We start from the raw sequence: 57,671 nt of genomic DNA on the forward strand, positions 1-57,671 counted from the left end.
AGAATAAGTTGTGATTATATTTTTCATAGCAAGAAAATTTTATCACAAAAAGAGGACTTTTGCTCATTTATATGAGTAAAAATCCTCTTTTTTTATTTAGGGGTTATTTCACAGCCCCTTTTTTTGCTATTTTGGAAATTATATAGAATTTTAAATACTTATGGTCTTTTTTGTGAAAATGTTGATGTATAGTTATGGATTTTTTTAGTATTATTATGTAGGTATGTTAATTGTTTTGAACTTTATTATAAATATATGCACATATATTTTATAGGTGCATAATAATATAGAGAGTGTACATATATAAAATGTCTATAGTAATTTTATTTAGACTTATGAATATATATATACTAAAAAAATAATATAGGAGGTTGCAAATTGGACAGCTTCAATATATACAAAGACATATCAGAGAGGACTCAAGGAGATATATACTTAGGTGTAGTAGGGCCTGTTAGAACAGGAAAATCAACATTTATTAAAAAATTTATGGACATAATGGTTATTCCTAAAATTGATAATGATTATAAAAAAGAAAGGGCTAAAGATGAATTGCCACAAAGTGGTTCTGGGAAAACTATTCATACAACAGAACCTAAATTTGTTCCAAATGAAGCAATTGAAATAAGTCTAGAAGATGAAGTGAACTTTAAAGTTAGGTTAGTAGATTGTGTGGGATATATTGTAAAAGGGGCGTTGGGATATCTTGAAGATGAAGAATCTAAGATGGTTCATACTCCATGGTTTGATTATGAGATCCCTTTTGAAGATGCAGCAGAGATAGGCACAACTAAAGTTATAAAAGATCATTCTACTATAGGATTAGTTGTTACTACAGATGGTAGCATTACAGGAATAAATAGAGAAGATTATGTTGAAGCAGAAGAAAGAGTAATAAATGAATTAAAAGAAATAAACAAACCATTTATAGTTATACTTAATACTAATAAACCTAATTCAGCAGAAACAAAGAAACTAAAAAAAGATATGGAAGAAAAGTATAATGTATATGTTCATATAATGGATGTATATAATATGAATGAGGAAGACATAGAAGAAGTTTTTAAACATGTACTTAAAGAATTTCCAGTTAAGGAGATAAATATAAATATGCCTGAATGGGTAGAAAAATTAGAACCTAGTCATTGGCTTAAAAAAGACTTTTTTAACATAATTAAAGAGATGAGTGACAACATATTCAAGATTAGGGATATAAAGAATGCAGTGGATATAGTATCACAAGATGAATATGTTGGGGAATGCTCTATATCACAAATGCATCTTGGCAGTGGAATAGGTAATTTAATGTTAAAACCTAAGGATGGGGTTTTTTATAATATACTAAGTGAAATATGTGATTTAGATGTGGAATCTGAAAATGACCTTTTACTTTTAATAAAGGATTTAAGTTATGCTAAAAAAGAATATGATAAAGTTAAAGATGCATTAGATGAGGTTATGGAAACTGGGTATGGATTAGTGGCACCTCAATTATCAGAAATGAAGTTTGAAGAACCTGAAATAGTTAAACAAGGAAATAAGTTTGGTGTTAAGTTAAAAGCTAGTGCACCTTCATTACATTTAATAAAGGCAGATGTAAAAACTGAAATAAGTCCAATTATGGGATCAGAAAAAGAATCTGAAGAGCTTGTTAAATCTATATTAGAACAATTTGATACTGATCCTGCTAGTTTGTGGCAGAGTAATATGTTTGGTAAATCTTTAGAAGTGTTGGTCAAAGAAGGATTACAAAATAAATTATATAAAATGCCTGAAGATGTTCAGATAAAGATACAAAAAACTCTTCAAAAGATAATAAATGAAGGTACTGGGGGACTAATTTGTATAATATTATAAGCTTCACAAATAGCGCAATTAAGATTTCATAACAAAAAAATTAAAGATGCCTAAATGCTATAAACTTACTAAAACTCAGATAATATAGCATTTTAAGAGGCGTCTTTATTTTGTATTCTTTAGAAAGTTGTATTTTAAATTTGTTTTTTTATTTTAATTATAAATTAGTGAAAAAAATTGTGTTATAAGTTATAATTGTTTTGCAAAAAATATATATATCATAAACAAAGGATAAGGTAGATAAAATGAAAAAAGTAGCAATAATATTTAATGGCGGAACGATATCTATGAAAATAGATAAAAAATTAAATGCAGCAATTCCTTCATTAACCAATGAAGAAATAATGAGTATGGTAACAGGAATTGAAGAATATGGGATAATAGAAAATTATAATTTTTCAAAATTACCATCACCACATATGACTATAGAGATGATGCTAGAATTGTCTAAGTTTACACAGAGCATTGTAGATAGAAGAGACATAGATGCTGTAGTTATTACACATGGAACAGACACTTTAGAAGAAACAGCTTATTTTTTAGATTTAACTATTTCTACAAAGAAACCTATAATAGTTACAGGAGCTATGAAAAGTAGTTCGGAACTTGGGTATGATGGACCTTTTAATTTAGCTAATTCAATATGTACAGCTATATCTGATGAGGCTGTTGATAGAGGTGTTTTAGTTTGTTTTAATGGAACTCTTCATAGCGCAAGAGAAGTTACAAAAGTTAATTCTATGGCTTTAGATGCTTTTCACACACCTAGTTTTGGGCCTATAGGGATAGTTGATAATAATAAAGTATTGTTTTATAGAGAAAGCCAAAAGTCTCATGTGTTATCAATAGATAATGTAGATGCTATAGTACCTCTTATTAAATGTACTGCTGGTATGGAGTCTTCTTATATAGAATATCTTCTTAAAGAAAATAATATAGATGGTATTATTATAGAAGGATTAGGAAGAGGTAATGTTCCACCTAATATGCTTGATTCTATAAGTAGTTGTTTGAAAAATAACATCCCTGTGGTTCTAGTTTCAAGGTGTTATGAAGGAAGGGTACATGAGAGTTATGGTTATGAAGGTGGAGGAAAACAACTTCGAGAAATGGGAGTGATATTTGGTGATAATATGCAAGGTCAGAAAGCAAGAATAAAATTATTAGTTGCACTTAGCTATAATAAAGATACAAAATTCATAAAAGAGTATATGGAGGAAAAGTTTTACTGATTAAACTTGGTTGACAAAATATGAAGGTAAAAATATAATTATAAAGTAATTAGATTATAAAAGTATAATTTAATTATAATTATTATAATAAAACTCTGAAAAGGGGGAGCAAAATGTCAAAAGAAAATACAAAAAGTAATCATTTTTTTGAAATATTTTCGAACAAAGAAGTAGATTACAAAAAAGAAGTTATGGCTGGAATTACAACATTTTTGACTATGGCATACATAATAGCTATTAATCCTAGTATTTTAAGTGCAACAGGGATGCCATCAGGAGCACTAGTAACAGCAACATGTTTAGCAGCAGCTTTTGCCACAATACTTATGGGTGTATTTGCAAACTTACCTTTTGCATTGGCATCAGGTATGGGACTTAATGCATATTTTGCATACACAGTTGTTATACAGAAAGAAATATCATGGAAGGTAGCTTTAGCAGCTGTCTTTGTGGAAGGTATTATATTTATACTTTTATCTTTATTCAAGGTTAGAGAAGCAGTAGTTAATTCTATTCCTATGAATATGAAATATGCAGTAACAGCAGGTATTGGTTTATTTATTGCTTTTATAGGATTACAAGGTGCTAAGATCGTAGTTAAAGAAGATAGTACATTAGTTACTCTAGGTAGCTTTACTTCAGCAACATTTATAATTGCGCTAATAGGTATAATTATTATTGCTGTATTAGATAAGAAAAATGTAAAGGGAGCAATATTAATAGGAATATTAGTATCAACAATAATTGCATGGGGATTTGCTTTAGTTGATAAGGAAGCTGCAACAGCAGCAGGAATATCACTTCCAAAAGGAATATTTAAATTTGAAAGTATTGCACCAATAGCAGGAGAGTTAGATTTTGGATATGTAAAAAATAACATAGGTGAATTTATTGTTATTGTATTTACATTTTTATTTGTTGATTTCTTTGATACAGTAGGAACTTTAGTAGGAGTTTGTTCAAAAGCAAATATGTTAGATGAAGAAGGAAAGGTTCCGAATGCAGGAAAAGCACTATTAGTAGATGCTGTAGGAACTACAGTAGGTGCATGTTTAGGAGTATCAACAACTACTACATATGTTGAGAGCTCTACAGGAGTAATAGCTGGAGGAAGAACTGGATGGACAGCAATTACTTGCGGTGTTTTATTCTTACTTGCAATGTTCTTCTCGCCAATATTTGTAGCTATTCCATCATGTGCTACAGCACCAGCTTTAATTTATGTTGGTTACCTTATGTTAAGTGCAGCAAAAAATATAGATTTTTCAGATATATCAGAGGGACTTCCTGCATTTATTACAATAGCTATGATGCCACTTGCATACAGTATAGGTGATGGATTAACTTTTGGAATAATATCGTACGTTGTAATTAACTTATTAGTTAATTTATTTAGTAAAAAAGACGAGAGAAAGAAGATATCACCAGTTATGATAATATTAGCTGTAATCTTCTTGATAAAACTTATTTTATTGTAATATAAAATAACATATAAGAATACCAATTGCTAACTTTAAAATAGTAATTGGTATTCTTCTTTTTTATTCTTTAGAAAAGGAGAGTTAAATTATTATTATTAAATGTTAACATTTTGTGAACAAAATATTGACCTGTAAAATTTATTGATATAATATAATTTCTATAAAGAAGAATAACAATATGAAGTGGAAGTGATGTTATTATGGTTAGAAGCATGACTAGCTTCGGTAGATATCAAAGCGAAGAAGGAAATAAGTATTTATTTTCAGTTGAAATGAAGAGTGTTAATAATAGATATTTAGATATTAATATAAGACTTCCAAAGTTTATGATATCATTAGAAGAACCAATTAGAAAGATAGTAAATGAAAAGATAAAAAGAGGCAAGGTAGACATTTTTGTTAATTATAAGACTTATGAAGGATCAAATAGTGTCCCTACATTAGATTTAGAATTAGCTAAGAAGTATTATAAATGCTTTGAACAGTTAAGTGAAGGTCTTGGAATTGAAAATGATATTACGGTTTCTAAAATAGCAAAATATCCAGAAATAATTAATCTTGAGGTTGAAGAGGATAATCTAGATGAGATACTTGATGAAATAAATCCTTTGATTAATAAGTCATTAGATATGATGCTAGAAATGCGAGAAAGAGAAGGAGAAAAACTAAAAGAAGACATATTGCTAAAACTATATGTTATAGAAAAAGCAGTTAAGGAAATAGAGGTTTTAGCTGAAGATGTTCCTAAGAGATATAGAGATAAACTTTTAGATAGAATAAAAGAACTTACAACAGGAATAACTGTAGATGAAGAAAGGGTAGCTACAGAAGTTGCAATTATAGCAGATAAGGTGGCAGTAGATGAGGAGATAACTAGGTTATACAGCCATATTAGCCAAATGAGAAAAACTTTAGATTTAGATGAGCCTATAGGAAGAAAGCTGGATTTTATAATTCAGGAAATGAATAGAGAAACTAATACAATAGGGTCAAAATGCAATGATATAAACATGACAAATACTGTCATTAATATAAAAAATATAATTGAAAAAATAAGAGAACAAGTACAGAACATTGAGTAACCAGGAGGAATTATAATGGGGATAAAGTTAATAAACATTGGCTTTGGAAACATAGTATCAGCAAATAGGTTAGTGGCGATTGTTAGCCCTGAATCTGCACCTATAAAAAGAATAATTCAAGAAGCAAGAGAAAGAGGTATGTTAATAGATGCAACATACGGTAGAAGAACAAGAGCAGTTGTAATAACAGATTCAGATCACATTATTTTATCTGCAGTTCAACCAGAGACAATTGCACATAGATTAGATAATAGAGACTGTGTAGAGGAAGAAGAGGTAGAAGAATAATGAGTAAAAAAGGTATATTAATAGTTATATCAGGTCCTTCTGGAGCAGGAAAAGGAACTATATGTAAAGAACTTTTAGAGAAAAATAATGATTTATATTTATCTGTTTCTGCCACAACAAGAGATCCTAGACAAGGTGAAGTAGAAGGAGTGAACTATTATTTCATGTCTAAGGATGATTTTAAAAGCAAAATAGATGAAGGTGACTTCCTAGAATGGGCAGAGGTGTATGGCAATTATTATGGTACACCTAAATCAAGAGTGACTGAGATGCTAGAGGAAGGAAAAAATGTTATACTAGAGATAGATATACAAGGTGCATTAAAGGTTAAAGAAAATTGTGAAGATGGCGTATTTATATTTATTCTTCCTCCATCTATGGAAGAATTAAAACAAAGAATCATTAAACGTGGTAGTGAGACACCTGAATCATTATTAAAAAGATTTAATTCTGCATATCAAGAAATTAATTACATATCAAAATATAATTATGGTGTAATTAATGATGAAGTTCATAAAGCAGTAAAGAAAATAGAAAATATTTTATCAGCAGAAAAATGCAGGGTAGATAGATTAGATATTAATTTAAAATAATTATTTTTAGGAGGTAACAAATTATGAAAGCAAAAAATACAATGATAAACCCATCAGTAATTGATTTATTAGAAAAGGTAGAAGATAGATATTCTTTAGTTATAATTACTTCAAAGAGAGCTAGAGATATTATTGGAGGCAAAAAAGCATTAGTTGAAGTTGAATCAAATAAACCCCTTACAATTGCAATTAATGAAGTAAATGATGGATTAGTTACATTTAATAGACCAGAAGATGAAGAATAATATGCAAGATAAATGTGTTGTTTTAGGGGTTACAGGAGGAATAGCTGTATATAAAGCATTAGATATAGCTAGTGGACTTAGAAAGAAAAATGTTTCTGTTAATGTGATAATGACTAAATCAGCTACAGAATTTGTATCGCCATTAACATTTCAGTCTATAAGTCAAAATATGGTCACTGTAGATATGTTTGCAGAACCTAAAGCATGGGAGATTCAACATATAAGTTTAGCACAAAAAGCAGATGTTTTTTTGGTGGCTCCAGCAACAGCAAACATAATAGGAAAAGTAGCAAATGGAATTGCAGATGATATGTTAAGTACCACAATTATGGCTACTAAGGCAAAAGTTATTTTTGCACCTGCAATGAACACAAATATGTATGAAAATCCTATAGTTCAAGAGAATATAGAAAAGTTAAAAAGACTAGGCTATAAATTTATAGAACCAGATAGTGGAAGATTGGCTTGTGGAGATGTTGGCAAAGGAAAATTACCAAAACCCGAGATAATAGTTGAAAAAGTTATGACAGAATTATATCCCACTAAAGACCTAGTAGGAAAAAATATTATAGTTACAGCTGGACCAACTAGGGCTAATATTGATCCGGTTAGATTTATAAGCAATAATTCGTCGGGGAAGATGGGATATGAAATAGCTAAAGAAGCTAGAGATAGAGGAGCTAATGTCACATTGATATCAGGGAAAACATCTCTTGATAAACCATATGGAATAGAGGTCGTAGACGTTATAACTAATGAAGATATGTATTTGGCCATAAAAGACAGATATGATGATGCAGATATAGTTATTAAGGCAGCTGCCGTTGCAGATTACAAAGCAAAAGAATATAGTGATCAAAAGATAAAAAAAGGTGATGGAGACTTAGTTATTACAATGGAAAGAGATAGAGATATCTTGAAAACTCTTGGAGATAATAAGAAGTCACAAATTTTAGTGGGTTTTGCAGCAGAAAGTGAAAATGTTCTTGAAAATGCTCAAAAGAAATTACATAAAAAGAATTTAGACTTAATTGTTGCAAATGACATTTCACAAGAAGAGACAGGTTTTCAATCTGATGATAATAAAGTAGTTATCTTACTGAAAAATGGAGATGCTATTCATTTAGATAAGATGTCTAAAAGAGAAGTTGCAAAAAACATTTTTGATTGCATAATGGAAAAGCGCTAGAAGCGCTTTTTCTTTTAACTCTTTAGAAAATTATATTTATATATAGTATTTCAGTAATTTAAGTTTAAATTTATTGTGAGAGAGGTGAGTAGTATAGAATTATTTGCAGAAATTATTGTTAATAGTGAAGCATATGCTATAGATAAACCTTTTACATATAGAGTTAAGGAAGAGTTTAAGGGCAAAATTCAAGTAGGACATAGGGTGTTAATACCTTTTGGAATAGGTAATAAATTTATAGAAGGCTTTGTAATAGGGTTAAAGTGTGAACTAGATGAGGAATTTAAAAGAATTAAGAGTATTAAAAGCATTCTAGATGAAGAACCAATATTGTCTAGAGATGACTTAAAGGTTATAGATTTTTTGAGAGAAAATTATCTATGTAAATATATTGATGCAATAAGAACTATAATACCAGTTGGGCTGCTTGCAGGATTAAAGGATAAAGTAAAAAAAGTTTTATGCTTTAAACGAGAACTAGATGGTAAATTAGCTGAAAAGGAAAATTATATTAATTTAATAAAATTAATAAGAGATTATAATTGTGAATATACAAAATCTGAAGTTATTGCAAAAGGCTATTCCGTATATTCTATAAACAAACTTATATCTGAAGGGTACATAATGGTTAAAGAAAAGGTTGTATATAGATATAATGATAGAAGTTATATAGATGAAAAAAGAAATACACTTAATATAGAACAAAAAAATGCAATTAAAACTATAAAAAATACTGATAAAAGAGGAATTCTGTTAAAAGGAATTACAGGATCAGGAAAAACAGAAGTATATATGAATTTGGTGGAAGATATGATTAAGTCTGGTAAGTCTGCAATTATGCTTGTGCCAGAAATTTCACTTACACCACAGATGATAGAAAGGTTTAAAGGAAGATTTGGAAGGCAAGTATCCTTATATCATAGTAGATTGTCTGCAGGTGAGCGATTTGATGAATGGTATAGAATAAAAAGAGGAGAAGTAAAACTTGTAGTTGGAGCAAGAAGTGCAATATTCTTACCATTTGACAATCTTGGACTTATAATAGTAGATGAAGAACATGAAAATTCTTATAAGTCAGATAACAATCCTAAATATGATACAAGAGAAGTTGCAAAATTTCTTAGTGAAATAAAAAATTGTAAGTATATTTTAGGATCGGCAACGCCTTCAATAGAAACATATTATAGAGCAACAACTAAAAGAGAATTAGAACTAGTTCAAATCAATAATAGAGTGAAAAATAATCCTCTTCCAGAAATGCATATTGTAGATATGAGAAGAGAACTTCAAGATAGAAATATGTCTGTATTAAGTAGAAAGCTTCAAGAAGAAATTAAAAAGGCTTTAGAGAATAAAGAACAAGTCATATTATTTTTAAATAGAAGAGGTTATTCAACATTTGTGTCATGTAGAAGTTGTGGATATGTATTTAAGTGCCCTGAATGCGATATAGCAATGACATATCATAGAAATGGGTATCTAATATGCCATTATTGTGGTAGGGCTATAAAGGAAACTAAAATATGTCCTAAATGTAAAAGTAAATATGTTAAATTCTTTGGAACAGGTACAGAAAAAGTTGAAAACGAAGTGAAAAAAATATTTAAAGATGCAAGAGTAATGAGAATGGATATTGATACAACAAGACAAAAAAATTCTCATGAACAGATATATAATTCTTTCAAAAATGGTGATGCGGATATACTTATAGGAACTCAGATGGTTACAAAAGGATTAGATTTTAAAAATGTAACACTAGTTGGAATATTAGCAGCTGATATATCGCTTAATATACCTGATTATAGAGCAAATGAGAGGACATTTCAGATAGTAACACAAGTGGCAGGAAGAGCAGGTAGAGGTGATAAAAGAGGAAAGGTTATAATACAAAGCTATACACCTGGAAATGCTATTTTAAAATATGCTATGGAAAATAATTATAAAGAATTGTATAATGAAGAAATAAGAATAAGAAAGATAATGAACTATCCACCATTTTGCAATATTATGCTTATAAATATGCAGTCGAAGGATGAAGAAAAACTTAGAAAATTTATAACATATAGTGCAGAAGAAATTAAAAATCTATTAAAGGGATATTCGTTTGAGATTCTTGGACCATCACCGTGTATTATTACAAGGATAAAAGAATATTATAGATGGCAAGTAATAATAAAAGGGGAACTTAATAAAAAAATAAAATTAGATATAAAAGAATTACTTTATGAATTGTATAAGAATGTATATAATGAAATAAGAATAAATATAGACATTAACCCTAATAATATGTCTTAATTTAGGAGGAGATAAAAGATGGCATTAAGAAATATAAGACTAGAAGGAGACGAAGTACTTAGAAAGAAGTGTAAAAAGGTATCTGAAATTGATGAGAGATTAAAAGTATTAATTAAAGATATGCTTGACACTATGTATGATGCAGATGGAGTTGGTCTTGCTGCACCTCAAGTTGGAATATTAAAAAGATTATTTGTAATAGATGTATATGATGGATATGGTCCTAGAGTGTTTATTAATCCAGAAATATTAGAAACAAGTGGATCACAAGTAGGAGAAGAAGGATGTCTTAGCCTTCCAGGTCGTTCAGAAGAAGTAGAAAGACCTAATTATGTAAAAGTAAAGGCAACTAATGAAAAAGGTGAAGAATTTGTTTTAGAAGCAGAAGAATTACTTGCAAGAGCAGTTTGCCATGAAAATGATCATTTAGATGGTAAGTTATATATAGATTATGTAAAATAGGAGGTTCAAAGGATGAATATTGTCTTCATGGGAACACCAGATTTTGCAGTACCTTCCTTAGAAGCGTTAATAAAACATCATAATGTAAAGGCTGTTTTTACACAACCAGATAGACCTAAGGGAAGAGGGAAAAAATTGGCTTTTTCTGATGTTAAAGAGATAGCGGTTAAATATGATATTCCAGTATATCAACCAGAAAAATTAAAAGAAGAACATGAAATGATTGATATGCTAAAAAATATGGATATAGATTTCATTATAGTAGTTGCTTTTGGTCAATTATTAACAAAAGAAGTATTAGATATTCCAAAGTATGGTTGTATAAATCTACATGGATCATTACTTCCTATGTATAGAGGGGCAGCTCCTATACAATGGTCAGTAATAAATGGTGAAAAAGAATCAGGAAATACAACGATGCTTATGAATGAAGGCTTAGATACTGGTGATATGCTTCTTACTCAAAAGGTGAACATCACAGAGGAAATGACTTCAGGAGAGTTGTATGATATTTTAAAGACAGAAGGAAGTAAGCTTTTATTAGAAACAATTGATAAGATGTCTAAAGGAGAAATAACTCCTATTAAACAAGAAGGAGAAACTTGTTATGCTAAGATGCTAGATAAGAAGCTTGCAGTTATAGATTGGAATAATTCAGCAGAGAACATTCACAATCTAATAAGAGGATTAAATCCATGGCCTATAGCATTTACTACATATGAAGGCCAGAAGATGAAAATATTTAAATCAAAAGTTTTAGATGATAAAAAATACAAAGAAGTGGGTAAAATAATAAAAGTATCTAAAGATGGAATTGAAGTATCTACAGGAGAAGGTACATTGCTTGTAGAAAAAATACAATTTCCAAATGGCAAGCCATTAGAAGTGAAACAATATATAAATGGACATTCAATAGAAGAAGGAACAATATTAATATAATCTTTGTGAGGTGATTTATATGCCGTATTATGGATTTTATGATTGGACTATTTTGATTTTATTACCAGCTATGATTTTGAGTTTGATTGCTCAATTATCTGTATCAGGTGCATTTAATAAGTATAGAAAAGTATATAATAGAAATGGATATACAGGAGAACAAGTAGCAAGAATGTTGCTTGATGATGCAGGTTTATATGATATTCCAATAGAAGTTGTTAATAAAAAATTAGGAGATCATTATGATCCCTCTAGAAGAATTCTTAGATTATCTAGAGAAGTTTATTATGAAAAGACAATAGCAGCAGCAGGAGTGGCAGCTCATGAAGTAGGGCATGCAATTCAACATTCTAAGGGATATGTACCACTTACTATACGTAGTGCAATAGTGCCAGCTGTAAATATAAGTAGTAGTTTATCGTGGATAATTTTTGTGGCTGGATTAATTTTATCTATACAACCATTAGTAAATGTAGGTATAATATTATTTGTAGCAGTAGTAATATTTCAAATAGTAACATTACCTGTTGAATTTAATGCTTCAGGAAGAGCATTAAAGATTTTAGGCAATAAAGGTATTTTGTATGATGATGAACTAAAAGGAACTAAAAAAGTATTAGGTGCAGCTGCACTTACTTATGTAGCAGCAGCAATAACATCTATATTACAATTACTTAGATTAATTGCAATAAGTAAAAGAAATGATTAACGAGGTAGTAGTGTATGAATAGTAGAGAAATAGCAATAAGTGTATTAGAAAAAGTATTAGAAAATGGGGCGTATTCAAATATAGCCTTATCAAATGAACTTAATAAGTCAGACTTAGATGACAAAGATAAAGCATTATGTACTGAATTAGTATATGGAACATTAAGAAGATTAAAATCATTAGATATGATTATTTTAAGTTTTGTAAGAGATATAAAACAAATGAATCCTAAGACTCTTAATATATTAAGAGTAGCAATTTATCAGATGCAATATTTAGATAGAGTTCCTAGCTATGCAGCATGCAACGAAGCTGTAGAACTAGCCAAAACAGTAAGTGAAGATGATGCAAAACTAGTTAATGGAATTCTAAGAAATTATTCGCAAAAAGAAGGAAATGTAGAAGTTAATTTTAGAAATAAAATTGATGAAATGGCTTATGAATTTTCTTTTGATACATGGATGATTAGAATGTTTATAAAGCAATATGGAGAACCTGAAACATTAAGAATATTACATGGTCTTAATTCAACTCCAAAAGTAACTGTTAGAGTTAATAATTTAAAGATTGATTATGATGATGCATATAATGAATTAGAAGAATTAGGATACGATATAGAAGAAGGATCTATGTGTCCTGAAGCTATTTGTATTAACAATGGTAAAGCAATAGATAAAAATCCATTATTTACAGAAGGTAAAATAACAGTGCAAGACGAAAGTGCAATGCTTGTTGCACCATTATTAGAAATTGAAGATAGTCTTACTGTTATGGATTTATGTAGTGCTCCTGGTGGAAAAACTACTCATATTTCAGAGCTTTTAGATAATACAGGAGAAGTTTTAGCTTTTGATATACATGAACAAAAACTAAAATTAATAAATGATAACCTTGAAAGACTAGGAATTACTAATGTTAAGTTAAAAGAAATGGATGCAACAAAGCTTAATTCTGATTATATTTCTGTAGCAGATAGAGTTTTAATCGATGTTCCATGTTCAGGAATAGGAATAGTTCGAAAGAAACCAGAGATAAAGTGGACTAAATCAAGAAAAGAACTTAATGAAATAACAGAAGTTCAAAGACAAATAATGGATAATGCTTGGGAATATCTTAAAAAGGGTGGAGTAATGGTATATTCTACATGTACATTAAATAAAGCTGAAAATGAAGAAAACATTAGCTGGTTTGTAAATAAACATAAAGATGCATCTATTGAAAAGGTGTATCTAGGTAAAGGCGATAACCTAAGATATGACAAGTTAGGAACAGTAACTATATTACCAAATGAGTATATGGATGGATTCTTTATAGCTAAAATCAAAAAGAATTAGGAGATATAATGAAGAACATTTTAGATTTTACAATAGATGAATTGACAGCATGGATGGTAGAAAATAAAGAGAGCAAGTTTAGAAGTAAACAAGTGCTCTCTTGGATTTACAAAGAAGTTTGGGATTTTAATAATATGAAAAATATCCCTAAGAATTTACAACAGAAGTTGCAAGAGAATTTCTATATAGGTATACCTGATGTAATAGAGCAATATGTATCAGAAATAGATGGTACGAGAAAATTATTGTTAAAGTTTAATGATAACAATATTATTGAAACAGTTATTATGAAGTATAAGCATGGAAACTCTATATGTGTATCCACACAAGTAGGATGCAGGATGGGATGTAAATTTTGCGCGTCTACAGTAGAAGGCAGAGTGAGAGATTTAACTGCTGGAGAAATATTATCGCAAATTATGGTGGCACAAAAACTTATAGGAGATAGAATTTCTAATATTGTTCTTATGGGAAGTGGAGAACCATTAGATAATTATGATAACGTAATTAAATTTTTAGATCTGGTTAATGCTGATTATGGACTTAATATAGGTCAGAGACATATTACTTTATCTACATGTGGAATTGTTCCAAAGATTTATGATTTAAGTGATAGAGGATATAACATTACCTTAGCAATTTCGTTACATGCTACTTCAGATGAGAAGAGAAAAACTATAATGCCAATTGCAAATAAATATTCTATTTTAGAAATTCTAGGAGCATGTAGATATTACATAGAAAAAACTAAAAGAAGAATAACATTTGAATATTCTCTTGTAAAAGATGTAAATGACGGGGTTGAAGATGCAAAGGCATTAGGCAAACTATTAAAGGGACTTTTATGTCATGTTAACTTGATACCAGTAAATGAAGTGAGAGAGAATTCATTTAAAAGGTCTTCTAATAAGACTATAATGGAATTCGAAAATACACTAAAGAAATTAGGAATTGAAGTTACGGTGAGGAGAGAAATGGGATCTGATATAAATGCAGCTTGTGGTCAGCTTAGAAGAAGTTATATTGGAAACCAAAAAAAAGCTTAAGAACCCATTAAAGTTATGCAAAAAGGGGGTAAGATTATGGTTAGTGTATTAACTGATAAAGGAAATAGAAGAAGTTTAAATGAAGACTATTTTAGTTATATAGAAGAAGAAGATTACAGTATATATGTAGTAGCTGATGGTATGGGTGGACATAACGCAGGTGAAGTAGCTAGTAAAATGGCTGCAGAAGGTGTAGTGGAATATATAAAGGCAAATATAACTAAAATTAATGATAAAGACATATTGACAAAATCAATTGAGAAAGTTAATGATGATATTTATGAATATTCAATGCAAGATCAAAAGTATAGTGGAATGGGTACAACAATAACTGCAGCATTAGTAACTAAACAGAAAATTATAATTGCAAATGTTGGAGATAGTTCTTCTTTTGGGGTAAAGGAAGATAAACTTATTAAACTTACAAAGGATCATTCGCTAGTTCAAGAATTAGTGGATTTAGGAACAATTACAGAAGAACAGGCAGCAAAACATCCTAAAAAGAATATAATAACTAGAGCTGTTGGAATAAATTCAAAAGTAAATGTAGATATTTTTTATATAGAAAAAAATGAATATGACATGTTCTTACTTTGTTCAGATGGATTAACAAATGAAGTTCCTAAGGAAGATATTATAGATATATTATGTCTGAAGTGTGATTTAGATGAAAAAAGTAAACAGCTTGTAGAGTTAGCCAAAAAAAATGGGGGAAGAGATAATATCACAGTTTTGTTGTTTGGAGGAGAGAAATAGATGATAGGTCAAGTGTTAGGAAATAGATATGAGCTACTTGAAAAAATAGGTGAAGGCGGAATGTCTGTTGTATATAAGGCAAGATGCAATAAGCTTAATAGATTAGTGGCTGTTAAAGTACTAAAAAGTGAATTCTGTGACAATGAAGAGATTGTAAAAAAGTTTAAAATAGAAGCAACAGCCATTGCAACTTTATCGGATACTAATATAGTTAATGTATTAGATGTTGGAACTCAAGATAATGTTAATTATATAGTAATGGAATATGTAAGAGGAAAGACATTAAAGGAAATAATAACTGAAGAAGGGCCTTTAGGATATGAAGATGCAATAAATAAAGCACTTCAAATAGCTAAGGCATTAAAATGTGCACATGATAATGGGATTATTCATAGAGATGTAAAACCTCAGAATATATTAGTATCAGAAAATGGTTTGGTGAAGGTTACTGATTTTGGAATAGCTAAGTCAGCTACATCTAGCACATTGACTAGTACTACAACAGTTATGGGCTCTGCACATTATTTTTCACCAGAGCAAGCTAAAGGTGAAGTCGTAGATATAAGAACAGATTTATATTCATTAGGAGTTGTAATGTATGAAATGGTAACAGGAAAGGTACCATTTGATGCTGATTCACCAGTAGCTATTGCGTTAAAGCATATACAAGAACAACCTAGTGCACCTAAAGCAGTTAATTCTAAGGTGCCAACAAGCTTAAATGATTTAATTTTAAAACTTATGTCAAAGGAACCTAAGGATAGATATCAAACAGCTGATGATGTACTTATTGATTTGCAAAAGATAAAAAATGATCCTAATGTTGTTATTGGAGATAGTAAAGAATTAAATGATTTAGAAAGCACAAAAACTATTGTTATGGATGCAGCAACCGTTGCAAATATAAAAAAAGGTATTCAAGAAAGTAATTATGACGAATATGATGATGAATATTATGATGATGAATATGATGATGATGACGATGAATATGACGACGATGAATATTATGATGATGACGAATATAATGAGGTAAAGAAAAAGAAAAAGAGAAATTTAATAATAGGTATATCATGTGGAGTGGTTGTATTAATTCTTGCATTTATAGGAGTATTTATTGCGTTTGGTGGGTCTAATGGCTCTGATTCAACAAAGGTAAAAGTTCCTGAGTTGAAGGGATTAACAATAGAACAAGCTGAAGTAGCACTTGAAAGAAAAGGTTTGAAACTTGTAAAAGCAGGTACGGAAAAGAGTAGTGAAGAAAAAGGAACAGTAATAGGTGTTAATCCTAAAGAAGGTACAGAAGTAAAAAAGGGATCTGAAGTAAGAGTTATTGTAAGTTCTGGCTCAGAAGATTTAGAAATGCCAAACTTTGTTGATTCAGAACTTGATACTGTTAAAACTTTCTTCAGTAAAAATAATATAGACAATGTTTCATATGTTGAGGTATATAGTGATAGTATAGTATCTGGAAAGGTAGTAAAGACTGATCCTAAAGCTAAAACTAAGATAGATAAAGATACTTCTGTAACTGTATATGTTAGTATGGGATCAGAAACATCAGCAGTTGAATATGTTACAGTTTCAGATGTTAGAGGATTAACATCAGGTGCAGCACAAGAGAAGTTAAGTGCACAAGGATTATATGTATCAATACAAACAACAATAGTTACTGATCAATCATTAGATGGAATTGTAACAAGTGTAACTAATGTTGGTAAGAAAGTTGAAGTTGGAAGTACAGTAAGTATAACTGTAGGTAAATATAATAGTCCAACAGAAACAACAAAACCAACAAAACCAGTAGAAAGCACAACACCAACAGAAACACCAACAACACCAACAGAAACACCAACAACACCAACGGAAACTTCTGATCCAACAGAAACAATAGTACCAACTGAAGATCCAACAAATAATTAAATTTAAAGTGATTTTATCATGTCATTGATAAAATCACTTTGATTTTTATATGATAAGTATTGTATTATATATATTAGAAATCTATATTAGGAGGTAGTTTGTGGAAGGAAAAATTATAAAAGGTATAGGTGGATTCTACTATGTCAAGACAAAAGAAGGAATTATAGAATGTAAAGCTAAAGGTAAATTTAGACATAAATCTTTAAAACCTATGGTTGGAGATAATGTAAAGATACAAGTGGATAGAGGAAAAGGTGTTATAGAAGATATTCATGAGAGAGAATCTGAACTTATACGTCCCACAGTAAGTAATGTCACTTTAGCTTTTGTTGTTTTCGCAGTAAAGAATCCAGATATTAATTTTGATTTACTTAATAGATTTTTAATATTATGTGAAACTAATAATATAGAAGCTATAGTATGTTTGAATAAAATAGATTTAGTATCAGATGAAGAACGTATGAAAATAAGTAATATAATTGATGATATAGGATATGAGGTATTGTATATCAATGCAAGAGAAGAAGAAGGCATAGAGGAGTTAAAGAGAAGGATAGAAGGTAATGTAACAGTTTTATGTGGTCCTTCAGGAGCTGGAAAATCTACACTGATTAATGCTCTTGCTAGTAGAGATCATATGGAAACTGGTGCTATAAGTGAAAAGCTTAAAAGAGGTAAACATACAACAAGACATAGTGAACTTATAGAAGTAAATGATGGTTATATTGTAGATACACCTGGATTTTCAACATTAGAAGTTAATTTTATAGACAAAGATGAATTAAAGTATGCTTTTCCAGAGTTTAGTGAGTATAATGATATGTGCAGGTTTAGAGGATGTAATCATTATAAAGAACCTGATTGTGCAGTTAAGAATGCAGTTGAAGAAAAAAAAATAAACAAATCTAGATATGATTTTTATATAAGAACATTAGAAGATATTATGAAAGGTAGGAAGTACAAATGATTTTATCACCATCGATTTTATCAGCAGATTTTTCTAATTTAGGAGAAGATGTTATTAGATTAAAAGAAGCAGGAGCAGAATGGGTACATATAGATGTTATGGATGGAGCGTTTGTTCCGAATATTTCTTTTGGAGCACCTATAATAAAAGCAATAAGAAATAAAACAGATAAATTTTTTGATGTGCATTTAATGATAGAAGAACCTAGTAGATATATAGATGATTTTGTTTCTAGTGGAGCAGATATGATAACATTTCATTATGAAGCAACTAAACATGTAGATAGAACTATTAATTACATAAAGAGTAAAGGGATAAAAGTAGGATTAGCACTAAATCCTGGAACAGATGTATCCCTTATAAAAAATTTAATAAGTGAATTAGATATGGTTCTTATTATGTCTGTTAATCCAGGATTTGGAGGACAAAAATTTATTAAATATTCAATAGATAAAATTAAAGAAGTAAGAAAACTTGCTGATAGCTATAATAAAGATTTATATATTCAAGTAGATGGCGGAGTTGATAAAAATAATGCAAAAGACATTATAAATGCAGGAGCAAATGTATTAGTTGCAGGTTCAGCTGTTTTCAAGAATAATGAAATAGAGAAAAATATAAAAGAACTAAAAGAAAGTGTTAATAAATAAATGAGAGCGATAATAGTATCAGGTGGAAATAAACCTTCAAAAGAATTATTAATGAAACATTTAAGACAAGATGATTATATAATAGGAGTAGATAAAGGGTGTAATGCTTTATATGAATATGGCATTACTCCTGATGAAATATTGGGAGATTTTGATTCTGCAGATTTAAATATAATAGAATATTTTAAGAATAAGAACGTTAAGAGTCAATCATTTCCCCCAGAGAAAGATTATACAGATTCAGATCTAGGATATATAGTGGCAAAAGAAAGAGGATTTAAAGAAATAATATTTTTTGGTGCTACTGGAACTAGAGTTGATCATATGCTTGCTAATATAGGAATAATGATTAAAGCTAATAGAGAAAATATTCATATGGAAATAATTGATGATAATAATAGAATGTTTATTATAAATAAAAAAACTACTTTAAAAGGTAAGTATGGAGAATTATTAGGCTTTCATGCATTAAGTGATGTAGTTAAAAATGTTTCTATAGAAGGTGCTAAGTATACTTTGGCAAATTATGATATGACCTTATTAGAACCTAGAGCTATATGCAATGAATTTTTAGATAAAGATATTACAATATCGTTTGATGAAGGATTAATACTTGTTATTTATTCAAATGACTAAAAATTATAGTAACTTTTTCATAAAGTAAGCATATTATATAATATAGATTTACTTTTTGGAGGAGCATATGAAAATTATTGCAATAAAATTACCTAAATTTATATCTAATTTTATAAAGTTCTTCAGAAAGAATAAATAAAATTACATATAACATTTTAAATTATAGGATTTGATTATGGTAAAATAAAAAAGAGACTTATATATAAGTCTCTTTTTTATTCGAAATTAAAGTGCTCTTTGTACCTTTCCAGATCTTAAACATCTTGTACAAACGTGAACTGTTTTAGGAGTTCCATTAACTAAAGCCTTAACTTTCTTTATGTTTGGAGCCCAAGTTCTCTTTGATTGACGATGTGAATGACTAAATTGTACTCCAGCTACAACACCTTTATTACATATCTCGCATCTTCTTGCCATGTGAAAACACCTCCTCTTCTTAGAAGATATAATTCTCTTCATAGGACAAATAACATTCTACCACAATAATACATATAAATGCAAGTATAATATTTAATTAGATGTATTATTATATAGATAAAAGGAATAATTATAGATAAAGATATACAGAATATTTTTTTTGAATTAATTTATAAAAGAATATATAATATATTAAGTTATCTTTAAAGTAGATTGTTTAATAATAATGACACAAATAAAAAAGGTATAACATAGTGCTTAAAAACCAAAATAGTTTTATACTTGAATAATGACATTAAGTAATATAAAATATATGTATGAAAATTTTTAGGAGGAATTACGAATGGTAGGATTTTCAAATGAAAATGGAAATATAAAATATTCAGATGAAGTCTTAAGTAAGATAGTCGGATTATCTACTATGGAATGTTACGGTGTAGTAGGTATGGTGTCTAAAAATGCAAGCGAAGGATTTTGGGAATTAATTAGAGTTGAAAATTTAAGCAAAGGCGTTAAGATAACATTAACTGAAGATGATAAATTGAACATAGAATTATTTGTTATGGTTGAATATGGTACTAAGATATCTGTAATCGCAAACAACATAATTCAAAAAGTACGTTATAGTGTAGAAAATTTCACAGGATTGAAGGTTTCTGCAATAACAGTAAATGTTCAAGCGGTAAGAGTTTAGGAGGTAAATTAATGGAATTTAATACTATAAACGGCCGTGATTTTTATAACATGGTTGTTAATGCTAGCAATAGGTTGTCAGAAGAGAGCGATTTTGTAAATTCATTAAATGTATTCCCAGTTCCTGATGGAGATACAGGAACTAATATGTCTATGACATTTAGAAATGCAGTAAAAGAAATAGAAAATTCATCTTTAGAGTCTATAGGTGAAGTATCAAAAAAACTTGCAAAAGGTGCACTTATGGGAGCAAGAGGTAATTCAGGTGTTATATTATCACAGATCTTAAGAGGAATTTCAAAAGGATTTGAAGGAAAAGAAATAGCACAAGTCAAAGATGTTGCTCATGCATTAGATGAAGGATGTAAAGCTGCATATAAAGCTGTTATGAGACCTACAGAAGGTACAATATTGTCAGTAATTCGAGCTACTGCAGAAGAAGCGGTTTCAGTTGAAACAGATAATGTTATAGTTTTATTAGAGAAATCTACAGCAGCAGCAAAAGATATGTTAGATAGAACTCCAGAATTATTACCAGCGTTAAAGAAAGCAAAAGTTGTTGATTCTGGTGGAATGGGTCTATATATAATATTAACAGGCATGTTATCTGCGCTTAAAGATGGTATAACTGCAGATAAAATAAATGAAGTTTCTACAAATAAACAAGCAAATGTAGGTGCTAAATCTACAACTGATGTAGATATAAAGTTTGGTTATTGTACTGAATTTATTATATTAGGAGATGCAAGTAGAGCTAAGGAATTTCAAGATGATATAGAAAAGCTTGGAGATTCTATGATTGTTGTTGGATATGATGATGTTATAAAAGTTCATATACATACTAATGATCCTGGATTAGTGTTATCAAAAGCAGTTAAAATAGGAGAATTATCAAAAATAAAAATTGATAATATGAGAGAAGAACATAGAGAACTTCTAATGTCAGAAAGTGATATGGAAGCAACTCTTAATAAAGATGAAGAAAAAGAATTAAAGAAATATGGCTTCGTAACAGTAGCTATGGGCAAAGGAATCACTAATATATTTAAAGATTTAGGTGTGGATGAAGTAATAGAAGGTGGTCAAACAATGAATCCTTCTACTCAAGATATAATAGATAGTATAGTTAAGATAAATGCAGAGCATATATTTATATTCCCAAATAATAAAAATATAATTATGGCTGCAAATCAAGCTGCTGAAATATCAGATAAGGATATAAGAGTTATAGAAACAACTTCTATTCCGCAAGGAGTAACATGTATGACTATGTTTGATCCTAATGCTGATGTAGCAGATAATGAAGAGAATTTTAAAGATTTAATGTCACAAGTAAAGACTGGTTCTGTTACTTATGCAGTAAGAGATACAGAGATAGATGGAATTGAAATAAAAGAAGGAAATATGTTAGGTCTTGTAGAAGGCAAGATAAAAGAAGTTGGTAATGAAAAATTTGAAACTGCAGAAAAAGTAATAGAAGATATGGTGGATGATGATAGTGAACTTATTACTATATATTATGGTGCAGAAGTAGAAGAAAAAGAAGTTGATGAATTTGTATCAAGATTAGAAGAGAAATATTCTGATTTTGATGTGCAATGTTATGAAGGAAATCAACCATTATATTATTTCTTGATGTCAGTTGAATAAAAACGTATTAGATAAAAGCACCTAAAAAGGTGCTTTTGTTTTTCTTTAGGAAGTTATATAAAGTTTAAATGAAATAATAAATTATAGGAGAATTAGATAGATGAATATATATGATTCTATAGATAAGTTAAAGGGTGTAGGTCCTAAAGTTTTAGAAAAATTTAATAAAGCATCTATTTTTAATATATTAGATTTACTTTTATATTTTCCATGGGATTATGAGTATTGTAATTCAAATATTCCATTTCAAAATATAGATGGGGAAGAAAAAAATATACTTACTTGTACTGTAAGAGGTGCACATAAGGATATTAAGACTAGAAATAGAAAAACTATTTCTACAATTGAATTTGACTATTTGGGACATACAGTTTATGGAAAATGGTTTAATCAACCATATGTAAAAAATAATTTTAAAATTGATCAATCATATAATTTAAGTGGTAAATTTAAGAGAATAGGAAATACATTAGAGGTTGTTAATCCTTTGGTTCTAGGAGAAGATGCTGTAAATAGTGAAATTATCCCCAAATATCATCTAAAAGGAGATCTAAGTGAAAAATTAATAGCTAAGCTTATAAGTGGAGTTTTAGACAAAATAACTATAAAAGAGATTTTACCTCAAGAAATGTTAGATAGATATAAATTATGTTCATTAGATGAAGCAGTTAGACAAATACATTTTCCACAAAATAGAGAAAGGCTTCAAATAGCTATTAATAGATTAAAATTTCAAGAATTGTTTACATATTCATTAAAGCTTCTTATGATAAAGAAAAAAGCAAAAGAGGGATCGAAAGGAATAAGTTTTCCGTGGACGTCAGATATGGTGAAACTTAAAGAGTCTTTACCTTTTAGCCTTACAGACGCACAAACGCGAGTAGTAAGAGAAATACTTAGAGATCAGAAACTTGAAGTTCCAATGAATAGATTAGTTCAAGGTGATGTTGGGTCAGGAAAAACTATAGTAGCTCTTATTGCAATATTTAATGTGTATTGCAATGGATATAAATCTGCATTAATGGTTCCTACAGAGATATTAGCTAATCAACACTATGTAGAAGCAAAAAAATTATTAGAACCATTTGGCGTTGAGATAGAGTTATTGACAGGAAGTACTAAAGCTAAAGAAAAAGAAAGGATAAAAGAAAGGATAAGGCAGCAAGAACCTCTAGTAGTTATTGGGACTCATGCACTTATTCAAGAAGATGTGGAATTTTATAAACTTGGGCTCATAGTAACAGATGAACAACATAGATTTGGTGTTGAGCAACGTAGCAAGCTTATTAATAAAGGAAGAAGAGCAGATGTATTGGTTATGACTGCGACACCTATTCCTAGAACATTAGCATTATATATATATTCTGACTTAGATATATCAGCAATAGATGAATTGCCACCAGGTAGAAAAAAAATAGATACAAGATTCTTTTTAGATCAGGCTAGAAATAGTGCATATAAATTAGCTCTTGATGAAGTTAAAAAGGGCAGACAAGTATATATTGTATGTCCTCTTATTGAAGAAGATGAAAAAGAAAAGCTTAATTCAGTTGAAAGTACTTATAAAAAGCTAAAAGAAGGAGTATTTAAAGATATACAAGTAGAGATGTTGCATGGAAAAATGAAAGCTCAAGAAAAGGACGATATAATAAATGAATTTAAGAAAAATAACATAAAAGTGCTTATATCAACAACTGTAATAGAAGTTGGAGTTAATGTCCCTAATGCATCAGTTATGATTATAGAAAATGCAGAAAGGTTTGGCCTAGCACAATTACATCAATTGAGAGGACGAGTTGGAAGAGGAGAGTATGAATCTTTTTGTATACTTATTGCTAATGCAAAAAGTAATATTACAAAAAAAAGAATGCAGATAATGACTGAATCTAATGATGGTTTTTTTATAGCAGAGCAAGATTTAAAACTTCGTGGCTCAGGAGAAATATTTGGAATGCGTCAAAGTGGTGAAGAAGGATTTTTATTAGCAGATATATATGAAGATGGAAATATATTAAGATGTGCAAGACATGAAGCTTATGAAATATTACATTCAGATAGTGCAGAAAGTAAAAAATTAATATTTGAAACTCAAAAAACATTAGAAAAAAGCAAAAATTATCTTTGTTTCAATTAAAAAATTGTATATATTTATTATATATGATAAAATAAAAGATATGTATTCTTTGAATATAGACATATAGTTTTTACAAGGAGAGATAAAAAATGAGGATAATAGCAGGAAAAGCTAGAGGACATAAAATTCTTTCTCCAACTACAATGGAGACAAGACCTACTTTAGATAGAGTGAAAGAAGCTATGTTTAGTTCTATTCAGATGCATATTCCTGAAGGAAAGGTTATTGATGTTTTTGCAGGTACTGGTAGTTTGGGATTAGAAGCTGCAAGTAGGGGCGCAAGTGAAGTTTATTTGATAGATAAAAGTAGTACAACATTTCCGCTATTACAAGAAAATATAAAAAATCTTAAATTTCAGAGTTTTTGTACTGCTATGAATATGGATTCTTATGATGCTCTTAAGAAATTAGCTAAGAAGAATATACAATTTGATGTTATATTTATAGATCCACCATATTGTAGAGAGATGATTCCTGAAGCTATGAAGATTATATATGATAATAATATGTTATCTGAAGATGGTATAATAGTAACTAAGATAGATAGTATAGAAGACATATATCAAGGATACGAGGGTATAAAATTAAAAAAGAGCAAAAAATATGGCAATACTACAGTGTGTTACTATGAATACTAAGGAGGAAAAAATGAAGGTTGCTGTTTATCCAGGAAGTTTTGATCCAATAACTAATGGACATTTAGATATAATTACTAGAGGAGCAAAAACATTTGATAAAGTTATTGTTGCAGTATTAGTTAATGTTGAGAAGAAAGGCTTATTTGATATTGCAGAAAGAGTTGAACTTATAAAGAGGGTTACAAAAGATATTCCAAATGTCGAAGTGGATAGTTTCGATGGTCTTTTAATAGAATATATGAAGAAAAAAAATGCAAGCGTTATATTAAAAGGGTTAAGAGCTATATCTGATTTTGAGTATGAATTTCAGATGGCACTTATGAATACTAAACTAGACAATTCAATAGAGACTTTGTTTATGATGACATCAGCACAATATTCTTATGTGAGTTCGTCAGCAGTTAAACAAGTGGCTAAATTTGGTGGATGTATAGAAGGATTAGTTCCAAAAGAAATAATACCTGAGGTATTTCATAAATTACGAAAATAATTGGGGGGAGAGAGATGGCCAAAAATAACAATATGGACGTAAATATTATTGAGCTTTTAGAATATCTTCAAGATACTATAGAGAATTCTCCAAAAGTACCTATAAGTGGTAAGATCATGTTGGATAAAAAAGAAATTTTAGAGGTAATTGATCAAATAATAAATTACCTTCCAGACCAATTTAAAAAAGCTCAGTGGATTGTTGCTGAAAGAGAAAGAATATTACAAGAAGCTAAAAAAGAATATGAAAGCTTAAAGCAAGAAACTATAGATATGATGAGACAAAATGTAGAAAATCATGATGTAGTAAAAGAAGCAAAAGCTAGAGCACAAGAAATTCTAGCAGCTGCTAAGAGAGAATCGAAAGCCATAAGACTTGGTTCAAGAGATTATTCTAATGAAGTTCTTACAGAACTTGATAGAGAAATTGAAGAGAAGAAGGCAGAGCTTATTAAGAATCTTCAAGCAAGTTTTGAACTTGCAGCTCATCAAGTTGATGAAAACTTTAATGTTGTAGGCTCTACCATAAAAGAAAATATAAAAGAATTAAGAGTTATGGAAAAGTAAAGATTTAATTCTAAATAGCATATGTGGTATTGTTAGAAGTAATAATAATAATATATATATAAGTAAAGGTGATTTATTTATTGAAATAGTTGCTGCAGGTATATGTGTGTTGAAATTTATTGAAATAATATAGGTTAATATACAGCTAATTATTCCTTGCACAAATTTAAGAAATGTATATTTGAAAAATGATACATTGTATTTACTTAAAAATGAATAACTTTGAAAAATTATCGATAACCCAGAGAATGAACATAAAAAATTAATTAGTGCAAGTTTTAAATGTATATTTATATCTAAACTACTTATAATAGAGCAACCATTTGTTATTTCGATTAATCCATAGAAAATAGAACTTAAAATATTATGTGGAAGATTTAAGATATCTTCTAATTGGTGGAAAATAATGCTTAGATGAGCATTATTTTTTATTATACCAATAATACAAGAAAATAATATGATAAATCCACATACTGTCAAAACAGTAGTTAAAGCATTTGTGACGGAGTTTTTGAAATTTTCACCAAAGTTATTGTTTATATTTTTGGGGTTAATAGAAGATGACGTTGTGGAAATAGAATGATTATTTATAGTTAGGAAGCCTATTAGTATTACAGCGATATAGTTTGGTATGAGTAATATATAGCTATATTTTGGATTGTTTAGTAAACCTGAAGAAATAGCACCTATTATAAATAATGGTCCACAATTAGTTGCAATGTTAATAAGGCGTAGGTATTCTTTTCTATTTATATAACCTAATTCATATAAGTCAGAACTGTATTTTGCCCCTAAGGGATATCCGCATACAAAACTAGCTACAATTGCAAAAGAAGAATTTTTAGATAGTTTTAGAGGTTTACATATAAGAGGGCTTATTATTTTTGAATACATATTAATTCCGTCATAAGCTATGAGAAGATTACACACCACTGAAAATGGAAATATTGTTGGAAAGATTGAATAAAAGCATAATTTACAACCTGATATTATAGCGTTCATTGCAACTGTTATATTTTTTATAAATAATAAAATAAATAATGATAATAAAAAACATATAAGATACTTGCCTTTTATATGTAATAATTTTAGAAGGATTATCGATAAGATTATAATTATAAAGGTTAATATTAATATGCTCATAAAAAATCACTCCTTACATCTAAATATATTTTAGTAAGAAGTGATTTTATTCTTGTACAATTAGATTTCTTTATTTTAAATTTTCGTTGGGCTTTTTATATAATCATCATAAGGTGATATACTTTTATTTAATATAGAATAAGCTTTAGTACCTAGTATATCCATATTTAGATAATCATTATCATATTCTTTTGAAACTTTTGTAATAATTCGAATATTATTTTTTTTCTTTATTTCTTTTAATATTTTACATCCAGTTTCGTTAAAGGCTAATGGCCTTATATAATCTGGAGTATCTTTTAATAATTTTTCTATATTATAATTTTCAAATCCTAAAAAGAATTGTAGTAACAATCTACTTATTCTAGTATATGAATACCTTTTGCTTTTTGTATGAAGAATTAATTCTGATAGTGAAGACGAAGAAGATAGCTCTTTTAAAATTTTATTATCTAAACCTTCTGAAACGTCAAATATATTTTTAAGGTTAAATCCTTCAGTAAGTAGTTTGTATTTTATAAATGGAAAGATATCTTCTGGATATACAAAATTATAATTATTCAAAGCTAAATTGCTTAGTTTATTATATGTTTCAATAGGTACTATATCTTTGATACAAGATAGATTGTTTTTTGAAGATAACAATGCTTTTCGTATAGATGTAGCCGATGCAAAATTATTATTAATTGTAGTATCGTTGTAATTAGAACCTAATCTTTTTAAAGTTACAGGTTTAATGTTACTGTTTATCTTTTCTAAAGCTTTAATATATTCTATTGCTAATATGTTATTTGAATTATTTAAAATATCTTTTTCTTTTATTCCTGGAATAATTTCATATAATGTTTCTTCTCTTGCTTTAAAAAAAGGCAATCCTAAAGATAATTTTTTTTTCAATAAGGAATTGAAAGTTGCATCTTCGGCATTTAAAACTTTAGCTATGTTTAATAAATCATCAACATCACCATGCTCGCTACCAAAGTATAGATTATTAACAACAGATGTTTTGTCTAATATTCTACAAGCGCCACTTGAAAAAAATTCGGCAGAAGATACTGAAAATATAAGTGGTAGTTCTATAACTAAATCAACACCGTTTCTAACGGCAATTTCGGCACGATTGAACTTATCTAATAGTGCTGGTTCTCCACGTTGGACGAAGTTACCGCTCATAATACATATTGTTCCATCCGAAGATGTGTCTTTCTTCGACTTTTCTAGATGGTATTTATGTCCTAAATGAAAGGGATTATATTCTGTGATAATTCCTGTAATATTCATAATTAAAACTCCTTAGATATAAAATATAATTCATTATACGAGTTAATTAAGAAATAATCAAATAGAACATTTTGCAAGAGCTTTCTGAAAAAATATAGTGTTTTTAAAGATAAAATTCAATAAAATTGGATAAATGTATTAATAAGTTACAAAAATCGAGTAATGTTTATTTGACACTTTAATTACTAGTTTGTTATAATTTGCAATAGTAGAGGTAAGTAAAAATGTTAATATGATGAAATATATTTTAAGGAGTTTTAATGTATGAGTAAGATTGTTATTACAGGTATGGGAGCTGTAACACCTATAGGTATAGGTGTGGATGAGTATTGGAAGAATTTAATACAAGGAGAATGCGGTATTGATTATATTAAGTCTTTTGATACAGAAGAAGTGCCAGTTAAGATTGCAGGAGAAGTTAAGGATTTTAAGCCTGAAGAATATATGTCTAAAGACTTAGTTAGAAAGATGGATGCATTTATGCAATATGCATATGTTGCAAGTGAAGAAGCACTTAAGATGAGTAAATTAGACATTGAACCAGATAACACTGGTATAGTAGTAGGTACAGCAATGGGAGGAATATCTACAATTGCACTTACACAAGAAGAACTTACTAAGTTTTCTCCTAAGAAGGTAGGCCCTCGTTTTGTGCCTAAGATACTAGGAAATGTTACAGCTGCCAATATTGCTATAAACTATAATATTAATGGACCATGTTTTACTGTAAGTACTGCTTGTTCTTCAGGTGGAGATGCTATAAATATGGCTGCTATGTGTATAAAAGCTGGAAAAGCGGACACAATGTTAGTTGTAGGAGGAGAATCTGCAATATGTCCTATTTTTATTCATAGTCTTTCTAGAGCTAAGGCGCTATCTCATAATAATGATAATCCTAAAGAAGCTAGTCGTCCTTTTGATGAGGGAAGAGATGGATTTGTTATAGGTGAAGGTGGTGGAGCACTTATATTAGAGACAGAAGAACATGCTCTTAAGAGAGGTGCACATATATATGCAGAGTTATTAGGTTGTGGTAATACAGAAGATGGATATCATGTTACTGCACCACATCCAGAAGGTAAAGGTGCAATTGCATGTATGAAACAAGCGATAAGAGAAGCTAATGTATCTCCTTCAGAAATAGGTTATGTCAATGCTCATGGTACATCAACAGGCAAAGGTGATATAGCTGAATCAAAATCTATAAAAGAAGTATTTGCTGATAAGCTTCCTATGGTTAGCTCTACTAAAGGAGCAACTGGACATATGATGGGTGCCGGAGGAATAACAGAAGTTATAACATGTATAAAAGCAATAGAAGATGGAATAGTTCCCCCTACTTTGAATTTAGAAAAGGTAGATGAGGAATGTGCAGGTATAGATTTTGTACCAAAAGAAGCAAAAAAAGCAGATATTAAGATTGCTATGTCAAATGCTTTTGGATTCGGAGGACAGAATTCTAGTGTTATAGTAGGAAAATATGAAAGATAAGAAGGTAGAATTATGGTAGAAATAAAACCTTATGTTAGACGTGCGAATTATTATGAAACTGATCAGATGGGTATAGTGCATCATTCTAACTATATTAGATATTTTGAAGAAGCCAGAATAGATTTAATGAGACAAGTTGGATTAGATTGTAAGAAATTAGAAGAGTTAAATATAATAATTCCGGTATTAGATGCATATGGACAATACAAAAAATCAGTAAAATTTGATGATGAAGTAGTTATATATACTAAATTAACTAAATTTACAGGAGTAAAGTTAGAATGCTCTTATGAAGTAAGATTTAAAGAAACAAATGAAATTGCAGCTATAGGTCATACTAGCCACTGCTTTGTGGATGAAAACTTTAAACCATTTAGTTTAAAGAGAAAATATCCGGATATATACGAAGGATTTTTAGAATTGCTAGAGAAGTAAAAAATTTATAGCTGGATTAGGGGAGAGGAAAATGTTATTATATAAAAAATTTTGTGAAGAAACATATGATGAAAATAATGTTATAAAAAGTTTTAAACTAAAATATAACGATAATTATAATTTTGGTTATGACGTTGTAGATGAATTAGCTAAAGAAGTTCCAGATGAACGTGCAGTTGTATGGTGTAACCCAGAAGGAGAAGAAAGAATATTTACTTATAAAGAAATAAGTGAATTAAGTAATAAGGTAGTTAACGTTTTAAAACAAAACGGCATAAAAAAAGGAGATAAAGTTTTAGTTATTTTAAAGAGAAATTATGAGTACTGGTATGTTGCTCCAGCACTTCATAAATTAGGTGCTATACTTATACCAGCTACTAATCTTTTAACTATAGATGATTTAGAATATAGGATTAATCTTGCAGATATAAGGGCAGCAATATGTACTCCGGAAGGTAGCACAATAGCCCATATGTTAGAAGCTCAAAAGATATGTCCTAGTCTTAAAAAAATATTTGCTGTAAGAAAGCAAGTAGAAGGAACAGTAGATTTTACAAAAGAAGTAGAAGAAGCTTCTTCAGAATTAGAGAGAATAGAAACAAAGGCTTCAGAACCTATGCTTATATATTTTACTTCTGGAACTACAGGCTATCCTAAAGCAGTAATGCATGATCATACTTATACATTAGCACATATAATAACAGCTAGACATTGGCAAAATGTAATAGATGGAGGTTTACATTTTACAGTATCTGAAACAGGCTGGGGAAAAGCTTCTTGGGGAAAAATATACGGACAATGGTTATGTGGATCTGCAGTAATGGTATATGATTATAACACATTTGTTCCTGGTAGATTATTAGAAGTTATAGAGAAATATAAAGTAACAACTTTCTGTGCCCCTCCAACTGTATATAGATATTTCATTAAAAAAGGTATGGATAAATATGATTTATCAGCATTAAAGTGCATAGAAACAGCAGGAGAAGCGTTAAATCCTGAAGTATTTAACAAAGTATATGAACAATGTGGTCATAAGATAATGGAAGCATTTGGACAAACAGAAACTGTACTTTTACTAGGTAATTTTACAAATACTACTCCTAAACCAGGTTCTATGGGAAAAGCTTCGCCATTGTATGATGTTAGAATACTAAAGAGTGATGGAACATTTGGTAAAGCAAATGAAGTAGGAGAAGTTGTTATAGTTCCGCCTGAGAATGGAGATAAACAACATGGAATCTTTATAGGATATTGTGGCAATGAAGAATTGTATGATAACGTATGGCGTGGTGGAGTGTATCATACAGGAGATACTGCATATATTGATGAAGATGGCTATTTCTGGTATGTAGGAAGGGTAGATGATATAATTAAAACTAGAGGTTACAGAGTTGGACCTTTTGAAATAGAGAATAAGCTTATAGAGCATAAAGCTGTGCTTGAATGTGCAATACTAGGGGTCCCTGATAAGAATAGAGGACAAGCGATTAAGGCATGTATAAAATTAGCAGAAGGATATACACCTAGTAAAGAATTAGAAAATGAAATTAAAGATTTTGTTAATAATAAAATAGCATCGTATAAATGGATACAGATAGTTGAATTTGTGGATGAAATGCCGAAGACAATAAGTGGAAAAATAAGACGTGTAGAATTAAAAGCAAATCATGAAAATAAGTAGTTATTTATAATAGAAAAATCCAATGTTATTTAGATATAATTAAAATTATGTTTTCTAAATGATTAGTATCAATATTATGTGTTTTCATAAATAGCATAATTTCATTAAGTATTTCTAAAGATAATAAAAAAAGTAAAGATGCCTAAATGCTATAAACTCGCTAAAGCTCAGACAGTATAGCATTTTACACGGCATTTTTATTTTCTTATTATAAGAAATACTAAAATTCATTATGAAGATTTATTCAAAGCAATAATATTGATACTAATTAAGAAAATCATAATATTAACGTTAAAAAAATAACATTGGATTTTTTTATAAAAATGCTATTTACTTAAATCAATAATTTGATTAACTGAAAAGATAAGTAATCAAAAAAAGATTAATTCAATATTTTTTTAGTTAGAAATACTTAAGACTTAAGGTACTTGTTGACAATATAGATAAACTAAAAATAACCATAACGCTTAAATAATTAAAATATAATAAGATTAGTGGAAGTAACCATTATTGTTAAGGTTAGAATTATAGGGAGATATAGAATAATATAACCATGAAGAATTAAAGGTTAGTAAGACTAGTATGGAACAATCGGTTACTGCAACTAATACTATTATATTTTAATTATAATTAACAGAAAGTTTAAAATGTTTAAATAGTCTGACAATTTGCAATCTTTTAACTATTATGAGTTTGTTTGTAATTTGATGAAAGTAGTTGAAAAACTATATTACATAGGAGTATAGTATTATTAGATGAATACATAATAAGGAGTTAGTTGAATCAATCTGTACAGAAAAAATGTTCTTGAAAGGAGATTTATTATGGAATTAATGAGCAAAATTTTGCAAGCAGCTAAAAATAATAAAAAGAAAATTGTACTTCCTGAAGGAAATGAAGAAAGAACGATAGTAGCAGCAGAACAAATATGTAAAAATGGATATGCTTATCCTATTTTGATAGGAAATAAAGAAGAAATAATTAAGAAAAGTGAAGATTTGAAAGTATCTCTTGAAGGGGTAGAAATAATAGACCCTGAAACTTCAGAGAATTTAAATAAATATATAGAAGCGTTTTATGAACTTAGAAAAAATAAAGGTATAACACTTGGAAAAGCAGAAAAGATAGTAAGAGATCCGTTATATTTTGGGACAATGATGGTTAAACTTGATGATGCAGATGGTATGGTATCAGGAGCTGTTCATACAACAGGAGATTTATTAAGACCTGGTTTACAAATAATTAAAACTGCAAAAGGTGTTTCAACTGTATCTAGTTTCTTTATAATAAATGTGGATAATTGTCCTTATGGCGATAATGGTACGCTACTATTTGCAGATTGTGCAGTTAATCCTAATCCAACAGAAGATCAACTTGTAGAAATTGCAATAGCAACAGCTGAAACAAGTAAGAATTTATGTGGAGTTGAGCCTAAAGTTGCCATGCTTTCTTTCTCAACAATGGGTAGTGCAGATCATGAAAATGTTACAAAAGTCAGAAATGCAACAATAAAAGCTAGGGAACAAAGACCAGACTTATTGATAGATGGAGAACTTCAATTAGATGCAGCTATTGTTAAGTCAGTTGCTGATCAAAAAGCTCCCAATAGTAAAGTGGCGGGAAAAGCAAATGTATTAATATTCCCAGATTTACAATCAGGAAATATAGGTTATAAGTTAGTTCATAGATTTGCAAATGCTACAGCTATAGGACCAATATGTCAAGGATTTGCAAAGCCTATTAATGACTTGTCAAGAGGATGTAGTTCTCAAGATATAGTTAATGTAGTGGCTATAACAGCAGTTCAAGCTCAATCTGTAGAAAAGTAATATTTGTTATAAATATATAATACAATAGATTAAGATTTTTTTTAATAAGGGGGACAATATGAAGATATTAGTAATTAATTGTGGTAGTTCATCAGTAAAGTATCAATTAATAAATATGGAGACAGAAGAAGTATTAGCTAAAGGGTTAGTTGAAAGAATAGGAATAGAAGGTTCTATATTAACTCAAAAAGTAGCTGGAGAAAAATATGTAATTGAAACACCTATGGAAGATCATAAGTGTGCTATCAAATTAGTATTAGATGCATTAATTGATAAAGAACATGGAGTAATATCAGATATGTCAGAAATATCAGCAGTTGGACATAGAGTAGTTCATGGTGGAGAAAAATATTCAGAATCAGTATTAGTTGATGATGAAGTAATGAAGGATTTAGAGAGTTATGTAAAATTAGCACCTTTACACAATCCACCAAACATTGTAGGTATAAAAGCTTGTAAGGCATTAATGCCAAATACAAAAATGGCAGTAGTTTTTGATACAGCATTCCACGGAACAATGCCAGAAGAAGCTTATATGTATGCAATACCATATGAACTATATGAAAAGTATGGAATAAGAAGATATGGTTTCCATGGTACAAGCCATAAATATGTATCTAATAAAGTGGCTGAAACAATGGGAAAAGATATAAAAGATTTAAAGATAATTACTTGTCATTTAGGAAATGGTGTAAGTATTACAGCTGTAAAAAATGGTAAGTCTATAGATACTACAATGGGCTTTACTCCTCTTGCAGGAATAGCAATGGGTACTAGAAGTGGAGATATAGATCCATCAGTAGTTTTATACTTAATACAAGAACTTGGTTATTCAGCAGAAGAAGTTAATACAATGCTTAATAAAAAATCAGGAGTTTTGGGAATATCAGGAGTAAGCTCAGACTTTAGAGATGTAAAAGAAGCAAATTATGTAAAAGGTGAAAAACGTGCTAAAATAGCTTTGGATTTATTTGCGTATGAAGTTAAAAAGCAAATAGGTGCATATACAGCTGCAATGAATGGTGTTGATGCTATAGTATTTACAGCAGGAGTTGGAGAAAATTCAGATATTACAAGAAAAGAATGTTTACAAGGCCTTGAATATCTTGGAATTGAATTAGATGAAGAAAGAAATATGCAAAATGGAGAAATAGCTAAAATATCAAAAGATTCATCAAAAGTATCAGTGTATGTCATTCCAACTAATGAGGAGTTAATGATTGCAAAAGAAACACTAGAATTATTAAATTAATATCTTGACTTTTTGTTGTAGAATTTATATAATAAATCGTGTTTGTTCAATAAATATTATAAGCTAAGGAGTGAAAAGACTCGTTAAAGAGTTGTTTTTATGAAGATAGTTTTTTCGGATATAAAAACTCGTAAAGAGAGAACTAAGAATATTTCTTTAGAATTTGTAGATGATTACTTCTTTTTTGACGGTGAGAAGATAAAATTTGCAGATAAGGTTAAGGTTCAAGGTATTGTATCTTTAGATAATGATATAATAGTTCTTGAAGCCAACATAAAAACAGAGCTTGAATTACAGTGCTCAAGATGCTTAGATACCTTTATCTATCCAATAGATATTGATATAGAAGAAAGGTTTACAAATAATGACGGAAACAAAAGTGAAGATGTTATTTATGTAAATGGTGACGACATTGACGTCACAGAAATTGTTGAAAATGCAATAATTTCATCCTTACCAATTAAAAGACTTTGCAAGGAAGATTGCAAGGGATTGTGCCAAACTTGTGGGGCTAATCTTAACAATGAAACATGTAAGTGTGAAAATGTTGATGTAGATGTAAGACTAGCAGGTTTGAAGGCGTTCTTTAATGACAAGGAGGTGTAATAATGGGAAATCCAGCAAGAAAAACTTATAGAGCTAAGAGAGACTCTAGAAGAGCTCAAACATTCAAAGCAAAAGTAGCAGGAATAGTTGAATGTCCACAATGTCATGAAATGAAACTTGCTCACAGAGTATGTAAGAAGTGTGGTTACTACAAAGGTAAAGAAGTAGTATCAACTGAAGAATAAGATTTAAGAAGGCTATAGCAGCTTTTTATGGTTGTTATAGCCTTTTTTCTATATGTAAACATATAAAAAATATAATTAATATAATTTCTAGTTATGGTATAATGAAAAAGTGTTCTTCAAGATTTTAGAACATTTAAAAATAAAAATGTTTGACAAGGGAGGTTTTAACTGTATGAAAATAGTTATAGATGGTATGGGTGGCGATAATGCACCTAGAGCTGTCGTAGAAGGCACTATAATGGCTCTTAATGAGTATAAAGATATAGATATGTATATAACAGGCCCAGAAGCGGAAATAGAACGAGAGTTAAATAAATATGAATATGATAAAGACAGAATAAAGATAATTAATACAACAGAGGTAATATCACCTAATGAGCATCCGACTATGGCTATTAGAAAGAAAAAGGACTCAAGTCTAGTGAAGGCACTTAATTTAGTTAAGGATGGAGAATGTGATGCAATTATATCAGCCGGTAGTACAGGAGCGTTTTTAGCTGGATGTACTTTGATTGTAGGCAGGATAAAAGGAATAGAGAGACCAGCATTAGCACCAATAATGCCAGGAAAAAATGGGCAGTTTATGGTTGTAGATGCAGGTTCTAATGTGGATTGCAAACCTCAATATCTTGTACAATTTGCTATGATGGGAAGAACATATTATGAGATTATGTTTGATAATGCAAATACTTCTGTGGGACTTATTAATATTGGTGCTGAAGAAGAAAAAGGTAATGAATTAACTAAAGCTGCTCATAAACTATTAAAAGATCAAGAAAAGGCATTTATAGGTAATGTGGAGCCGAGAGATGTATCTAATGGTGACTGTAATGTTTTGGTGTGTGATGGGTTTGTTGGAAATACAGTGCTAAAAATGTATGAAGGAACAGCATCAAACTTATTAAAAATTATGAAAGATGAGATTATGTCATCATCTTTAGGAGCTAAGATAGGCGCCAAGTTATTATCACCTGTATTTAAGAAGATTAAAAAGAGATTTGATTATACAGAAGTTGGTGGAGCTCCGTTTTTAGGGGTTAATGGTGTTTGTATTAAGGCACATGGTAGTTCAGATGGAAAAGCATTTAAGAATGCTATAAGACAAGCAAAGGAATTTACCGAAAAAGACGTGTTAGAAAAGATAAAATCTGAAATTAATTAGTAAAAATATTTGTAACTTATATTGACGAATAATTACAGATATAATATTATCATAGATGGAAGGTAACGGGAGGTGAAGAATTGTGTTTGAAAAGATAAAAGAAATAATAGCAGACAAATTAAGTGTTGATGCTGATGAAATTACTTTAGAATCATCATTTATAGACGATTTAAATGCTGATTCATTAGATATTGTTGAACTTATAATGGCATTAGAAGATGAATTAGACATGGAGATTCCTGATGAAGATGTTGAAAACTTCAAAACAGTTGGAGACGTTGTTAATTATGTAAAAGCAAATCATGAGGAATAATTTAATCCCGCGCTAATGCGGGATTTTGTTTTTTAGAAAAATATAAAAAAATAAGCAAAAATGTTTTCCGTGTGGTAAAATTAAATAAATCGAGTTTGAAATAAAAAATTAGTTTATTCTTGAATCTTCTTAAATAGGGCTAGTATTTAGGAGAAGGTTGAAGAATAAACCTAAGAGGAGAGAATAATATTTATGGTAAGGTTTAATCTTAAAGAAGTAGAGAATAGTTTGAACATTGAATTTGCAAATCCTGAACTGATAAAAACAGCGTTGACTCATAGTTCTTATGCTAAACAAGTAAGAGATGTAGAATATAATGAAAGACTTGAATTCTTGGGAGATTCTGTTCTTCAACTTACAATAACTGAATATTTGTATAAAAAGTATCCGGATAAGGCGGAAGGAGAGCTAACTAAACTTAGAAGTTTAATTGTATGTGAAAATTCTCTATATGTTGTATCTAGAAACTTACATTTATCTAAAAATATAAGAATGAGTAAAGGCGAAGAAATGACTGGTGGGAGAGAGAGAGTTTCAATACAAGCTGACGCAGTAGAAGCAGTAATTGCAGCCATATATTTAGATAAAGGGATGGAAGTAGCTAAGGAATTTATATTAGATAGGTTTAAGGATATAATTATAAAAGCTATTAATAATAAGATTGTATTAGACTTTAAAACTGAATTGCAAGAATATTTACAACAAGATGGTGAGGTAGATATAAAATACGAAGTGGTAAAATTAGAAGGACCACCACATAGACGTGAATTTTATGTTGATTTATCTGTAAATGGAGTGTTAAAAGGAAAAGGAGTAGGACATAGTAAAAAAGCAGCAGAACAAAATGCGGCTAAAACAGCCTTAGAAGAGATGGGAGTTATAGATAGTGAGTAAGAAACAGCATTATATAATACCTGTATTTGTACCGATGGAAGGATGCCCACATCAATGTGTTTTCTGTAATCAAGATAGAATTACAGGAATTTCTGAAGAAGAAAAGGTAGATGCTACAAAAGTTAGAAAGATAATAGACGAATATTTAGAAACTATGAATAGAGATGCTACTATAGAATTATCTTTTTTTGGAGGAACTTTTACAGCAATTGAAGAAAAAAAACAAAGAGAATTATTAGAAGTTGCTAAGGAGTACAAAGAAAAGGGATTGATAGATATGATTCATATGTCTACAAGACCAGATGCAATAAATGATTATATTTTAAGTTATTTACAAGAATATTTAGTAGATGTGATAGAACTAGGAATACAGTCATTAGATGAAGAGGTTTTACTATATAGTGGAAGAGGGCATAATGTAGAAGTGGTTACTTATGCTTCTAACCTTATAAAGAAATATGGGTTTACTTTAGGACATCAGATAATGATTGGACTTCCGAAAGATACATACGAGAGAGATATCTATTCTGTGAAGGAGTCTATAAAGTTAAATCCTGATATAGCTAGGATATATCCAGCCCTAGTTATAAAAGATACTCCTATGGAAAAGATGTATAGGAGAAATGAATATATTCCATATTCATTAGAGAAGGCTGTAGATATATCTAAAGATCTTTTAAAGCTATATGAAGAACATGGAGTTAAAGTTATAAGAATAGGTCTTCAACCTACAGAAACAATAGCAGAAGGTAAAGATGTTGTTGCAGGACCTTTTCATCCAGCATTTAGAGAATTAGTAGAAGGAAGTCTTTTTGCAGATATTATAAGAGAAAGATTATTTGAAACTAAAAATGGTACTATATACATTAATCCTAAGGATATAAGTAAGTTATATGCTAATAAAAAAATGTATTTTAAGAAACTTATAGAAGAAGGTTATAAGGTAACAGTGAAATATGATGAAAGCTTACAAAGAGGAAAATTAAAAATAAATTAGGAGGCTTTTAATGGTTGAAAACAATATATAAAAATATCATTTTATTTGTGATATACTCTTATTGATAAACCATATAAAAATATAAATAAGACTCAAAATATAAAAAAGTTAGAGAAAAAGAAACGCAGGTTACAGCGTAAGATATCAAGAAAATATATAAAAAATAAGAAAGGAGAGAGTTACTGTAAAACAAGTAACATTATAAAAGCTGAAAAAAGATTATTATAAGTTTTCAGTAACGGCAATTGTACTATGAAAAAGAGCACTAGAAATAAAATGCAAATAGCTATGGCTATATTTTTAGTTGTTATGATGATATTATCATTGATTCCAGTTATATTCTAAGGACAAGGAGGAGACGGTTTGTTTTTAAAATCATTAGAGATAAGAGGCTTTAAATCCTTTGCGGATAAGACGGAATTAAAGTTTAAGAAAGGTGTAACTGCGGTTGTTGGACCGAATGGAAGTGGAAAAAGTAATATATCAGATTCTGTAAGATGGGTTCTAGGAGAACAAAGTGTAAAGACTCTTAGAGGTGGCAAAATGGAAGATGTAATTTTTGCTGGAACTCAGTATAGAAAACCTGTAGGTTTGGCACAAGTATCATTAACTTTAGATAATGAAGATGGATCACTTCAGACAGAATATAATGAAGTAACTGTAACTAGAAGAATATTTAGATCAGGAGAAACTGAATATTTAATAAATGGTACTAAATGTAGACTTAAAGATATAACTCAATTATTTATGGATACTGGTATAGGTAAAGAAGGATATTCACTAATAGGGCAAGGTAAGATAGAGGCTATATTAAGTGGTAAACCAGAGGAAAGAAGAGCACTTCTAGAAGAAGCAGCAGGAATAGTTAAGTATAAGTCTAGAAAAGAAGAGGCTGAGAGAAAATTATCTAATACAGACAATAACTTAGTTAGAATTAGAGATATAATATCTACATATGAAGAAAGGCTAGAACCTTTAAGAATAGAAAGAGAAAAAGCATTAAAATATAGAGAGATATCTTCTGAATTAAAGGTTAAAGAAGTATCTTTAGCTGTTCATTTTATAAAAGTGATAGAAGAAGAATTAAAAGTATTTAATGAAGAAGTAGATAAAAGACAAGAAAAGTTAAATGAGCAAAAAGCAAAATTATTAGAAGAAAAGCAAATCCTAAGTGATATAAAAAATAATATAGATGAATTAGAAAGAAAAAATTCAAAAAATAAAAATGAGTATTATCAAAAAAAAGAACATATATCAGAGCTTTCTAATGAAATTTTGCTTATTCAAGAAAGAATAAAAAATGCAAATAGTATAATAGAAAAAAATACTAGTGAAATCAATTTACTTAAAAATAAAAGCGAGAATTTGATTGTAGAAAAGAATTTATTAGAAGAAGAATTAGAAAAGAAACAAAGCAGTCAAAAATTACAACAACAAGAAATTGGTTCGTTAGAAGAAAGTATAGAAAATATAGAAACTGAGAGTATCAAATTAGAGCAAAAGATAAAAAACTTAAAAGAAGATCAATTTGAAATATTAAAAGGTCATGCAGATATTAAAAATTCTATTGCTTTAATTGAGAATGATATAAAACAAAAAACAGAAAAAGAAGATACATTAAAGGTATCTTTAATGACAACAGAAGGAAATGTTAAGATTAATATTGCAACAGCTGAAGGATTAAAAGAAAAAATAAGTGATTATAAGAATAAAATTTCAACGGTTGAAACAAGCATAGTAGAAAAGAAAAAAAAGATAGCTAATATGCAAGGAAGTGTTACTAGATTAGATAATGAAGGTAGAAAATTATCAAAAGAGATAAACGAATTAGAGGCTAATAAAAATATACTATCTAATTTGGAAAAACATTATGAAGGGTATAACCGTTCAGTAAAAACACTTATGGAGCATATATCACAAAATAGAACACCTTATGCTGGTGGTACAAAAGTATTAGGAGAGATTTTTAAGGTATCAAAAGAATATGAAACAGCTATAGAGATTGCTCTTGGAGCTGGTATATCCAATGTTATTACAGAAAATGAAAAAATAGCAAAAGACCTTATTAATTATCTTAAGAGAAACAATATGGGAAGAGCTACATTCTTACCACTTAATACAATCACAGGAAATAAACTTAAATTAGATTCTAATATAAAGGAATCAGAAGGCTATATTGGTATAGCTTCGGAAATTATAGAATATGATTCAAAGTATGAAGTGGCTATGAATAATGTTCTTGGAAGAACTATAGTTGCAAGAGATATGGATACAGCTTTGGTTATATCAAGAAAAGGCCGTAACTCTTATAGGATAGTTACTTTGTCTGGAGAAATAATAGCACCAGGAGGAGCCCTTACTGGTGGTAGTATTGCTAAGAAATTTACTAATATTCTAGGAAGAAAAAGAGAAATAGAAGAACTTGGGATATCTCTAGAAGAGAAAAAGAAAAAATATAGTGAGTTAATTGCTAAATTAGAAGAAGAAAAACAAAATATAAGAAAATTAGATGAAGAAGTTTTAAATGATAGAGATTTGATTCATTCTCTAGGAATAGAAAAAACTAAAAGTGAAAGTGAAATGTCTTCTCTAAAAAATGAATATGATAGATTAAATAAAGCTGCAGATAATTATAGGAATGAACTTCAAAAAAATACTATGGATATAGAAAGATTAAAAAATAGTTATAAGATGAAGCAAGCAGAATTAGAAACATTAGAAGGTGAGAATGTTCAAAGCAAAGATAAAACAATTGAATTTGAAAATGAACTTCAAAACAAGAAAAATAACCTTCAAGAAATAAGAGAAAAATTAACTGAATTAAAAGTTAAAAAAGCTGCATTTGATGAAGTTATAACTAAAGATCTAGGAGAAGTATTCAGAAAAGGCAATGAAATAGATGAATACATAGAAAAGTCTAAAATATTGCAAGAAGAAAATAATGACAATTCTAGAAGTATAGAATCTTTTAATAAAAACATAATAAATAATAAACTTGATATAGAAAAAGAACAAAACAGATTAAAAGAACTTGAGATATTGTTTAAGGATGACGAGGTTAATAAAGCTAAGTTAAAAGAAGAACAAAATCAAAAAGAAACAATTATAAGTGAAATGAGTGAAATAATAAATAAAGACGAAGGAGATCTTAATAAAAAAGAAATCCAAAAAGCAAAGGTAGAAATGGAGAGAGAAAACCAATATACTAAGCTTAACGAAGAATTAGAATTAACTCATGCTGAAGCTTTAGAAATAGCTGTAGAAGTAGAAGATACTTCTAGATACAAAGATGAAATAAGTAGATTAAAAGGTAGAATTACAGCATTAGGTAATGTAAATCTGGCTGCTATATCAGAATATGAAGAAGTAAAAGAAAAATATGAATTTATGTTCACCCAAGAACAAGATTTAGAGAAAGCTAAAGCAGAACTTATAGCTGTTATAGAAGAGTTAACTCTTAATATGAGAGAGATGTTTAAAGAAAATTTTGCTATTTTAAATGAAAATTTCAAAGAAACTTTTAAAGAATTATTTAAAGGTGGAAATGCAGAACTTATATTAGGAGAAGGCGATGAATTAACTGCTACTATTGATATTAATGTTGAACCACCAGGTAAGAAACTTCAAAATATAAATTTAATGTCTGGTGGAGAAAAAGTTTTATCGGCAATTGCATTATTATTTGCAATTCTTAAGATGAAACCTACACCATTTTGTATCTTAGATGAAATAGAAGCTGCGTTAGATGATGCAAATGTATTTAGATATGCAGAATTTTTAAAGGCTTTTTCAAACAATATACAATTTATAGTAATAACACACAGAAAAGGAACTATGGAAGCTAGTGATGTTATGTATGGTGTTACTATGGAAGAAAAAGGTGTTTCTAAAGTAGTATCAGTAGATTTAACTAATAATTAGGAGGAAAGTACTATGTTTAATAAATTTTTTGATAAATTAAAAACAGGTTTGACTAAAACTAGAGATGGATTAACAGATAAAATAAATGAAGTCTTAAAACTTACCATTTCTATAGACGAGGATTTATATGAAGAATTAGAGGAAATACTTATAACATCAGATATAGGTATGGATACAACTATGGAGATAATAGAGAGACTTAGAAAAAAAGTTCGTGAAGAAAAGATTAATGATAAAGAATTAGTTATTCCAACATTAAAAGCAATAATAAAAGATATGATGTTAGAAGGAACAGAAGAAGCTAAGCAAGATAAAAAAGTAATGTTAATAATAGGTGTAAATGGAGTTGGTAAAACTACTTCAATAGGTAAACTTGCTGCTAAGAAAAAATCAGAAGGGAAAAAAGTTCTTCTTGCAGCTGCTGATACATTTAGAGCTGCAGCAATAGATCAATTAGAAGTATGGAGTCAAAGAGCAGGTGTTGATATAGTTAAACATGAAGAGGGCTCAGATCCAGCGGCAGTAGTTTTTGATGCTTCAAAAGCAGCAATTGCTAGAAAAGCAGATGTTCTTATATGTGATACAGCAGGTAGATTACATAATAAAAAGAACCTAATGAATGAATTGTCTAAGATAAATAAAATAATAGATAGAGAATTTGGTGAAGAAAATAAAGAGACTTTACTTGTTTTAGATGGAACAACAGGTCAAAATGCTATTGTTCAAGCAAAACAATTTATGGAGTCATGTCCGATAGATGGTATAATTTTAACTAAATTAGATGGAACTGCAAAAGGTGGAGTTGTAATATCAATAAAGCAAACACTAGGTATACCAGTTAGATATATAGGTGTTGGTGAAGGAATTGAAGACTTACAAGAATTTGATGCAGAAGCGTTTGCAGAGGCACTTTTATAAAAAAATTAAAGGTGTTAAGTAAAAATACTTGACACCTTGTAATAAATTTGATATCATCTCATTTGTGGGTAAGGTGATTAAAATGTTAGATAGAGTTGAAATTTCGTTACTTATGGATTTTTATGGTTCATTATTAACTGAAAAGCAACGTAACATCATGGAGTTATATTATAATGAGGATTTATCCTTAGCTGAAATATCAGAATTGAATAACACAAGCCGTCAAGCAATCCATGATTTAATAAAAAGATGTTACAAGACACTTCTATCTTATGAAGAAAAGCTTCACTTACTTCAAAAGAGTATGAATCGCAGACAAAAGGTTATGGATCTTTTGAATTACCTTAAGGAGGAATATTCCTTAACAGATGATGATATTGAAGAAGTATCTAATAGATTAAGAGATTTATAATAGGAGGTTTAGTATGGCTTTTGAAGGATTATCAGAGAAGCTACAGAATACCTTTAAGAAGTTAAAGGGAAAAGGTAAGCTTACTGAAAAAGATATAAAAGAAGCAATGAGGGAAGTAAAGTTAGCTTTATTAGAAGCAGATGTTAACTATAAAGTAGTTAAGAAGTTTGTTTCTGCAGTTAGCGAGAAGTGCGTTGGTAGCGATGTACTAGAAAGCTTAACACCAGGACAACAGGTTATCAAGATAGTTAATGAACAACTTACTGAACTTATGGGAACAAGTGAAAGTAAACTTAATTATTCAAGTTTAGGACCAACAGTAATAATGTTAGTGGGTTTACAAGGAGCTGGTAAAACTACAATGTGTGGTAAGTTAGCTCTAGAACTTAGAAAAAATAACAAGAAACCACTTTTGGTAGCATGTGACATTTATAGACCTGCAGCTATAAAACAACTTCAAGTTGTTGGTAAGCAAATAGATATACCTGTATTTACAATGGGTGATAATGTTTCACCAGTAGATATTAGTAAAGCAGCTATAAAACATGGTATTGACAATGGCAATAATGTTATTATAATAGATACAGCAGGTAGACTTCATATTGATGAAGAACTTATGCAAGAATTAAAAGATGTGAAGGCAGCTGTTAATCCTAATGAAATATTATTAGTAGTAGATTCTATGACTGGTCAAGATGCAGTTAATGTTGCAGAAAATTTCAATAATGAATTGGATATAACAGGAGTTGTTTTGACCAAGTTAGATGGAGATACCAGAGGTGGTGCTGCACTATCAATTAGAAGTATTACAGAAAAACCTATTAAATATATTGGTATTGGTGAAAAGATGTCTGACTTTGAAGTTTTTCATCCTGACAGAATGGCTTCAAGGATATTAGGAATGGGAGATGTATTATCTCTTATAGAGAAGGCCCAAGAAGCAATTGATGAAAAAGAAGCAGCTGATTTAACTAAGAAGATGATGGCTTCTGAACTCAACTTTGAGGATTATTTAACTGCAATGGAGCAAATGAAAAAATTAGGACCGCTAGATAAAATAATGGGTATGATACCAGGTCTTAATTCTTCGCAAATAGGTCAGATAGATTTTGATAAGAGTGAAAAGCAATTAGAAAAAACAAAAGCAATTATTTACTCTATGACAATAAAAGAAAGAAGAAATCCTGCTTTAATTATAGGTTCATCTTCAAGAAAGAAGAGAATAGCATTAGGTGCAGGAGCAACAATTCAAGAAGTTAATAAACTTATTAAAGGTTATGAAATGATGAAAAAGAACATGAAACAAATGAAATCATTAACCAAGAAATCTAAAAAAGGTGGATTTGGAAAGTTTCCTTTTATGAGTTAAGATATATAATACATTATCCTTTGAAGGAGGTGAAATAATAACATGGCAGTAAAAATAAGATTAAGAAGAATGGGTGCTAAAAAAGCTCCTTTCTATAGAATTATCGTTGCAGATTCAAGATCTCCAAGAGATGGTAGATTTATCGATGAAGTTGGATACTACAACCCAGTAGCTCAACCAAAAGAAATAAAGATCAATGAAGAAAAAGCTACTAAATGGTTACAAAATGGTGCTCAACCTACAGACGTAGTTAAGAGATTATTCGAAGAAGCTGGACTTAACAAGTAATTTGGAGGTGAAAGCTGTAGTTAGATATTAATTACAGTACATTATGAAAGAATTAGTTGAAATATTAGCTAAATCTCTTGTCGATTCTCCAGACGAAGTTAATGTTGTGGAAAAGAATGAAGGAGATTCAATTACTATAGAACTTCATGTTGCAAAAGATGATATGGGAAAAGTAATTGGTAAGCAAGGTAGAATAGCTAAAGCTATTCGTACTGTTGTAAAAGCTGCAGCTATTAAGGAAGGCAAAAAAGTAGTAGTGGAAATTATTTAGAGTTAGGTTATTCCTAACTCTTTTTGTACATTTAGATATATTTAAAAATTAATGATATTCTAGAGACCAAGTTCTTGACTTAATAGATAGAATATTGTTTAGTATACATAAAGGAGAATTATAAATATTTATGTATAATATATATTATAAGTGAGGTGAGCATATATGAATGAATATTTTAAGGTGGGACAGATTGTTAATACTCATGGTATTAAAGGTGAAGTTAAGGTTATGCCTTTAACTGATGATCCTAATAATTTTAAGAGATATGGAAAAGTTCTAATTGATGATACTTGGAGAGAAATTCAAGGAGTAAAATTCCAAAAGGATAGAGTAATACTAAAATTAGAAGGAATAGAGTCTATTAATGATGCAGAAGGGTATAAGACAAAATATTTAAAGGTGTTACGAAGTGAAGAGCCTGAACTTTCAGAAGATGAATATTATATAGCAGATATTATAGGGGCTACAGTATATGATACAGATGGAAATGACTTGGGTAAAATATCAGAAGTTATTCAGACTAAGAATAATGATGTTTATTGGATTAAGAAACCACAAGAGTTATTAATACCTGTATTGGAAGATATAGTTTTAGATATTAATGTAGAAGATAAAAAGGTTATAATTAAACCTGTTGGAGTATGGCAAGATGAAGATTAGTATATTAACATTATTTCCTGAAATGTTTCAGGTTTTTGATCATTCTATTATAGGAAAAGCAAAAGAAAAAAATATAGTAGATATTGAGTGCATTAATATAAGAGATTACACTAAAAATAAACATAAAAAAGTTGATGATTACCCATATGGTGGAGGTGCAGGTATGGTTATGGCACCTCAGCCTATAGTTGATTCTATTAAGGAATGTAAGAAGAATAATAAAGGAAAAGTTATTTTTTTAGGACCTAGAGGTAGAACATTTAATCAAGAATTATCTAAGGAATTAGCAAAGGAAGAAGAGCTTATTTTTTTGTGTGGACATTATGAAGGGATAGACGAACGAGTATATAAGCATATTGATATGGAAATTTCTCTAGGAGATTTTGTGCTGACAGGTGGTGAAATGGCGGCTATACCTATAATTGATTCAATACTTAGATTTGTACCGAATGTATTGGGAAAGGCAGAAAGCTATGCAGAAGAGTCGTTTAGTGATGGCCTTCTTGAATATCCTCAATATACGAGACCTGAAGAGTATGAGGGGGATAGAGTTCCAGAAATTTTGTTGTCTGGGCATCATGAAAATATAAGAAAATGGCGTAGAAAACAATCTATTTTAATTACAAGAGAAAAAAGAAAAGATTTATATGATAAAATAGAATTGACAAAGGAAGATAAAAAAATTTTGAAAGATGATAAACTATAAGGGGGAGTAGATAATGAAAAAAATATTATCTTATGTATTATGTTTAATGTTATTACCAACGTTGTTATTAGGTTGTGGTAAAAGTAATGACAAGAAATCAAGTGGAAAATATGTTATTGCTATAGTTCAACCAATGGATCATCCATCTTTAAATCAAATTAGAGACACTATTGTTAGTGAACTAGAATCTAGTTTAGGTGATAAAGTGAAGATTGTTACAAAAAATGCTAATGGAGATGCATCATTATTGCCTCAGATAATGCAAGATTTAGTAAGTGATGATGTAGATATGATAGTTCCTATTGCAACTAGTACAGCTCAAGCAGCAGCTTCTACTACATCTGATATAAATATTGTTTTTTCAGCTGTAAGTAATCCAATAGAAGCTGGACTTGTAAAATCTTTTGATGAAACAACAGGAAACATTACAGGAGTATCTAATTCTATTCCGATAGATAAAATAATAGACTTAGCTACTGAGATTACACCAAATGTTAAGACTTTTGGATTAATATATAATAGCAGTGAAATTAATTCAGTCACAGGTATAGAAAAGGCTAAAGAATATTTAGATAAGCTAGGATTGAAATACAAAGAAGCTACAATAACAGGTACAGCAGATTTACAACAAGCAGTATCATCATTAGTTGGAAGTGTAGATGCATTCTTCACACCAAACGATAATACAGTAGCTTCAGCAATGACAACTTATGTTCAGTTAGCAACAGATGCAAATCTTCCTATATACGTAGGAGCAGATTCTATGGTTAATGATGGGGGCCTTGCAACAGTTGGTATAGATTATACACAATTAGGTAAACAAACAGCTGCAATGATTAAGAAAATATATGACGGTGCAGCTATAAAAGATACACCAGTTGAACAAATATCTGAATATGCAAAGATGATAAATAAAGGTACAGCAGAAAAATTAAATATTACTGTTCCAGATAATATAAAAGATGAATTTGTAGTTATTGGCGATTAGGATAAAAAATCTGGAGGAGTTTATATGAAAAGTAATCATAGAAAAATAGGTATTATAGGTGTGGGTCATGTTGGCTCACACTGTGCACTAAATATTGCAATGGAAGGTATTGCAGAAGAAATAATATTTATAGATAAAGATATAGAAAAGGCAGCAAGCCATGCTAAAGATATAAAAGATGCAGTTATGTATATGAAACATCCTGTAGCTATAAATGTTGGAGATTATAGTGATATCGATGATGCAGATATTTTAGTTATAAGCATAGGAACTTCAAGAAAAAAAGGTCAAACAAGATTAGATATGTTAGATGATGCTATAGTTGAGATGAAAGATGTAACAAAAGCTATCAAAAATTCTAAATTTAATGGAATAATAATAACTATATCAAATCCAGCAGATATTATAGCTAACTATACATATGTTCATACGGGATTTCCTACTCATAAAGTTTTTGGTACAGGAACTTCACTTGATACAGCAAGACTTAAAAGAACTATAAGTGAAGTGTTAGAAGTGGATATAAGATCTATTCAATGTTATTCTATGGGTGAACATGGTAATTCATCTATGATTCCATTTTCAAATATAACAATAGGGGGTAAACCTCTTGTAGATTTTGTTAAAAGTAATCCTAAGTATCAAGATATTAGCTTAGACATGATACTAGAAAGAACTCGTGAGATAGGAAATGAAATAATTGATGGAAAAGGATCTACAGAATTTGGAATAGGTGCAGTTCTTGCAGATATATGTAAAGCAGTATTATACGATGAAAAAAGAATAATGCCTGTTTCTACTTTTGTACAAGGTGAATATGGCCAATCAGGTTTTTATGTTGGTGTTCCAGCAATTGTTGGAGCAGAAGGTGTAGAAAGTATAGTAGAAATTAAATTGTCAGAAGATGAAAAAAAACAATTCAATGAATCTTGTGAGATAATAAAGAAATATAATATAAGAGCTGAGAGTATATAGGAGGGGTATTGGTATGTCGACATTAATAATAGGATCAATACAATTAGGTTTTTTGTATGCAGCAATGGCAATGGGCGTATATATATCCTTTAGAATATTAAATACAGCTGATTTAACTGTAGATGGAAGCTTTACATTAGGAATGGCAGTTGCTGCAATGTTAACTGTATCAGGGCATCCATATATAGGTGTTTTATTAGCTATAATTTGTGGAGCTTTAGCTGGTTGTGTTACTGGAATATTACAAACTGTTATGAAGATACATCCTATATTAGCTAGTATTCTTACAATGACAGGTTTGTATTCGGTTAATATTGCTATAATGGAAGGTAAATCTAATGTTTCTTTAGTAGGGCAAGAAAATATATTTTCTTCATTTCAGAAGCTAACAGAAATTGATGGAAATACATGCAAAACAATATTGCCAATAATTGTGTGTGCCATAGTATTGATAATAATGATTATATTTTATAAAACAAGAATGGGACTTGCAATAAGAGCAACTGGAGATAATGAAAATATGGTTGAATCATCTTCAATTAATGCAAACATTTATAAATGTTTGGGACTTGCTATTGCAAATGCATTGGTTGCATTATCAGGAGCTCTTATTACTCAATATCAATCATTTTCTGATGTTGGTTCAGGAAGTGGTATGGTAGTTATTGGATTGGCGTCAGTAATAATTGGAGAAACATTAGTTGGAAAAAGAACAGTAACTATAGGATTTGTTTCAGCAATTGTAGGTTCTGTAATATATAGAATAATAATTGCTATTGCACTTAAATTTGATTTATTTCCATCATATGCACTTAAGATTATATCAGCAATAATAGTTGTTATAGCATTGATTATACCTAATATAAAACAAAATGTTTCTTATAGAAGAGCTAGAAAAAGAGAAGAGGTGTAATTATGCTAGAACTTAAAAATATAAAAAAGACATTTTATCCTGGTACTGTAAATGAAAAGAAAGCTTTACAAGGAATAGACTTAACTCTTGACAAGGGAGATTTTGTAACTATTATAGGTTCAAATGGTGCAGGAAAATCTACACTGTTTAATGCTATATCAGGAAACTTTAGAATAGATACTGGTAAAGTTATTTTAGATGGAAAAGATATAACTTCATTGCCTTTTCACAAAAGAGCTTATGATATAGGAAGGTTATTTCAAGATACATTAAAGGGAACAGCGCCATCTATGACTATTGAAGAAAACTTAGCTATTGCATATACTAGAAAAGCAAAACCAAGTTTCTTTGCTGTAAATAAAAGAGATAATGCGTATTTTTATGAATTAATTAAAAGGCTAGATATAGGACTTGAAGAGAGAATGAAATCAAAAGTAGGGCAATTATCAGGTGGGCAGAGACAAGCTATAACTTTACTTATGGCAACTATATCTAAACCTAAATTATTATTGTTAGACGAACATACGGCAGCTTTAGATCCAGAGACAGCTAAAAAAATCTTAAATATTACTACAGAGTTAGTGGAAGAATCTAATATAACAACAATGATGATTACACATGATATAAATGCTGCATTAAATATAGGAAATAGAACAATAATGATGGATGACGGTAGGATCATATTAGATATAAAAGGCGAAGAAAGAAAAAATATGACTGTGGAAAAATTACTAGAATGTTATTCAAAAGAAAGTAAGAAAAAACTAGCTAACGATAGAATGTTATTTTCATAATAAAATATATTGAAATTTAAAATGAAATATGATAGTATATAGTTTGTGCTAGTACGGGCGGTCCTCTGTTAGATTATAGCTTTAGCATGAACGTCAAATTATCATTTAGGAGGGAATGCACAATGAACGAATTATTAAGACAAATAGAAGCAGAACAACTTAGAAACGATTTACCAGAATTCAATGTTGGAGACAATGTAAGAGTTCACGTAAAAATCAAAGAAGGTAACAGAGAAAGAGTTCAAGCTTTCGAAGGAACTGTAATTAAGAAGCAAAATGGTGGAGCAAGAGAAACTTTCACAGTAAGAAGAGTTGCATACGGAACTGGTGTTGAAAGAACATTCCCAATTAACTCACCAATCATTGAAAAGCTAGAAGTAACTAGAAGAGGTAAAGTAAGAAGATCTAAGTTATACTACTTAAGAGATAGAGTAGGTAAGGCTGCTAAGGTTAAAGAATTATTAAGATAATTTCTTTTAAAAATGGGGACTGTTATAGGTCCCTTTTTTTACTCTTTAGGAAATTATATTTTAAATGAGGAGGGATTTTAGTGCCCCGTAATAATAAAAGAACTAAAAAAGAAAATAATAATAACAATGAAAATAGAACTGTAAGCATTAACTGGTTCCCGGGACATATGAAAAAAACTCAAAGGGAAATAAAAGAAAATTTAAAACTTGTAGATGCGGTTATTGAGATAAGAGATGCTAGAATTCCTAGAAGTTCTGCTAATCCAGATATAGATAAATTAATAGAAAATAAGCCAAGAATAATACTTCTTAATAAATGTGACTTGGCAAATAAAAACGTAACAAAGGAATGGATTAAATCATTATCTAATAGCAATGTTAAAGTCTTAGAAGTAAATTGTTTAAATGGTATTGGTATTAATGCAATTAAACCAGCATTATTAGAACTTCTTAAAGAGAAGCATGATAGGTTAAAAGCTAAAGGATTAGTTAAAATTGTAACAAGAGTAATGGTTGTTGGTATACCTAATTGTGGTAAATCAACATTTATTAATAGAATGGCCAAGAATTCTATAGCTAAAACAGGTGATAGACCAGGAGTTACGAAAAATAAGCAGTGGATAAAAACTTCCCTTGGAGTTGAACTACTAGATACACCAGGAGTATTATGGCCTAAATTTAATGATGATGAAACAGCACTTAATCTAGCGTTTACTGGGGCAATAAGAGATGAAATAATGGATATAGAAGAGCTTGCATTAAAGCTAGTTGATAGATTACAAGAACATTATACAGATCAATTAATTGCAAGATACAAATTAGATGAAGTTTATGAAAATCCATTAGAAACTTTAGATGCAATTGCTATAAAGAGAGGATGCATAAAGAAAGGCAAAGAGATAGATTATAATAGAATAGCTGTATTATTACTAGATGAATTTAGAGGCGGAAAAATAGGCAATATAACTCTAGAATGGCCAGATAAGAAGAGTGAGAGAAATGAATAAAATAGTTATAGAGGAAATATCTAAGTTGAATTATAAAGAAGTTAAGGAGCTTGTTTCTAATATAGATGTAAAGAACTTTATGAATACTTCTGAATATGAGGTACTTATTAATACATTAAAATCAGATAAAAGAAAAAATGTTAATTCATTAGGAGATAAACTAAAAAAAGCTAAAGATAAATTTATAAATGAGATACAAAGAACTAAAAATATGTATAGTTTTGATAAATCATATGGATATAATATCGTAGCAGGGGTTGATGAGGTTGGAAGAGGACCTTTGGCAGGACCTATAGTTGCATGTGCTGTGATATTAGATTTAAATGCAATAGATGATGAACTTATTTTAGAATTAAATGATTCAAAAAAATTATCTAAGAAAAAGAGAGAAGAATTATCTGAGATAATAAAAGAAAAAGCACTATGTTATAAAATAGCAGAATGTTCTAATGAAGAAATAGATGAAAAAGGAATTAGCTATTGTAATAATAAGGTGTTTTTAGATAGTGTAAATAATCTAGAAATAAAACCAGAATTAGTACTTTCAGATGGCTACTTGGTGAAAAATATAACTATAAATAATGAAGCTGTTATAAAAGGAGATACAAAAAGTGCTTGTATTGCTGCTGCTTCAATTGTTGCAAAGGTATATAGAGATAACCTTATGGAGGAATACGCTAAGACATATCCATATTATGATTTTGAAGAAAATGCTGGATATGGAACTAGTAAACATATAGACGAAATAAAAAAACATGGTGTATGTCCTATACATAGAAAATGTTTTTTGACTAAAATTATGAATAAATAAAACAATTATTATAGAAGTTGTGTTTGTATAATGATATTGTTAAAAACAATTTTCTAAATAGTTAATATCATAATTGTTATTGTCATAATTAAAATATATTTCACAAACGTCAAATCGCGCATATAAGTCAAATAAAGAATTTCTTATTATATATAGGTGGGCTATTTTCCTAATATTTGATATCTTAGAGGGTGTAATGCTCTCTAAAGGTATCCCATATTTGTAAGAATATCTACTCTTAACTTCTGTGAATACTAGCAAATTACCCTTCCTAGAGATAATATCTATCTCGCCTATCTTACATGTAAAATTCCTATCAAGAATAACGTAACCATTATTGGTTAAAAAATCACAAGTTAAATCTTCACCATAATAGCCTATTGCTTTATTGAAATGTTTCATAATTACTCCATTATTATAAATTTTTAAATTACATTTATATTATCTACAATTTTAGAAATTATATTCCTTATGTATAAAAAAATTAGTGTAGGCAATAATTATTAAGGAAGTAATTTAAGAATTGGAGATTTGTTTTAATGACTGTTAAGATTAAAAGCGGTACTTTTAGTAATCTAGAAGGAATCATCGTGGAAGTAGAAGTCGATATTACACCAGGACTTCCGAAGTTTTCTATTGTTGGACTTCCAGATGCTTCGGTTAAGGAATCTAGTGAAAGAGTAAGAACGGCAATTATAAATAGTGGATATCATTATCCTTTAGGCAAGATAACAGTAGGGCTTGCACCAGCTGTTATAAGAAAAATAGGATCTCTATTAGATTTACCTATTGCATTAGCAATTCTTATGGAAACTAATCAGATAAGACAAATGAATCTTGATAATTATCTTGTCTTTGGAGAATTATCATTATCAGGTGATATAAGGAGAGTAAGAGGAACTCTTCCTATTATGCTATGTGGTATAGATAATAATATACAAAACTTTATATTTCCTTATGATAATATTAATGAATGTAGATATAATAAGTCTGTTAATTGTTATCCGTTTAAGCGCTTAATAGAGGTTACCGAATATATTAATTATGAGAATAGTTTACCTTATGATGAATATGATGATGAAGATAAAGATGCTGTTTATATGGATTTTGATGATATAATAGGGCAAGAAACAGCTAAGAGGGCAATGCTTATAGCTGCTAGTGGTAATCATAATATTTCATTATTTGGAAGTACTGGTTGTGGGAAAACTATGCTAGCAAAAGCACTTCCATCAATATTACCAAAGCTTACATTAGAGGAAGAAATTGAGATAGCAAAGATATACAGTATAGTGGGGCTTATGCCTAAAGTGGGTAGGATAGGCAGACCGATAAGATGTCCTCATCATACAGTTACCAAAACAGCACTTATAGGTGGTGGTCGCTATATTACCGCTGGAGAGGTTACGTTAGCACATAATGGTGTGTTGTTTTTAGATGAAATATTAGAATTTAAAAAAGATGTTTTAGAAACATTGAGAGAACCTCTAGAGGATAAAGTTGTTAGAATAAATAGGTTGTGCAATGAACAGATATTACCTGCAAAATTCTTGTTAACTACAACTAGTAATTTATGTCCATGTGGAAAATCAGATTTTATGATTATAAATGGGGATAGGGAATCATGTACATGTAGTGATAACGAGAAAAAACGATATTTTAATAGAATGTCAAAGGCTATTAAAGATAGAATTGATATTTTTGCCTATGTACCTAGAATAAAATATGAAGAAATTGCAGAGAATAAAGAGAATACTATGTATACATCAGAAAATATGAGAAGAATTGTAATGAGAGCTAGAGATATTCAATTAGAGAGGTTTAAGGGAACTAAATATTTATATAATTCAGATATAAGAGGTAAAGATATATTTGAATTATGTAGGGTTAGTAGTAGTATACAATTTCTATTAAATGATTATTATAATGTAGCAAGTCCATCACTTAGAGCATATGGTAAGGTCATTACACTAGCTAGAACCATAAGTGATATATCTGAGAAAAAAGATATAACAGAAGAAGATATATTTGAAGCTATAAGTTACAGAAAGGATTGTCATGGGAATATAATATGAGTGAAGTAAATGTTTACAAGATGTGGTATTACCTACTAAAGATTAATAATAGTGCAAAAATAACTATTATAGAAGAATTCAAGGATGAAGAAGTTATATACAATAATATTGAATATATTCTAAACATAAAAAAGATAAAATATAGTGATTATAATAAAACTAATGAATTGGAAAAAGCAAAGTCTATTATAGAGTCTATAAGTAAAAGTAATATAAAATTTTTAACATATACTGATGATGGATATCCTAAAATGTTAAAATATACGATAGATGCGCCATATGCCTTATTTTACAAGGGTAGAAAAGAAATTCTAAGTACAAGAATTGTTGCAATTATTGGTTCTAGAAAAGCATCAGTTTATGGAGGTGAAATTACAAAATTATTGACAAAAGAGCTAAGAAGTTATAATATCACAATAATAAGTGGTGGTGCTAGAGGGATAGATACTGTAGCGCATAAAAGCACATTAAACAATGGTGGAAACACTATTGTTGTATTAGGATGTGGTATAGATGTCACTTACCCAAAAGAAAATAAAAAATTATTTGATGAAGTTATAGAAAAAGGTGTAATAGTATCGGAATTTTTGCCAGGGACACCGCCGTTAAAATATAATTTTCCTATTAGAAATAGGATTATAAGCGGAATGTCTGAGCTTGTAATCGTGGTGGAAGCTGCAAAGCGTAGTGGAACTCTTATAACTGTTGATTATGCTTTAGAGCAAGGAAGAGAAGTTATGGCGGTTCCAGGAATGATTATAGGTGGAGGTAGCAGTGGGTGTTTAAATCTTATTAAAGATGGAGCGCATATGTTTACTGAAATGGAAGATTTACGATTTGTTTTAGGCCTAGAAGAACAGAGATGTTATGATAATAATTTATCAGATATTGAAAATAAAATTTTAGATATTATTGATGGGGAACCTACACATATAGATAAAATTAGTGAACAATCATTTGTTGACAGAAAAGCCTTATATAAAGTATTATTTGAAATGCAGAAAAAGAATGTTATAGTAAGTTTACCCGGAAATTATTATGCCAAAATTATTTAGGTTAAGGGGGTGAACTCCTTTTTGGAGTTTTAGTATGGGACAAAAGTTAGTAATAGTTGAGTCGCCAGCAAAGGCGAAGACAATAGAAAAATATTTAGGAAAAAATTATATAGTAGAAGCTTCAATGGGGCATGTAAGAGATTTGCCAAAGAGTAAGCTTGGAGTAGATATAGAAAATAATTTTGAACCTAAATATATAACTATAAGAGGAAAAGGAGAATTGTTGAGTAAGCTAAAAAAAATAGCTAAAAAATGCGATAAAGTATATCTTGCAACCGACCCTGACCGTGAAGGTGAGGCGATATCATGGCATTTAGCGAATATATTAAGTATTCCAGAGGATAAAAAGTGCAGAATTGTTTTTAATGAAATAACAAAGACTGCTGTTAAGTCCTCTATAAAGGAAGCTAGACAAGTAAAATTAGATTTGGTTGATGCACAACAAGCAAGAAGAATATTAGATAGATTAGTAGGTTATCAGATAAGTCCTATTT

The 57,671-nt window shown here is 29.4% G+C and carries 59 protein-coding genes (1 of these 59 running past the window's edge); 55 read left to right on the forward strand and 4 right to left on the reverse strand.

Annotation, left to right across the window (positions count from 1 at the left end; genetic code table 11):
* Positions 1–378: 378 nt before the first annotated feature.
* From spoIVA to KQI77_RS10875, 19 genes are all read left to right on the forward strand, one after another.
* Positions 379–1,857: a stage IV sporulation protein A gene (gene spoIVA, locus KQI77_RS10785; protein WP_216390437.1), complete on the forward strand. Its 1,479-nt coding sequence runs from the start codon at positions 379–381 to the stop codon at positions 1,855–1,857.
* Between the two features lie 245 nt (positions 1,858–2,102).
* On the forward strand, positions 2,103–3,089 hold the full coding sequence (locus KQI77_RS10790) for an asparaginase (protein WP_216390438.1): 987 nt from the start codon (positions 2,103–2,105) through the stop codon (positions 3,087–3,089).
* A gap of 113 nt (positions 3,090–3,202) precedes the next feature.
* The gene (locus KQI77_RS10795; protein ID WP_216390439.1) at positions 3,203–4,567 is read left to right on the forward strand and encodes an NCS2 family permease; all 1,365 of its coding nucleotides are present in this window, start codon (positions 3,203–3,205) and stop codon (positions 4,565–4,567) included.
* 203 nt (positions 4,568–4,770) lie between these two features.
* Positions 4,771–5,652 carry a YicC/YloC family endoribonuclease gene (locus KQI77_RS10800; protein ID WP_216390440.1) on the forward strand — a complete coding sequence of 294 codons (882 nt, stop codon included), beginning with the start codon at positions 4,771–4,773 and terminating at the stop codon, positions 5,650–5,652.
* A 15-nt stretch (positions 5,653–5,667) separates the two neighbouring features.
* Positions 5,668–5,940 carry an extracellular matrix/biofilm regulator RemA gene (gene remA, locus KQI77_RS10805; RefSeq protein ID WP_216390441.1) on the forward strand — a complete coding sequence of 91 codons (273 nt, stop codon included), beginning with the start codon at positions 5,668–5,670 and terminating at the stop codon, positions 5,938–5,940.
* On the forward strand, positions 5,940–6,533 hold the full coding sequence (gene gmk / locus KQI77_RS10810; RefSeq protein ID WP_216390442.1) for a guanylate kinase: 594 nt from the start codon (positions 5,940–5,942) through the stop codon (positions 6,531–6,533). Before remA ends, gmk begins: the two co-directional genes overlap by 1 nt.
* 23 nt (positions 6,534–6,556) lie before the next feature.
* Positions 6,557–6,778: a DNA-directed RNA polymerase subunit omega gene (rpoZ, locus tag KQI77_RS10815; protein WP_253289439.1), complete on the forward strand. Its 222-nt coding sequence runs from the start codon at positions 6,557–6,559 to the stop codon at positions 6,776–6,778.
* 1 nt (position 6,779) lies between these two features.
* Positions 6,780–7,967 carry a bifunctional phosphopantothenoylcysteine decarboxylase/phosphopantothenate--cysteine ligase CoaBC gene (gene coaBC, locus KQI77_RS10820; protein WP_216390443.1) on the forward strand — a complete coding sequence of 396 codons (1,188 nt, stop codon included), beginning with the start codon at positions 6,780–6,782 and terminating at the stop codon, positions 7,965–7,967.
* A gap of 93 nt (positions 7,968–8,060) precedes the next feature.
* The gene (gene priA, locus KQI77_RS10825; protein ID WP_216390618.1) at positions 8,061–10,262 is read left to right on the forward strand and encodes a primosomal protein N'; all 2,202 of its coding nucleotides are present in this window, start codon (positions 8,061–8,063) and stop codon (positions 10,260–10,262) included.
* A gap of 18 nt (positions 10,263–10,280) precedes the next feature.
* Positions 10,281–10,724, forward strand: a complete 444-nt coding sequence (gene def / locus KQI77_RS10830; protein ID WP_216390444.1) for a peptide deformylase — start codon at positions 10,281–10,283, stop codon at positions 10,722–10,724.
* 12 nt (positions 10,725–10,736) lie between these two features.
* On the forward strand, positions 10,737–11,663 hold the full coding sequence (gene fmt, locus KQI77_RS10835; protein WP_216390445.1) for a methionyl-tRNA formyltransferase: 927 nt from the start codon (positions 10,737–10,739) through the stop codon (positions 11,661–11,663).
* A gap of 19 nt (positions 11,664–11,682) precedes the next feature.
* Positions 11,683–12,372 (forward strand): zinc metallopeptidase, encoded by a 690-nt coding sequence (locus KQI77_RS10840; protein ID WP_216390446.1) that lies wholly within the window; start codon positions 11,683–11,685, stop codon positions 12,370–12,372.
* Positions 12,373–12,386: 14 nt separating this feature from the next.
* Complete coding sequence (gene rsmB, locus KQI77_RS10845; protein ID WP_216390447.1) at positions 12,387–13,706, forward strand: 16S rRNA (cytosine(967)-C(5))-methyltransferase RsmB; 1,320 nt, start codon at positions 12,387–12,389, stop codon at positions 13,704–13,706.
* Positions 13,707–13,714: 8 nt separating this feature from the next.
* Entirely contained in the window at positions 13,715–14,752 is a 1,038-nt protein-coding gene (gene rlmN / locus KQI77_RS10850; RefSeq protein WP_216390448.1) for a 23S rRNA (adenine(2503)-C(2))-methyltransferase RlmN, read from the forward strand.
* Between the two features lie 36 nt (positions 14,753–14,788).
* A complete protein-coding gene (locus KQI77_RS10855; RefSeq protein WP_216390449.1) occupies positions 14,789–15,508 on the forward strand; it encodes a Stp1/IreP family PP2C-type Ser/Thr phosphatase in 720 nt (239 codons plus the stop codon).
* Entirely contained in the window at positions 15,509–17,428 is a 1,920-nt protein-coding gene (gene pknB / locus KQI77_RS10860) for a Stk1 family PASTA domain-containing Ser/Thr kinase (RefSeq protein WP_216390450.1), read from the forward strand. It abuts the gene before it with no gap.
* A gap of 100 nt (positions 17,429–17,528) precedes the next feature.
* On the forward strand, positions 17,529–18,395 hold the full coding sequence (gene rsgA / locus KQI77_RS10865) for a ribosome small subunit-dependent GTPase A (RefSeq protein ID WP_216390451.1): 867 nt from the start codon (positions 17,529–17,531) through the stop codon (positions 18,393–18,395).
* Positions 18,392–19,045: a ribulose-phosphate 3-epimerase gene (gene rpe, locus KQI77_RS10870; RefSeq protein WP_216390452.1), complete on the forward strand. Its 654-nt coding sequence runs from the start codon at positions 18,392–18,394 to the stop codon at positions 19,043–19,045. The genes rsgA and rpe overlap by 4 nt, the downstream gene beginning before the upstream one ends.
* Entirely contained in the window at positions 19,046–19,681 is a 636-nt protein-coding gene (locus KQI77_RS10875) for a thiamine diphosphokinase (protein ID WP_216390453.1), read from the forward strand.
* 225 nt (positions 19,682–19,906) lie between these two features.
* Here KQI77_RS10875 and rpmB read toward each other — a convergent pair whose 3' ends face one another.
* The gene (rpmB, locus tag KQI77_RS10880; protein ID WP_216390454.1) at positions 19,907–20,098 is read right to left on the reverse strand and encodes a 50S ribosomal protein L28; all 192 of its coding nucleotides are present in this window, start codon (positions 20,096–20,098) and stop codon (positions 19,907–19,909) included.
* Between the two features lie 343 nt (positions 20,099–20,441).
* On the opposite strand from rpmB, the gene KQI77_RS10885 reads away from it, so the two are divergent.
* The 6 genes from KQI77_RS10885 (at position 20,442) to KQI77_RS10910 (ending at position 26,269) form a co-directional block, all read left to right on the forward strand.
* Positions 20,442–20,792: an Asp23/Gls24 family envelope stress response protein gene (locus KQI77_RS10885; protein ID WP_216390455.1), complete on the forward strand. Its 351-nt coding sequence runs from the start codon at positions 20,442–20,444 to the stop codon at positions 20,790–20,792.
* An 11-nt stretch (positions 20,793–20,803) separates the two neighbouring features.
* Positions 20,804–22,441, forward strand: coding sequence for a DAK2 domain-containing protein (locus KQI77_RS10890; RefSeq protein ID WP_216390456.1), 1,638 nt, complete (start codon positions 20,804–20,806; stop codon positions 22,439–22,441).
* 100 nt (positions 22,442–22,541) lie between these two features.
* On the forward strand, positions 22,542–24,575 hold the full coding sequence (recG, locus tag KQI77_RS10895; RefSeq protein ID WP_216390457.1) for an ATP-dependent DNA helicase RecG: 2,034 nt from the start codon (positions 22,542–22,544) through the stop codon (positions 24,573–24,575).
* Between the two features lie 89 nt (positions 24,576–24,664).
* Positions 24,665–25,213, forward strand: coding sequence for a 16S rRNA (guanine(966)-N(2))-methyltransferase RsmD (gene rsmD, locus KQI77_RS10900; RefSeq protein ID WP_216390458.1), 549 nt, complete (start codon positions 24,665–24,667; stop codon positions 25,211–25,213).
* 10 nt (positions 25,214–25,223) lie between these two features.
* On the forward strand, positions 25,224–25,703 hold the full coding sequence (gene coaD / locus KQI77_RS10905; protein WP_216390459.1) for a pantetheine-phosphate adenylyltransferase: 480 nt from the start codon (positions 25,224–25,226) through the stop codon (positions 25,701–25,703).
* 14 nt (positions 25,704–25,717) lie between these two features.
* Positions 25,718–26,269 carry an ATPase gene (locus tag KQI77_RS10910; protein ID WP_216390460.1) on the forward strand — a complete coding sequence of 184 codons (552 nt, stop codon included), beginning with the start codon at positions 25,718–25,720 and terminating at the stop codon, positions 26,267–26,269.
* Here KQI77_RS10910 and ylbJ read toward each other — a convergent pair.
* Together ylbJ and KQI77_RS10920 are read right to left on the reverse strand one after the other, a co-directional pair.
* Positions 26,249–27,412 (reverse strand): sporulation integral membrane protein YlbJ, encoded by a 1,164-nt coding sequence (gene ylbJ / locus KQI77_RS10915; RefSeq protein WP_216390461.1) that lies wholly within the window; start codon positions 27,410–27,412, stop codon positions 26,249–26,251. The genes KQI77_RS10910 and ylbJ overlap by 21 nt on opposite strands.
* Positions 27,413–27,487: 75 nt before the next feature.
* Complete coding sequence (locus KQI77_RS10920) at positions 27,488–28,693, reverse strand: nucleotidyltransferase (RefSeq protein ID WP_216390462.1); 1,206 nt, start codon at positions 28,691–28,693, stop codon at positions 27,488–27,490.
* Positions 28,694–28,957: 264 nt separating this feature from the next.
* Here KQI77_RS10920 and fabF point away from each other — a divergent pair, with 264 nt between their 5' ends.
* The 27 genes from fabF to KQI77_RS11055 all read left to right on the forward strand — a co-directional run bounded on the left by fabF (position 28,958) and on the right by KQI77_RS11055 (position 54,047).
* Positions 28,958–30,184, forward strand: coding sequence for a beta-ketoacyl-ACP synthase II (gene fabF / locus KQI77_RS10925; protein ID WP_216390463.1), 1,227 nt, complete (start codon positions 28,958–28,960; stop codon positions 30,182–30,184).
* A gap of 12 nt (positions 30,185–30,196) precedes the next feature.
* The gene (locus KQI77_RS10930) at positions 30,197–30,619 is read left to right on the forward strand and encodes a thioesterase family protein (RefSeq protein WP_216390464.1); all 423 of its coding nucleotides are present in this window, start codon (positions 30,197–30,199) and stop codon (positions 30,617–30,619) included.
* A 31-nt stretch (positions 30,620–30,650) separates the two neighbouring features.
* A complete protein-coding gene (locus KQI77_RS10935) occupies positions 30,651–32,303 on the forward strand; it encodes an AMP-binding protein (RefSeq protein ID WP_216390465.1) in 1,653 nt (550 codons plus the stop codon).
* Positions 32,304–33,127: 824 nt separating this feature from the next.
* The gene (gene pta / locus KQI77_RS10940; protein ID WP_216390466.1) at positions 33,128–34,132 is read left to right on the forward strand and encodes a phosphate acetyltransferase; all 1,005 of its coding nucleotides are present in this window, start codon (positions 33,128–33,130) and stop codon (positions 34,130–34,132) included.
* Between the two features lie 58 nt (positions 34,133–34,190).
* Entirely contained in the window at positions 34,191–35,384 is a 1,194-nt protein-coding gene (locus tag KQI77_RS10945) for an acetate/propionate family kinase (RefSeq protein ID WP_216390467.1), read from the forward strand.
* A gap of 99 nt (positions 35,385–35,483) precedes the next feature.
* Positions 35,484–35,990: a DUF177 domain-containing protein gene (locus KQI77_RS10950; protein WP_216390468.1), complete on the forward strand. Its 507-nt coding sequence runs from the start codon at positions 35,484–35,486 to the stop codon at positions 35,988–35,990.
* Positions 35,991–35,992: 2 nt separating this feature from the next.
* Entirely contained in the window at positions 35,993–36,175 is a 183-nt protein-coding gene (gene rpmF, locus KQI77_RS10955) for a 50S ribosomal protein L32 (protein ID WP_216390469.1), read from the forward strand.
* 172 nt (positions 36,176–36,347) lie between these two features.
* The gene (gene plsX, locus KQI77_RS10960) at positions 36,348–37,337 is read left to right on the forward strand and encodes a phosphate acyltransferase PlsX (RefSeq protein WP_216390470.1); all 990 of its coding nucleotides are present in this window, start codon (positions 36,348–36,350) and stop codon (positions 37,335–37,337) included.
* Between the two features lie 82 nt (positions 37,338–37,419).
* Positions 37,420–37,650 (forward strand): acyl carrier protein, encoded by a 231-nt coding sequence (acpP, locus tag KQI77_RS10965; protein WP_216390471.1) that lies wholly within the window; start codon positions 37,420–37,422, stop codon positions 37,648–37,650.
* A 192-nt stretch (positions 37,651–37,842) separates the two neighbouring features.
* Positions 37,843–38,544: a ribonuclease III gene (gene rnc, locus KQI77_RS10970; protein ID WP_216390472.1), complete on the forward strand. Its 702-nt coding sequence runs from the start codon at positions 37,843–37,845 to the stop codon at positions 38,542–38,544.
* 34 nt (positions 38,545–38,578) lie between these two features.
* Positions 38,579–39,541 (forward strand): elongator complex protein 3, encoded by a 963-nt coding sequence (locus KQI77_RS10975; RefSeq protein WP_216390619.1) that lies wholly within the window; start codon positions 38,579–38,581, stop codon positions 39,539–39,541.
* A 252-nt stretch (positions 39,542–39,793) separates the two neighbouring features.
* Positions 39,794–39,886 carry a DUF4044 domain-containing protein gene (locus KQI77_RS10980; RefSeq protein ID WP_216390473.1) on the forward strand — a complete coding sequence of 31 codons (93 nt, stop codon included), beginning with the start codon at positions 39,794–39,796 and terminating at the stop codon, positions 39,884–39,886.
* Positions 39,887–39,904: 18 nt separating this feature from the next.
* Complete coding sequence (gene smc, locus KQI77_RS10985; RefSeq protein WP_216390474.1) at positions 39,905–43,462, forward strand: chromosome segregation protein SMC; 3,558 nt, start codon at positions 39,905–39,907, stop codon at positions 43,460–43,462.
* A 12-nt stretch (positions 43,463–43,474) separates the two neighbouring features.
* Positions 43,475–44,380, forward strand: coding sequence for a signal recognition particle-docking protein FtsY (gene ftsY / locus KQI77_RS10990; RefSeq protein ID WP_216390475.1), 906 nt, complete (start codon positions 43,475–43,477; stop codon positions 44,378–44,380).
* An 82-nt stretch (positions 44,381–44,462) separates the two neighbouring features.
* Positions 44,463–44,792 carry a putative DNA-binding protein gene (locus KQI77_RS10995; RefSeq protein ID WP_216390476.1) on the forward strand — a complete coding sequence of 110 codons (330 nt, stop codon included), beginning with the start codon at positions 44,463–44,465 and terminating at the stop codon, positions 44,790–44,792.
* Between the two features lie 13 nt (positions 44,793–44,805).
* Complete coding sequence (ffh, locus tag KQI77_RS11000) at positions 44,806–46,161, forward strand: signal recognition particle protein (protein WP_216390477.1); 1,356 nt, start codon at positions 44,806–44,808, stop codon at positions 46,159–46,161.
* A gap of 42 nt (positions 46,162–46,203) precedes the next feature.
* Positions 46,204–46,449, forward strand: a complete 246-nt coding sequence (gene rpsP, locus KQI77_RS11005; RefSeq protein WP_216390478.1) for a 30S ribosomal protein S16 — start codon at positions 46,204–46,206, stop codon at positions 46,447–46,449.
* A gap of 43 nt (positions 46,450–46,492) precedes the next feature.
* Positions 46,493–46,720, forward strand: a complete 228-nt coding sequence (locus KQI77_RS11010; protein WP_216390479.1) for a KH domain-containing protein — start codon at positions 46,493–46,495, stop codon at positions 46,718–46,720.
* Positions 46,721–46,885: 165 nt separating this feature from the next.
* Complete coding sequence (gene rimM, locus KQI77_RS11015; protein ID WP_216390480.1) at positions 46,886–47,383, forward strand: ribosome maturation factor RimM; 498 nt, start codon at positions 46,886–46,888, stop codon at positions 47,381–47,383.
* Positions 47,373–48,089 (forward strand): tRNA (guanosine(37)-N1)-methyltransferase TrmD, encoded by a 717-nt coding sequence (trmD, locus tag KQI77_RS11020; RefSeq protein WP_216390481.1) that lies wholly within the window; start codon positions 47,373–47,375, stop codon positions 48,087–48,089. Before rimM ends, trmD begins: the two co-directional genes overlap by 11 nt.
* A gap of 13 nt (positions 48,090–48,102) precedes the next feature.
* Entirely contained in the window at positions 48,103–49,077 is a 975-nt protein-coding gene (locus KQI77_RS11025; protein WP_216390482.1) for an ABC transporter substrate-binding protein, read from the forward strand.
* Between the two features lie 24 nt (positions 49,078–49,101).
* Complete coding sequence (locus KQI77_RS11030; RefSeq protein WP_216390483.1) at positions 49,102–50,052, forward strand: L-lactate dehydrogenase; 951 nt, start codon at positions 49,102–49,104, stop codon at positions 50,050–50,052.
* Between the two features lie 13 nt (positions 50,053–50,065).
* Positions 50,066–50,965, forward strand: a complete 900-nt coding sequence (locus tag KQI77_RS11035; RefSeq protein ID WP_216390484.1) for an ABC transporter permease — start codon at positions 50,066–50,068, stop codon at positions 50,963–50,965.
* A gap of 2 nt (positions 50,966–50,967) precedes the next feature.
* Positions 50,968–51,759, forward strand: a complete 792-nt coding sequence (locus tag KQI77_RS11040; RefSeq protein ID WP_216390485.1) for an ABC transporter ATP-binding protein — start codon at positions 50,968–50,970, stop codon at positions 51,757–51,759.
* Between the two features lie 122 nt (positions 51,760–51,881).
* Complete coding sequence (rplS, locus tag KQI77_RS11045) at positions 51,882–52,229, forward strand: 50S ribosomal protein L19 (RefSeq protein ID WP_216390486.1); 348 nt, start codon at positions 51,882–51,884, stop codon at positions 52,227–52,229.
* 167 nt (positions 52,230–52,396) lie between these two features.
* Positions 52,397–53,236 (forward strand): ribosome biogenesis GTPase YlqF, encoded by an 840-nt coding sequence (gene ylqF / locus KQI77_RS11050; protein WP_216390620.1) that lies wholly within the window; start codon positions 52,397–52,399, stop codon positions 53,234–53,236.
* Positions 53,229–54,047: a ribonuclease HII gene (locus KQI77_RS11055; protein ID WP_216390487.1), complete on the forward strand. Its 819-nt coding sequence runs from the start codon at positions 53,229–53,231 to the stop codon at positions 54,045–54,047. Before ylqF ends, KQI77_RS11055 begins: the two co-directional genes overlap by 8 nt.
* A 39-nt stretch (positions 54,048–54,086) precedes the next feature.
* Here the strand turns inward: KQI77_RS11055 and KQI77_RS11060 are convergent, their stop codons facing one another.
* On the reverse strand, positions 54,087–54,449 hold the full coding sequence (locus KQI77_RS11060) for a YraN family protein (RefSeq protein ID WP_216390488.1): 363 nt from the start codon (positions 54,447–54,449) through the stop codon (positions 54,087–54,089).
* Positions 54,450–54,586: 137 nt separating this feature from the next.
* Here KQI77_RS11060 and KQI77_RS11065 point away from each other — a divergent pair, with 137 nt between their 5' ends.
* The 3 genes in view from KQI77_RS11065 to topA are tightly spaced (at most 34 nt apart) and all read left to right on the forward strand, a layout consistent with a single transcriptional unit that may run on beyond the window.
* Complete coding sequence (locus tag KQI77_RS11065) at positions 54,587–56,122, forward strand: YifB family Mg chelatase-like AAA ATPase (RefSeq protein WP_216390489.1); 1,536 nt, start codon at positions 54,587–54,589, stop codon at positions 56,120–56,122.
* On the forward strand, positions 56,119–57,177 hold the full coding sequence (gene dprA / locus KQI77_RS11070; RefSeq protein ID WP_216390490.1) for a DNA-processing protein DprA: 1,059 nt from the start codon (positions 56,119–56,121) through the stop codon (positions 57,175–57,177). Before KQI77_RS11065 ends, dprA begins: the two co-directional genes overlap by 4 nt.
* 34 nt (positions 57,178–57,211) lie before the next feature.
* On the forward strand, positions 57,212–57,671 hold the 5' portion of the coding sequence (gene topA, locus KQI77_RS11075) for a type I DNA topoisomerase (protein ID WP_216390491.1). It continues 1,631 nt past the right edge of the window; the window shows 460 of its 2,091 coding nt (coding positions 1–460); its start codon is at positions 57,212–57,214; its stop codon lies off the right edge, out of view.

The sequence above is a fragment of the Clostridium sp. MSJ-8 genome, from assembly GCF_018918325.1.
GTDB lineage: Bacteria > Bacillota > Clostridia > Clostridiales > Clostridiaceae > Clostridium.

Excerpts from the sequence above, each read along its gene's own strand:
- KQI77_RS10790 (WP_216390438.1), top strand. The coding sequence starts at position 2,103 with ATGAAAAAAGTAGCAATAATATTTAATGGCGGAACGATATCTATGAAA.
- KQI77_RS10795 (WP_216390439.1), top strand. The coding sequence starts at position 3,203 with ATGTCAAAAGAAAATACAAAAAGTAATCATTTTTTTGAAATATTTTCG.
- KQI77_RS10800 (WP_216390440.1), top strand. The coding sequence starts at position 4,771 with ATGGTTAGAAGCATGACTAGCTTCGGTAGATATCAAAGCGAAGAAGGA.
- remA (WP_216390441.1), top strand. The coding sequence starts at position 5,668 with ATGGGGATAAAGTTAATAAACATTGGCTTTGGAAACATAGTATCAGCA.
- gmk (WP_216390442.1), top strand. The coding sequence starts at position 5,940 with ATGAGTAAAAAAGGTATATTAATAGTTATATCAGGTCCTTCTGGAGCA.
- rpoZ (WP_253289439.1), top strand. The coding sequence starts at position 6,557 with ATGAAAGCAAAAAATACAATGATAAACCCATCAGTAATTGATTTATTA.
- coaBC (WP_216390443.1), top strand. The coding sequence starts at position 6,780 with ATGCAAGATAAATGTGTTGTTTTAGGGGTTACAGGAGGAATAGCTGTA.
- def (WP_216390444.1), top strand. The coding sequence starts at position 10,281 with ATGGCATTAAGAAATATAAGACTAGAAGGAGACGAAGTACTTAGAAAG.
- fmt (WP_216390445.1), top strand. The coding sequence starts at position 10,737 with ATGAATATTGTCTTCATGGGAACACCAGATTTTGCAGTACCTTCCTTA.
- KQI77_RS10840 (WP_216390446.1), top strand. The coding sequence starts at position 11,683 with ATGCCGTATTATGGATTTTATGATTGGACTATTTTGATTTTATTACCA.
- rsmB (WP_216390447.1), top strand. The coding sequence starts at position 12,387 with ATGAATAGTAGAGAAATAGCAATAAGTGTATTAGAAAAAGTATTAGAA.
- rlmN (WP_216390448.1), top strand. The coding sequence starts at position 13,715 with ATGAAGAACATTTTAGATTTTACAATAGATGAATTGACAGCATGGATG.
- KQI77_RS10855 (WP_216390449.1), top strand. The coding sequence starts at position 14,789 with ATGGTTAGTGTATTAACTGATAAAGGAAATAGAAGAAGTTTAAATGAA.
- pknB (WP_216390450.1), top strand. The coding sequence starts at position 15,509 with ATGATAGGTCAAGTGTTAGGAAATAGATATGAGCTACTTGAAAAAATA.
- rpe (WP_216390452.1), top strand. The coding sequence starts at position 18,392 with ATGATTTTATCACCATCGATTTTATCAGCAGATTTTTCTAATTTAGGA.
- KQI77_RS10875 (WP_216390453.1), top strand. The coding sequence starts at position 19,046 with ATGAGAGCGATAATAGTATCAGGTGGAAATAAACCTTCAAAAGAATTA.
- rpmB (WP_216390454.1), bottom strand. The coding sequence starts at position 20,098 with ATGGCAAGAAGATGCGAGATATGTAATAAAGGTGTTGTAGCTGGAGTA.
- KQI77_RS10885 (WP_216390455.1), top strand. The coding sequence starts at position 20,442 with ATGGTAGGATTTTCAAATGAAAATGGAAATATAAAATATTCAGATGAA.
- KQI77_RS10890 (WP_216390456.1), top strand. The coding sequence starts at position 20,804 with ATGGAATTTAATACTATAAACGGCCGTGATTTTTATAACATGGTTGTT.
- recG (WP_216390457.1), top strand. The coding sequence starts at position 22,542 with ATGAATATATATGATTCTATAGATAAGTTAAAGGGTGTAGGTCCTAAA.
- rsmD (WP_216390458.1), top strand. The coding sequence starts at position 24,665 with ATGAGGATAATAGCAGGAAAAGCTAGAGGACATAAAATTCTTTCTCCA.
- coaD (WP_216390459.1), top strand. The coding sequence starts at position 25,224 with ATGAAGGTTGCTGTTTATCCAGGAAGTTTTGATCCAATAACTAATGGA.
- KQI77_RS10910 (WP_216390460.1), top strand. The coding sequence starts at position 25,718 with ATGGCCAAAAATAACAATATGGACGTAAATATTATTGAGCTTTTAGAA.
- ylbJ (WP_216390461.1), bottom strand. The coding sequence starts at position 27,412 with ATGAGCATATTAATATTAACCTTTATAATTATAATCTTATCGATAATC.
- KQI77_RS10920 (WP_216390462.1), bottom strand. The coding sequence starts at position 28,693 with ATGAATATTACAGGAATTATCACAGAATATAATCCCTTTCATTTAGGA.
- fabF (WP_216390463.1), top strand. The coding sequence starts at position 28,958 with ATGAGTAAGATTGTTATTACAGGTATGGGAGCTGTAACACCTATAGGT.
- KQI77_RS10930 (WP_216390464.1), top strand. The coding sequence starts at position 30,197 with ATGGTAGAAATAAAACCTTATGTTAGACGTGCGAATTATTATGAAACT.
- KQI77_RS10935 (WP_216390465.1), top strand. The coding sequence starts at position 30,651 with ATGTTATTATATAAAAAATTTTGTGAAGAAACATATGATGAAAATAAT.
- pta (WP_216390466.1), top strand. The coding sequence starts at position 33,128 with ATGGAATTAATGAGCAAAATTTTGCAAGCAGCTAAAAATAATAAAAAG.
- KQI77_RS10945 (WP_216390467.1), top strand. The coding sequence starts at position 34,191 with ATGAAGATATTAGTAATTAATTGTGGTAGTTCATCAGTAAAGTATCAA.
- KQI77_RS10950 (WP_216390468.1), top strand. The coding sequence starts at position 35,484 with ATGAAGATAGTTTTTTCGGATATAAAAACTCGTAAAGAGAGAACTAAG.
- rpmF (WP_216390469.1), top strand. The coding sequence starts at position 35,993 with ATGGGAAATCCAGCAAGAAAAACTTATAGAGCTAAGAGAGACTCTAGA.
- plsX (WP_216390470.1), top strand. The coding sequence starts at position 36,348 with ATGAAAATAGTTATAGATGGTATGGGTGGCGATAATGCACCTAGAGCT.
- rnc (WP_216390472.1), top strand. The coding sequence starts at position 37,843 with ATGGTAAGGTTTAATCTTAAAGAAGTAGAGAATAGTTTGAACATTGAA.
- KQI77_RS10975 (WP_216390619.1), top strand. The coding sequence starts at position 38,579 with ATGGAAGGATGCCCACATCAATGTGTTTTCTGTAATCAAGATAGAATT.
- KQI77_RS10980 (WP_216390473.1), top strand. The coding sequence starts at position 39,794 with ATGAAAAAGAGCACTAGAAATAAAATGCAAATAGCTATGGCTATATTT.
- ftsY (WP_216390475.1), top strand. The coding sequence starts at position 43,475 with ATGTTTAATAAATTTTTTGATAAATTAAAAACAGGTTTGACTAAAACT.
- KQI77_RS10995 (WP_216390476.1), top strand. The coding sequence starts at position 44,463 with ATGTTAGATAGAGTTGAAATTTCGTTACTTATGGATTTTTATGGTTCA.
- ffh (WP_216390477.1), top strand. The coding sequence starts at position 44,806 with ATGGCTTTTGAAGGATTATCAGAGAAGCTACAGAATACCTTTAAGAAG.
- rpsP (WP_216390478.1), top strand. The coding sequence starts at position 46,204 with ATGGCAGTAAAAATAAGATTAAGAAGAATGGGTGCTAAAAAAGCTCCT.
- KQI77_RS11010 (WP_216390479.1), top strand. The coding sequence starts at position 46,493 with ATGAAAGAATTAGTTGAAATATTAGCTAAATCTCTTGTCGATTCTCCA.
- rimM (WP_216390480.1), top strand. The coding sequence starts at position 46,886 with ATGAATGAATATTTTAAGGTGGGACAGATTGTTAATACTCATGGTATT.
- trmD (WP_216390481.1), top strand. The coding sequence starts at position 47,373 with ATGAAGATTAGTATATTAACATTATTTCCTGAAATGTTTCAGGTTTTT.
- KQI77_RS11025 (WP_216390482.1), top strand. The coding sequence starts at position 48,103 with ATGAAAAAAATATTATCTTATGTATTATGTTTAATGTTATTACCAACG.
- KQI77_RS11030 (WP_216390483.1), top strand. The coding sequence starts at position 49,102 with ATGAAAAGTAATCATAGAAAAATAGGTATTATAGGTGTGGGTCATGTT.
- KQI77_RS11035 (WP_216390484.1), top strand. The coding sequence starts at position 50,066 with ATGTCGACATTAATAATAGGATCAATACAATTAGGTTTTTTGTATGCA.
- KQI77_RS11040 (WP_216390485.1), top strand. The coding sequence starts at position 50,968 with ATGCTAGAACTTAAAAATATAAAAAAGACATTTTATCCTGGTACTGTA.
- rplS (WP_216390486.1), top strand. The coding sequence starts at position 51,882 with ATGAACGAATTATTAAGACAAATAGAAGCAGAACAACTTAGAAACGAT.
- ylqF (WP_216390620.1), top strand. The coding sequence starts at position 52,397 with ATGAAAAAAACTCAAAGGGAAATAAAAGAAAATTTAAAACTTGTAGAT.
- KQI77_RS11055 (WP_216390487.1), top strand. The coding sequence starts at position 53,229 with ATGAATAAAATAGTTATAGAGGAAATATCTAAGTTGAATTATAAAGAA.
- KQI77_RS11060 (WP_216390488.1), bottom strand. The coding sequence starts at position 54,449 with ATGAAACATTTCAATAAAGCAATAGGCTATTATGGTGAAGATTTAACT.
- KQI77_RS11065 (WP_216390489.1), top strand. The coding sequence starts at position 54,587 with ATGACTGTTAAGATTAAAAGCGGTACTTTTAGTAATCTAGAAGGAATC.
- dprA (WP_216390490.1), top strand. The coding sequence starts at position 56,119 with ATGAGTGAAGTAAATGTTTACAAGATGTGGTATTACCTACTAAAGATT.